Source organism: Variovorax sp. VaC1, assembly GCF_043658315.1.
Lineage (GTDB): Bacteria > Pseudomonadota > Gammaproteobacteria > Burkholderiales > Burkholderiaceae_C > Variovorax.
In genome coordinates, this window is record NZ_JBIGLT010000008.1 from 56,997 (window position 1) to 113,654 (window position 56,658).

The window sequence follows — 56,658 nt, forward strand, 5'->3', positions numbered from 1 at the left end:
ACGAAAAACGGCGAAATGCGGCGCGGGCCACGGCTCGCGTATTCACCGTGCGTTTCTTCGATCATCGGCAGGCCGCCGATGCCGGAGCCGATGTTGCAGCCGATGCGCACGGCCTCTTCATAGGACAGTGCGTCGCCGGTCGGCAGTCCGCTGTCCTGCACCGCCTGGATGGCGGCGGCGAGTCCCAGATGAATGAAGCGGTCCATGTGACGCGCTTCCTTCTCCGAGATGTATTGGGTGATGTCGAAACCCTTGACCTCACCGGCGAACTTGCAGGCGAAAGCGCTTGCATCGAACGCGGTGATGTTCGCAATGCCCGACTTCCCGGCCAACAGGTTGGCCCAGGATTCGGTTGCGGTGTTTCCGACAGGAGCGATGCAACCGAGTCCGGTCACGACGACGCGGCGTTTGGTCATGCCGGCAAACCTTTCTGGAAGCGCTGTACAACGGCCTGTCGGCGCATGCGGTTCAAAGAAAAACCGCCGGCCGCAGACGCAGTGTTGTCAGCTGGCCGATCAGGCCTTTTGATTCTTGGTGGCGTAGTCGACGGCGTTTTGCACCGTGGTGATCTTCTCGGCGTCTTCGTCGGGAATCTCGATGCCGAACTCGTCTTCGAGTGCCATCACGAGTTCGACCGTGTCGAGCGAGTCGGCGCCGAGGTCGGCCACGAAGGCCTTTTCATTCGTCACTTGGGACTCTTCCACGCCGAGTTGCTCGGCGATGATTTTCTTGACACGTGCTTCGATATCGCTCATTTGGTTCCCTCTGAGGGTTTGTAAGTAATCGGTGGATTTTAGCCGGGCGCATTGTGGCATTTGCCGTGCGTCCGGTGCGGGAAAAGATTGCGCCTTGCGGCTACATGTGCATGCCGCCGTTGACGTGCAGTTCTTGCCCTGTCACGTAGGAGGCCTGGGGCGATGCGAGGTACGCCACTGCATGCGCGATGTCGGCCGGCTTGCCCAGATGGCCGAGCGGGATCTGCTGGAGCAGCGCCTGTTGCTGGGCTTCCGGGAGGCTGGCCGTCATGTCGGTTTCGATGAAACCGGGTGCGACGCAGTTGACGGTGATGTTACGGCTGCCGAGTTCACGGGCCAGCGCGCGGGTCATCCCCGACACGCCGGCCTTGGCGGCCGCGTAGTTAGCTTGCCCGGCATTGCCGGAGGCGCCCACCACGCTGGTGATGCTGATGATCCGGCCATAGCGCTGCTTCATCATGGGTCGGATCACCGCGCGCGACAGGCGAAAGACGGCCTTGAGATTGGTATCGAGCACCGCATCCCAGTCGTCGTCCTTCATGCGCATGGCGAGCGTGTCGCGCGTGATGCCGGCGTTGTTGACCAGCACGTGGATGGCACCGTAGGCCTTCACGATCTCGTCGATCAGGGCTTCGACGGCAGCGCCGTCGTTCACGTCGAGTGCACGGCCGCGGCCGTCAAAGGCACTCAGGGCCGAAGTGATCTTTGCCGCACCTTCGTCGGTGGTGCCGGTGCCCACGACCTTCAGGCCGCGCTGGGCAAGCTCCAGCGCGATCGCCGCGCCGATGCCGCGCGATGCGCCGGTGACCAGGGCGACTTGCCCTTCGAATTTGGGAATACTCATAAGAGAAAAAGTATCGGGGCCTTGCGCCGGTCAGCCGGCGAGCGATTGTCGGGTTTCCGCGAGCGTTGCCGGGTCGTACACCGACGCGGCTTCGAGATCGGGGGCGATGCGCTTCACCATGCCAGCCAGCACCTTGCCAGGGCCGCACTCGATGATGGCGGCTACGCCGCGCAGTTTCAAGGCCTGGATACTTTCGACCCAACGGACCGGGCCCGCGGCCTGACGCACCAGCGCGTCGCGGATGCGGTCCGCATCGGTTCCGATCGCCACGTCGATGTTGTTCAGCACCGGAATCTGCGGCGCCGCCAGCGTCAGGCTGGCCAGCTTTTCGCGCAGCGCCTCGGCGGCCGGCTTCATCAGGCTCGAATGGAACGGCGCCGACACGGGCAGCAACAGCGCACGCTTGGCGCCGTTGGCCTTCAGCAGCTCACACGCCTTGTCGACTGCAGCCTTGCTGCCGGCAATCACCGTCTGCATCGGGTCATTGAAATTCACGGCCTCGACGATCTCGGCACTGCCCGGGCCGAACGTGGCAGTCGCTTCCGCGCAGCCCGCCACGACCTTGCCGGACTCCATGCCGAGAACAGCCGCCATCGCGCCCACGCCCACCGGCACTGCCTGCTGCATGGCTTGCGCGCGAAAACGCACGAGCGGCGCCGCTTGAGCCAACGTCAAAACGCCGGAGGCCACCAGCGCCGAGTACTCACCCAGCGAATGCCCCGCCACCACCGAAGGCGTTGCGCCGCCTTCGGCCAGCCAGGCACGCCATGCGGCAACGCCTGCGACCAGCATCACGGGCTGGGTGTTGGTGGTAAGCGCCAAGTCTTCCTTGGGACCACTCTTGATCAGCGCGCCGACGTCTTCGCCCAGCGCATCAGAGGCTTCGCGCAGGGTTTCGACCACGGCCGGGTGATCGCCCCAGGCGTCGAGCATGCCGACAGCCTGCGAACCCTGACCCGGGAAGACAAAAGCAAAGGATTTCATTGTTTTACACGTCATATCGCATGGCGGCCCTCATCGAGGTACCGCAGCATGCTACAGATTCAATAGCACCGCACCCCAGGTGAAGCCACCGCCCACGCCTTCGAGCATGAGGGTCTCGCCCTTTTTCACCTTGCCGGAGCGCACAGCCTCGTCGAGCGCCAGCGGAATCGAGGCAGCCGACGTGTTGCCGTGCTCGTTGACCGTGACGATCAGCTTCTCGCGCGGAAGCTTCAGCTTTTTCGCCGTGCCTTCCATGATGCGGATGTTGGCCTGGTGCGGAATCAGCCAGTCGATATCGGCCTCGGTCTTGCCCGCCTTGGTCAACGTGGCGCGCGCCGCTTCTTCGAGCACGCGAACCGCAAGCTTGAACACGGCCTGGCCGTCCATGTGCAGGAGCGGCGTGCCCAGCACGTTGCCACCCGAGACATGGCCCGGCACGCAAAGAATGCCGACGTGCTTGCCGTCGGCATGCAGATCGCTGGCCAGGATGCCTGGTTCTTCGCTGGCCTCGAGCACCACGGCGCCGGCGCCATCGCCAAACAACACGCAAGTGGTGCGGTCATTGAAGTCGAGGATGCGGGAGAACACCTCGGCACCGATCACCAGTGCGCAGCGCGCCGTGCCGGTGCGGATCATCGCGTCGGCAACGGTCAGCGCGTAGACAAACCCGCTGCAGACCGCCTGGACGTCGAACGCCGGGCAGCCGGCAATGCCGAGCTTGTGCTGGAGGATGGCGGCCGACGACGGAAACACCATGTCGGGCGTCGAAGTCGCGACGATGATCAGGTCGACATCGCTGGCTTTGCGACCGGCAGCCTCCAGGGCATGCTTGGCGGCTTCGAAACCGAGATCGCTGCTGGTGACGTCCGGCGCGGCGAAGTGGCGCGCATGGATGCCCGTGCGCTCGACGATCCATTGGTCGGAAGTCTCGATGCCGCGTGCCGCCAGATCCTTGGCGAGGTCGTCATTGGTCACGCGGCGTGGGGGCAGGTAGCTGCCGGTGCCGGTAATGCGTGAGTAAGGGGTCATCAAACGTGAAGGGCCGTCGCGTCGACCGGCGCCGCCGGTTCCTGCCGCGCGAGCAATGGCGCGGCGTGGGCGATGCGGGCCCGCACGCGATCGAGCAGGTTGTTGCGAGCGGCATCATAAGCGCGATCCAGCGCATGGCCGAAAGCCACTTCGTCAGCCGAACCATGGCTTTTGAAAACCAGGCCACGCAGCCCCAGAAGTGCCGCGCCGTTGTAGCGGCGGTGATCCACCCGGCCTTTGAAAGCTTTTAAGACCGGGTAAGCAACAATTGCCGCCAGTTTGGTAAAGATGTTTCGAGAGAACTCAGCCCGAATGAATTCCTGAATCATCGAAGCCACGCCTTCGCTGGCCTTCAGTGCCACGTTTCCAACAAAACCGTCGCAAACGATGATGTCGGTCGTGCCCTTGAAGATGTCGTTGCCTTCAACGTTGCCGTAGAAATTCAAATCTTTGGAGTTGGCGGCCGTACGCAGCAATTGACTTGCTTTTTTGATCGTTTCGCTGCCCTTGATGGCCTCTTCGCCAATATTGAGCAGGCCCACCGATGGCGCCTCGTTGCCGGTCAAGGCTGAAACGAGGGCAGAGCCGAGCACGGCAAACTGAAGCAGATCTTCGGCATCGCAATCGACGTTCGCGCCAAGGTCCAGCACGGTTGTCGCCCCGCCCTTGGCGTTAGGCAGTTGCGGCGCAATGGCCGGGCGATCGATGCCGTCGAGCGTCTTGAGCAGATAGCGCGCAATGGCCATCAGCGCGCCGGTGTTCCCGGCCGAGATGGCCGCCTGTGCGGCGCCATCCTTCACCTGCTGGATCGCGACACGCATCGAAGAATCCTTCTTCTTGCGCAATGCGATCTCGACAGGGTCGTCCATGCCCACCACCTCGCTGGCAGCGACGATGCGGGCACGTGGATGTGCGGCGAAGCCCGCCAGCGCAGCCGGCGCACCGACCAGCAACAGCGAAGCCTCGCTGTGCCGCTCGAGAAACGCGCGGCAGGCCGCAAGCGTGACGCGCGGCCCATGGTCGCCCCCCATGCAATCCACGGCGAGCGTGATTGCAGAAGGCGCAGCAGCGGATTCGAAAGAAGAAGACGTAGCCATCAAAACAAAGGCCCGACGCTACGAAGGAAGTAGCTTCGGGCCTCGGCCTTGGGATGCGAGATCAGGCTTCAGACTTGTTCTTGAGCACCTGGCGGCCACGGTAGAAACCGTTGGGGCTGATGTGGTGACGCAGGTGCGTTTCACCGGTGGTCGGCTCCACGGCGATGCCTGGCACGACCAGCGCATTGTGGGAACGGTGCATGCCGCGCTTGGAAGGCGACTTCTTGTTTTGCTGGACGGCCATGATGGCTCCTGGACTGTTAGGTGAGTGATTGGATGCGGGCTCAAGCGGTGGCAATACAAAAAAACCAAAAAGGCTGGCGGCATGTATGGAATGCCTTTTTCTGTATTGCTGCTCACGGCGGCGCGCGCGAAGCCCATGATTATAGCCCAGCCTGCGGCAAAGGGCTACTTGCCCTCTTCCGGCTTGCGCGAACGCAACGCTCCGAGCACCGCAAAGGGGTTCGGCTTGGCCTCTTCGGCCGCCTGGAAGTCGTCGTCGCTGGACGAAAGCTGGATCGGCGTCGGGCAGACGTCGTGGACGGGCGTGACCGGAATTTCCATCAGAAGCTCGTCCTCGATCAAGGCATGGAGGTCGAAATCCCGGCTGATGACCAGCAGGTCCTCTTCGGATTCCTCGTCTTCGGCTTCGGCCGTGGCCTCGTCCGCCACGAAACGGAACCAGCGGTCGACCGACAGCACAGTGTCGACGGGCGACAGGCAGCGTTGGCAAACCAGCGGCACCGCCGCTTCGGCGTCCAGATGCAGCCAGGCTGTCGGCTTGCCGTCCGCACCGGGGCGCTCTTCGGCGGTAGCCTCCCAATGGACCCCGGCATCGGGCGCCGGCGCCGCCAGCTCGGCGACCAGGCGCGGGTAATTGGAAACCGGGTCCGCAGCCTGGATGGATGCGGCGGCCGCTGCAAAAGCGGGCACGTTGAGCCGTTCGGGGGCAAATTCTCTGTTCATCCACGCCAGTCTATCGCGCCGGCCGGCTTCCCCACACCGGGCATGCGAGAGGGTTTTGGACTGCTCACGCACAATCGTCCCCATGCAACGCACTGTGATCCTCGCCTCGACCTCGCGCTACCGCCGCGAGCTGATGAACCGCCTGCGACTGCCCTTCGACGTGCAGTCGCCCGAAGTCGACGAAACACCCCTGGCCGGTGAAGCGCCGCGCGACCTGGCCATCCGCCTGGCGCTCGAAAAAGCCAATGCCGTGGCCACTCGCTTCCCCGAAGCGGTGGTCATCGGCTCCGACCAGGTGGCCGACCTGGCCGGTGAAGCCCTCGGCAAACCTGGCGACCACGTCCGCGCGACCGCCCAGTTGCGCCGCATGCGCGGCCAGACGCTGATATTCCAGACCGCCGTGGCCGTCGTCTGCCACGCGACGGGCTTCGTCCAGCGCGACATCGCGCCAGTTCGCGTGGTGTTCCGCGACCTCAGCGACGCAGTCATCGAGCAGTACCTTCTGGCCGAGCAACCCTACGACTGCGCCGGCAGCGCCAAGAGCGAAGGCCTGGGCATCGCGCTGCTGAACGCCATCGACAGCGACGACCCGACCGCATTGGTCGGCCTGCCGCTGATCCGCACCTGCCAGATGCTGCGCGCCGCGGGGGTCGAACTCCTGTGACGCACGGCAAGCTCTACCTCGTCCCCGCGCCGCTCGACTTCGGCTGCGACATTCAAGCCCCGCTGCAAGATGCCCTGCCGCTGGGCACGCTGCAGGCCGCCGCGGGCATCACGCACTGGATCTGCGAGAACGCCAAGTCCGCGCGCGCCTATCTGAAGCGCATCGATGCCGTCGCTCCGCTGGCCGCGCCACTGCAGGCGCAGAACATCCAGGAACTACCGCGCGAAGTGCACAAGAAAGGCGATCACGCAGGCCAGTTCGATGCCCGCCCCTTGCTGGCCGCCGCACTCGAAGGCCACGACATCGGCCTGCTCAGCGAAGCAGGCATGCCCGCGGTGGCCGACCCGGGCTCGTCGGTGGCTCGTGCCGCGCACGACCTCGGCATCACCGTGGTACCGCTGACTGGCCCAGTCTCGCTGCTGCTGGCGCTGGCCGCCAGCGGCCTCAACGGCCAGAACTTCGCCTTCGTCGGCTATTTGCCGCAGGATGCCGGCGAGCGTCAGACCCGCATTCGCGAACTCGAGGCGCTTGCGCTCAAGAGTGGTCAGACACAGCTGTTCATCGAAACGCCCTATCGCAACGCAGCGCTGCAGCAGGCCCTTGTGCAGACGCTGCAGCACAACACCCGCCTCGCCGTGGCACGCGGCCTCACGCTGGCCACCGCCCACGTGCGCAGTGAAACCGTGAAGAGCTGGCGCGCCAAGCCGCAAGCCGCCACGGACGAGCGCCTGCCCGCCGTGTTCGCGATCGGTCGCTGACGATGGTGGCCGTGACCGCAGGCACGCGCTGGGCCTCGCGCGCGCAGTTCTTTTCCGCCGGCTTCATCTTCGCGACCTGGGGCGTGCACGTGCCCACGGTGAAGGCGCACTACGGCATCGACGAAGCCGAGCTTGGGCTGGCCATGCTCGCAGCCGGCGCCGGCGCGATGTTCGGACTGACCAGCGCGGGACGCTGGATCGGGCACCACGGCCCACGCCGCATGGCCGGCATCTGCGGCTGCATCTATGCGCTGCTGCTGACCGGCCTGATCGCCGTGCCGAACTATGCAGCGCTGCTGGTGTTGCTCGCGGCCTTCGGCCTGGTCACCAGTGTGTTCGACGTATCGATCAACACCGAGGCGGCACAGCTCGAACAGCTCGGCGGCACGCCGTTGATGAGCGGCATGCATGGCATGTTCAGCCTTGGCGGCATGGCCGGTGCCGCCAGTGGCAGCGCGGCACTTGCCGCAGGGCTCGGCGCACAGGCGCACCTGCTGCTGGTGGCCGGCGCCATGGTGCTGGTCGTTGCCGCGGCTTCGGCATACATGCTGCCGAAACCCGCCTCCGCAGGCGACGGGGCTGCCGCCGATCACAGCTTTCGCCTGCCGCGCGGCACGCTGGCAGTGTTGGGCGTGCTTGCCGCACTGGGCCTGATCGCCGAAGGCGCGATCTACGACTGGAGCGTTCTCTATATGCAGCAGGAGATCGGTGCGCCGCAGCAGCAAGCGGCACTGGCCTATGCAAGTTTCTCGGCGGCCATGGCGGCGGCGCGTTTCGGGGGCGATGCGATGCGCGCCCGCTTCCAGCCAACGGCACTGCTGCTTGGCAGCGGCCTGCTCGCCGCGGCGGCCATGACGCTGGTGCTGCTCACCGACCTGCCCTGGCTGGCTCTGATCGGCTTTGCGGGCGTGGGGGTCGGCTTTGCCAACGTGGTGCCGATCCTGTTCTCCGCCTCGGCGAAGGTGCCGGGCATCGAGCCGGCGCGCGGCATCACGTCGGTGTCCGCGGTGGCCTACCTGGGATTCATGGCAGGCCCCGCGGTGATCGGCCTGCTGGCGCGGGCGACCTCGCTGACCGCCGCGCTCTATGTGGTCGTGGTTTTCGCCATCGCGCTGGCGGCTTCTGCGCGCTACACCGCCAGCGACGAAAACCGGCCGTAGCGAATCAGCGCAGCGCCGGCGTGTAGCTCTGCATCAGGCGCACCGTGGTCTCAGCCATGGAGGCGCCGAACTTCTTCGCCAGCTTCTCGGCCACGTTGTCGCGGCGCGTGTAGTCGATCACCTCGTCGGCCTTGATCACTTCGCGTGCCACGTAGTCAACGTTGCCCAGTTGGTCGGCCAGGCCGTACTCGACGGCTTGCTCGCCGCTCCAGAACAAGCCGCTGAAGAGGCCCGGAGTATCGAGCTTCAGGCGGTCGCCGCGGCCGGTCTTCACCACATTGATGAACTGCGCGTGGATCTGGTTCAGCATCGTCTGGGCATGGGCGCGTTGCGCATCGCTCATCGGGCTGAACGGATCGAGAAAGCCCTTGTTCTCGCCTGCGGTCAAGAGGCGGCGCTCGACGCCGACCTTTTCCATCACGCCCGTAAAGCCGAAGCCGTCCATCAGCACGCCGATGCTGCCGACGATGCTGGCCTTGTCGACATAGATCTTGTCGGTGGCGGCGGCGATGTAGTAAGCCGCCGAGGCGCAGGTCTCTTCGACCACGGCGTAGATCGGCTTCTTGTACTTGGCCTTCAGCCGCTTGATCTCGTCGTTGATGATGCCGGCCTGCACCGGGCTGCCGCCGGGCGAGTTGATCAGCAAGACCACGCCCTTGGCACCATCGTCCTCGAAGGCCGTCTTCATGGCGGCGACGACGAACTCCGCGCTCGCGTCCCCACCGGCGGCGATTTCGCCCTTGATCTCGACGACGGCCGTGTGCGCCGTGGTCTTGGCGGTGCTCGGCGTGCTGCGCGAGAGCGCGAACCACGCCAGGAAGATGAAGAAGGCAAGCCAAGACAGACGCACGAAAGTCTTCCAGCGGCGCGTGGCCTTCTGCTCGCTCAGTGCGGCGAAGGCAAGTTTCTCGAGCGTCGCGCGCTCCCAGCCGGGACGTTGGGTGGGATCTTTGGCCATGTTCTTGGGGGTGGCCGGCTCAAATGGTTCGAACCCTTCGGGTTCAGTTCGGTTCGGGTCGGTCATGTCAGAAAGTCAGGGGGTGGAGGTTCCAGTCAGTATGCCAGTGCACCACGCCGTCATGCTCGCTCAGTGCGATCTTCACGAGGCCGCCACGGCAGGGGCCGCCCGCGCATTCGCCGGTGTCGGGCTTGTAGACCGCGCCGTGCGTCGCGCACAGCAGCCACTGGCCGGAGTCGTCGAAGAAGCGGTCGGGCTGGAAATCCATCTCCATCGCGACGTGGCTGCAGCGGTTGAGATACGCATGGGGCAGCCCCTCGAAACGCACCGCGAAGGCGCGGCAGGTTTCCCCGCCGTGAACCACGTCGAAGGGCACGGCACGGCCGCCTTCGACAAGATCCGAGGCATTGCACAGCGGGATGCGTTCTTCGCTCATGAAGAAATTCTCAAGCGTTGTCGAGGAGCCACGCTTCCAGGCTGGCGATCGAATGGGCGACGAACAGGGGCTTGAATTCATCGAAGCTGGCGGGCTCGTGCGCGCCGTAGCTCACGCCCACGCTGGGGCACCCGGCGTTTTGCGCCAGCTGCAGGTCGTGCGTGGTGTCGCCGATCATCAGGGTGCGCTCCGGCGCCACTTCGAGCTCTTCCATCAGTTCCAGCAGCATGCGCGGATGCGGCTTGCCGAAGGTCTCATCGGCGGTGCGCGAGGCATCGAAGCGGTCGCGCAGGGCGACCGACTTCAGCGCCTCGTTCAGCCCGCGGCGCGACTTGCCCGTGGCCACCGCTAGCTTGTGGCCGCGCGCGCGCAGCGCATCGAGCATCGGCAACACACCGTCGAACAGCACGATGTCGTCCTGGTGCTGCAGGTAGTGGTAGCGGTAGCGGGCACCGAGCTCGGCGTATTTCTCCTTGGGCACATCGGGGGCCGCGCGGGCCAATGCCTCGGCAAGGCCCAGGCCGATCACCCAGGCGGCGTCGTTCTCGCTGGGCTTGGCGCCGCCGACATCGACCACCGCAGCCTGGATGCAGCGCACGATCAGCTTGGTGGAGTCATAGAGCGTGCCGTCCCAGTCGAAGGCGATGAGGTCGAAGCGTGGAGGTCTGGCGGAATCAGTCATGGGACGTGGGAGTGGGGTGTTGGGCCATCGCGTCGAGCGCGGCGGGGGGCATCAGCGCGAGCAGCTCGGGCGGCAGGTCGGCCTGCAGCGCCACGCGTTCGCCGCTGGCCGGGTGGTTGAACTGGAGCCGCCAGGCATGCAGGAACATGCGCTTGAGGCCGAGCTTCTGGAACGCACGCTGGCGCTCGAAGTCACCGTATTTGTCGTCGCCGGCAATCGCATGGCCGGCCGACGCCAGGTGGACGCGGATCTGGTGGGTTCGGCCTGTCTTGATGGTCACCGCCAGCAATGAGAGCGGCGTGGCGTCGCCCGCCAACGTGAGCCGCGCCAGCACGCGCACCAGCGTGACGGCGCGCATCGCGTCCGGATGGTCTTTTGCAACCACGCGCACGCGGCGCTCGCCGGTACCGGCCGCGCCATCGGGGCCCGGCAGCAGGTATTTGGCGAGCGGTGCATCGAGCACCTTCTTGTTGGAGGGCCAACTGCCCTCCACCAATGCCAGATAGGTCTTGCCGGTCTCGCGCTCGCGGAATTGGTCTTGCAGCGCGACCAGCGCGCTGCGCTTCTTGGCCACCAGCAGGATGCCCGAGGTTTCGCGGTCCAGCCGATGGACCAGCTCCAAGAACTTGGCGCCCGGCCGTGCCGTGCGCAACTGCTCGATCACCCCGAAGCTGACGCCGCTCCCGCCATGCACCGCCACGCCGGCGGGCTTGTCGATGGCCAGCACGGCATCGTCTTCCAGCAGCACGGGGAATTCGCGTGCAGGCGCCGGTGGGGTGGCGCCCTCTTCCGCGCGCGGCGAAATCCGCACCGGCGGCAGCCGCAGCACGTCGCCGACCTCGATGCGGGTTTCGGCCTGGGCTCGCCCTTTGTTGATGCGCACCTCGCCCGACCGGATGATCCGGTAGACGTGCGTCTTGGGCACACCTTTCAGATGGCGGAACAGGAAATTGTCCAGCCGCTGCCCGGCGGATTCGGCGTCGACCGTGAGGAATTTGATGGCCGAATGAGGCGCCCCGGTTTCGCCTGAGGCTTTTTGGCCTGCGGGATTTGGAGCGGTCTCGGGGCTTGGCTTCGCACCTATAATGTTTTTCACCAGCGCGGTCGTGTAAGTGCTTGATTAGACAGAAGTTTAGAGCACTGACGATCACGCTGTGAGGTCGATGCCGCTTTGGCGCCGAGCTGCAAACCCCGCGCAATTGCGCAAAGTGGCAGGCCCGGCACCCGAGTCAAGCCGACACCCACGAAACACCGATACGGAATACCCAGCCTGCAGCTTCCAAGCTGCCGGCGGATCGAAGCGAGTCCCTTGTTGTGTTGATGCTGCTGATTCAAATGTGCTTGCGCTGGCTGATGCCAGTGGCCTCAGGCATTGAATCGTCCGTAGCGCGCGCCACCCTTGCGCAACCGGCTATCAAAAAGATAGCTACTCAACACCGAATCTGGCTCGCGCCCATCCACGCGCCCCCACCCCGGCTGTCTTCTTGAGCTGACGCTCGAGAGGCCTGCTCGCGCCTGGCGCGGCAGTCACAGCATCCGGGGCCAAGCGGCAATTCCCTGGTTTCGCGGGCGTCGTCCGTGCATCGTTGGCCCTTCATGGGCCGCAGAACGATACATATAAGGACAACGCATCATGAAGCGGATGCTGATCAATGCCACGCAGGCCGAAGAACGCCGCCTGGCCATCGTCGATGGGCAAAAGCTCCTCGACTACGAAATCGAGATCGAAGGGCGCGAACAGCGCAAGGGCAACATCTACAAGGCGGTCGTGACCCGCGTCGAGCCTTCGCTCGAAGCCTGTTTCGTCGACTACGGCGAAGACCGCCACGGCTTCCTGCCGTTCAAGGAAATCTCCAAGCAGTACTTCGCCGAAGGCGTGTCGGCCAGCCAGGCCCGCATCCAGGACGCGATCCGCGAAGGCCAGGAACTCACCGTCCAGGTCGAAAAAGAAGAACGCGGCAACAAGGGCGCGGCCCTCACCACCTTCATCTCGCTGGCCGGCCGCTATGTCGTGCTGATGCCCAACAACCCCCGTGGCGGTGGCGTTTCGCGCCGCATCGAGGGCGACGACCGCGCCGAACTCAAGGAGGCGATGGACCAGCTCGAGTACCCGAAGGGCATGAGCATCATCGCGCGCACCGCCGGCATCGGCCGCTCGGCGCCCGAACTCCAGTGGGACCTGAACTACCTGCTCAAGCTCTGGAGCGCCATCGACGGCGCGGCCAAGGGCGGCAAGGGCGCCTTCCTGATCTACCAGGAATCCTCGCTCGTCATCCGCGCGATCCGTGATTACTTCAATCACGACATCGGCGACATCCTGATCGACACCGACGACATCTACGACCAGGCACAGCAGTTCATGGCGCACGTCATGCCCGAGCATGCCGCCCGCGTGAAGCGCTACCGCGACGACGCGGCCCTGTTCAGCCGCTTCCAGATCGAGCACCAGATCGAATCGGCCTACGCCCGCACCGTGCAACTGCCTTCGGGCGGCGCCATCGTGATCGACCACACCGAAGCGCTGGTTTCGGTCGACGTGAACTCGGCCCGTGCCATCAAGGGTGGCGACATCGAAGAGACCGCCACTCGCACCAACCTCGAAGCCGCCGACGAAGTGGCCCGCCAGATGCGCCTGCGCGACCTGGGCGGCCTGATCGTCATCGACTTCATCGACATGGACGAGTCGAAGAACCGCCGCGAAGTCGAAAGCCGCCTGCGCGACGCGCTCCGGCAAGACCGCGCCCGCGTGCAGTTCGGCTCGATCAGCAAGTTCGGCCTGATGGAAATGAGCCGCCAGCGCCTGAAGCCCGCGCTGTCGGAAGGCTCGTCGATCCCCTGCCCCCGTTGCGGCGGCTCGGGCCACATCCGCGACACCGAATCGAGCGCGCTGCAGATCCTGCGCATCATTCAAGAGGAGTGCCTGAAAGACAACACGGCCGCCGTGCACGTCCAGGTGCCGGTCGAAGTGGCTTCGTTCCTGCTGAACGAAAAGCGCCCCGAAATCGCCAAGATCGAGCTCAAGCAGCGCGTCACCGTGCTGATGGTGCCCAACAAGACGCTCGAAACGCCGAACTACAAGCTCGAGCGCCTGAAGCACGACGATCCGCGCCTCGACCACATCGAAGCCAGCTACAAGATGGCTGACGAGATCGAAGACCCGACGGCCGTCACGCGCCGTTCGCAAGAGCCCACCAACAAGCAGACGCCCGTCATCAAGGGCGTGCTGCCCGACGCGCCCGCACCCGTGGTGCCGCCCAAGCCCGAAGCCGTGCGCGCGCCAGTCGCCGCACCCGCACCGGTCGCACCGCCCGTGGTGAGCGCGCCCGTTCCGGCGCAAAGCGGCTTCCTCGGCTGGATCAAGAACCTGTTCGGCGGCACGCCGGCACCCGCTCCGGCGCCTGCACCCGCACCGGCCGCGAACCCGGTCGACGCACCGAAGCCCCGTCGCGATGGCCGTCCTGGCCGCGATGGCGAAGCACGCGGCGGCGCACGTGACGGCGAACAACGCCGTGGTGGCCGTGGTGGTGAAGCGCGCGGCGAAGGCCGTGGCGAAGGTGGACGCTCCGGCGGCCGCGACGGCGAACGCCGTGGTGGCCGTGGCGGCGAGCGCCGTGAAGGACGCGAAGGCCGTGAAGGTCGCAGCAGCGAACTTCGCAACGACGCCACCAATGCACCGCGTGAACAACGCGAACCGCGCGAGCAGCGTGAACCCCGCGAGCCCCGCGAAGCACGCGCACCGCGCGACGGCGAACAACGCCGCAACGGTCGCGGCGAGCGCCGCGAAGGCGAAGGCCGCAACGCACCGGCCGAAGCACTCGAAGGCAACGTCAACCTCGAAGCCCAGCAACTGGCACAAGGCGCCGTTGCAGGCGACGAAGGCAACGCAGCAGAACGCGCACCGCGCGCCCGCGGCGAACGCCGTGAACGTGGCGAGCGCGGTGAGCGCGGCGAACGTGGTGGTGACCGCAACGAGCGCGGCGAGCGCAACGGCGATGCCAACACCGCACGCGGTGACCGCAATGGCGACACCCCGTCCCGTGGCGAAGCCGCCGCCGGCGACGATGCCGCTCAAGGCGAACGCCAGCCCCGTAACGGCCGCGACGAGCAGCGCGCACCGCGCGGCGATCGCAATGACCGCAACGATGGCCGCCGCGAGCGCCGCAACGACGCCCCGCAAGCGGCCGGCGATGCCGACGTCCGCGTGGCCGAAGCAGCAACCACCGATGCCGACCAGGGCAACGACACCGCCGGCAACAACGAGCAGGCACCGCGCCGCGATGGCGAAGAACGCCGTGGTCGTTCGCGTGACCGCTACGGCCGCGACCGTCGCGAGCGCGGCCCGCGCGACGACAGCGAAGCCGGAACGGCCGGTGCGCAGGTTGCCGAAGGCACCGTGGCAACGGAAGCCATCGCAGCCGGCGACGTGCAAGAAGCCCCGGTGTCCCGCTCGCAGCAGCAACTGCCGCTGGTGTCGGAACGCGCTGAAGCCACTGTTGCCGTCGCCACGGAAGTTCGCGAGCCCGCACCCCAGCAAGCCCGCGCCGAGCAGCGCCCCGCACCGGCACCGGCCGTTGCGGAAAGCAGCAACGGCAAGGCCGCGGCACCCGCAGCCGCCAATGGCCGCGCGCTGCCCAAGGTGCAAGCCTTCGAACTGCCGCTGAACGAACTCACGCAGATCGCCGCAAGCTCGGGCCTGCAGTGGGTCAACTCGGATGCGGATCGCATCGCGCAAGCACGCGCCGCCATCGCCGCAGAGCCGAAGCCGGTCCACGTGCCGCGCGAACGCCCGCCGGTGATCGTGCTCGACGAAGGCCCGCTGGTGCTGGTCGAAACCCGCCGCGACCTCGCCTCGATGTCGCTGCCCTTCGAGCAAGCAGCTGCCGGCGACGCGCAGCAGCAGCAACAGCACCCGCTCTGAGCCCCTTCGCTCAGCGGTAAATAAAAACGGCGCCTCTGGCGCCGTTTTTTCATGGGGCCGACGTTCTTCTCACGCTGACGCAGGCATTGCGCCAGGCACGGGCGGCTCTGGCATTTCCAGGATCAGTTGGCCGAAGCGACAGGCGCAAGGCGTCTTGCCGCCTTCGCTCCAGATCAGCGAGAAGTCGACGCTCGGCAATGCCGGCAGGCCGTAGCGCCCGTCGACGATCTTCATGCCCGGCTCCACTTCTTCCCGCGTGAGCACCGTCACCGCAAGCCCCGCGAGCACCGCCGCGCGAATGCCCTGCGTGCTCGCCGACGTGAAGACCACGTGCCAGTCGACCGCCGCAAGATCGAGCGCCGACCCCGCCACCTCCCGGTTGACGCAGGGCTTCGGGAAGAAGGCCAGCGGCAGCGATGCGCCCTTGGGCGCTTCGAAAGTCTCGGCGGCGGCCCAGACCAGTTGCGTGCGGCGCAGGCGTGTGCCTTCGACGGCATGGGGCGGCGACATCACCACCGCAAGGTCGAGCTCGCCGGCCCGGATCATTGCGCGCAGGTCGAGATGCATGCTCACGCTCACCTCCAGCCGCACCGCCGGAAAGCCGCGTGCGAACTGCGAGAGCAGCGGCGGCAGCCGGTCGCCCATGAAGTTGTCCGGCACGCCGAAGCGCACCGCACCCGAAATCGGCGACGGCTGAAAGCGCCGGGTCATGGCGTCGAGCGTGTCGAGGATCTGCTGCGCGTAGCGAAGGAAGTCTTCGCCGTCTTCCGTCACCGTGAGGCGGCGCGTCGTGCGGCGCAGCAACGGCCGGCCTACCTGCTCTTCGAGCTTGCGGATCTGGTGGCTGATGGCCGATTGGGTCAGGTGCAGACGTTCTGCCGCGCGTGTGAAGCCACCGGTTTCCTTCACGGCCACGAAGGCGCGCAACAACGTGGGGTCGAAATCCATGGCGACAAATAAATGATGTTTCCTAATGAATTCTAGGAAATTAAATCATTTCCATCATGAAGAGGGTTTCAACAGAATCGCCCGAACCTCTTTCGGAAAGCTGCTCGATGCCTCTCTCTCACACTGGCAAGAACCGGATCGCCCTGTCCGCGGTCTGCCTGATCGCCTTGATGTTCGGCCTGGAAATCTCCAGCGTGCCGGTCATTCTTCCCACCCTCGAAAAAGCACTGCACGGCGACTTCAGCGACATGCAGTGGATCATGAACGCCTACACCATCGCCTGCACCACGGTATTGATGGCCGCCGGCACGTTGGCCGACCGCTACGGCCGCAAGCGCGTGCTGGTCGTCGGCGTGCTGCTGTTCGGCATCACTTCGCTGGTGTGCGGCATTGCGCAAAGCGCATCGGTGCTGATCGTCAGCCGCTTCCTTCAGGGCCTCGCCGGCGGCGCGATGCTGATCTGCCAGCTCGCGGTGCTGTCGCATCAGTTCCAGGAAGGCAAGGAGCGCAGCAAGGCCTTCGCCATCTGGGGCGTGGTCTTCGGCATGGGCCTGGGTTTCGGGCCGATCATCGGCGGCGCGATCGTGGCGCTGTCGAGCTGGCAATGGGTTTTTCTGGTCCACGTGCCGCTGGCCGTCGTGGCACTGGCGCTTGTGCTGGGAAGCGTGGAAGAGTCGAGCGACCCCGACGCGAAGAAGCTCGACCTGGCCGGCATCGTCACGCTGTCGTTCGCGGTGTTCGGCCTGACGTACTTCATCACGCAGGGGCCGGGCCTGGGTTTCGCAAGCCCGGTGGCCGTCGGCATCCTGGTCGCGACGGTGGTCAGCTTCGCTGCCTTCCTGTGGGTCGAGAAGATCAACCCGCACCCGATGTTCGACTTCTCGGTGTTCCGCATCCGCAATTTCTCGGGCTCGATCATCGGCTCCATCGGCATGAACTTCAGCTTCTGGCCGTTCATGATCTACCTGCCGATCTACTTCCAGAGCGGGCTGGGCTACGACGCCGTCACCGCCGGCTCGGCCCTGCTGGCCTACACCTTGCCCACGCTCGTCATGCCTCCGCTGGCCGAGCGGCTGTCGCTGCGCTACCGGCCTGGCGTGGTCATTCCCTCGGGCCTGTTCGTGATCGGTCTGGGCTTCCTGGCGATGCGCTATGGCAGCAGCGCCGAACACGCGAGCTGGCTCACGCTGCTGCCCGGCTGCCTGCTGGCCGGCATCGGACTGGGCCTGACCAACACACCGGTGACCAACACCACCACCGGCTCGGTGTCGAGCGCCCGCGCGGGCATGGCGTCGGGCATGGACATGAGCGCACGGCTGATCACGCTCGCCATCAACATCGCACTGATGGGGTTCATCCTGCTCGAAGGCATCCACTCGCATCTGAAGCGCACCTTGTCCGCATCGCTCGATGCGCTGCAGTTGCGCGCTGTGGCGGAGAAGATCGCGGCCGGCAGCTTCGGCTCGCTCACGCAAGACTTTCCGGCCCTGTCGCAAGCCGACCCATCGGGCACGGCCGTTCATGCGGCGCTCGTGCAGAGCTTCGGGCTGGTGATGCTCTACGGCGGCATCGGCGTGTGGGTGCTGGCAGGCATCAGCCTGCTGATCTTCGGCAACGGCAAGCCGGTTGTGCAGGCATCGGGCCTGAAGGCCGAAGAGTCCGTGTGCTCCTGAAGCCAGGGTGCACCCGGCCAGAAAACGCTCAGGTGTTCTCGATCTGCGCCGCGCGCTTCCACGCTTCGGCGGCCTGCTCCGCGTCTTCGCGGGCTTCGGCCAGTTGCGCCAGCGCCGACCACGCGCGCCGATAAAGATCGGTGTCCTGCAGCCCCAGCCCGGCCTGCGTAAGCAGCTGCTGGGCCTTGCCCCACAACTGCCGCTTCATGCAGGCCATGCCCGCGAGGTACTGCAGGTTCGGGTCGCGCGGGTTGTTGCGTTGCGCGCTTTCGATGCGGGCCAGCCAGTCGGCATCGACCGAGTCGAGCCCCGCTTCGAGCGCGCGCGTCAGCTTGACGCGCAGCGCATCGCCCAGGCCGCGCGGGTTGGCGACCATGCGTTCCCATGCCGGCAGCAGCCAGCCGCGCGCCAACGCCAGGTCGCCGCGCAGCGCGACCATGCGCTGCGCCGCGTGGATCGCCACTTCGGGCATGCCGCGTTCGTTGGCATCGAGCTCGGACCAGGCACGCAGCAACTGCGCCGGATCGTGCGCGCCCGACAGCAACTCGGTGGCCAGACCGCGCAAGATGCTCTGTGCGGCGGCTTCGGAGAATGCGCGGTGCTTGGCCAGCAGGCGCGCGGTTTCGAGGGCTTCGACGGTGCGCCGATCCAGGCGGGCTGCCTTGAGATGCAGGCGCAGGGCCAGCGTTCGCCGTTGCACGCCCTGCGGCAGTTCTTCGAGCCGTGCGAGTGCAGCGGGCGCATCGCGGTCTTCGAGCGCCCAACGTGCGGCGCGCAGCTGCACGCCTTCGCGTGTCTCGGGGCTCGACAGCACCGTGCGGTCGGCGCTTTCGTTCAGGGCCTGCTGCAGATGCGCATCACGCGCCGGTTTGTCTTGCAGGGCCTGCGCGCTTTCGGCTGCCAGCAGATGCGCCAGCACGCGCACCTGCTGTGCCTGCGGCAGGCTCGCGCCGAGCGCGGACAGCGTCTTCTCTTGCGTGAGCGCGGCCTGTGCCGCCTTGCGTGCCCGCGAGAAACGGCCCGCGATCAGCTGCACCATCGCGTCGAGCAAGGCCGCATGCAGCGTGCGCTCCTTCTGCTGAAGCCGCCATTGGCGCGCCTGCGTTGGCAGAGAGAACAGCGCAGCCAGGGCGCGCAGCGCGACGTGCAGCAACACGAAGGTCGCCAGCAGGATCACGAGCACGAGGTTCAGCGACAGGTCGACGCGCCAGGGCGGCCAGAACACGGTGATCGTGCCCTGGTTGTTGCCCGCGAACAGGGCAACGGCCGCCGCGACGGCGAAGAGCGCAAGGAGCCAGATTGCAGCGCGCATGAGCGGATCAGCGTCCTGCGGCGGCTGTCGCCAGGGCGGCCAGCGTGTCGTCGATGCGCACGGGCTCGGTGGTCTTCACCTGCTGCTGCAACTGCTGCAGCAGCGTGGCGGCGGCTTGCGTGCGGCGCGACGCGGGATCGAAATAGCGGTTGAGCGACGCGGCCACCTGGGCCAGCTCGGTGCGCGTGGCGTCCACCTGGCGCGACAGCAGCGACAGGCGCGCATTGAGCAACTTGAGCTTGAGGTTCTCGCGCAGGAAGTAAGACTGTTCGGGCACCAGCAGCACGGCTTCGGGGCTCTGGATGCGGCCGACGCGAACCAGCGAGCGGGCCTCGCCGCGCACCGTCAGCAGCACGCGGCGCCACCACGGCGCATCGGCGGGAATCGGTTCGACCTGCCAGGCATTGGCGCCGGTGCCGCGCACGGCCACGGCATTGAGCGTCGGCAGGTCGTCCACGCTGCGCATCAGTTCGTCGAGCCGTTGCAGAGCTTCGGCGTTGTCGGTGCTGGCGCTGCTGCGCAGCCGGTCGGCGTCGCGCTGCATGGCGCGCTGCAGGGGTGCGAGCCGCGGCTGTGCGGCGCGCGAGATGCGCAGGTCGCCGCCCTTCAGTGCCGCGAGCAAGGGCTCGACGCTGCCTGTCACCTGTGCCTGCTGCAGGGCCAGGCGCACGGCCGACTCGATATCGATGACGAGGTTTTCGTCGCGCGAGCGCGAAAGGCTCTGGATCAGTTCTTCGAGCTGCGAACGCTGCAGCGCGACTTCGGCCACGCGGGTTTCGATCAGGGCCACGCGGGCGGCCGAATCGCGCACGGTGTCGCTGGCCTGGCGTGCCAGCGCACGCGCTTCCATCGATTGCGCGATGGCATCGGCGCTTTGCCGGGCCAGCTGTTCCTTCATGCCGCTGACCTTCTGCCACAGCGCGATGGTCGCGATCAGCGTGAAGACGGTCATGAGGGCCAGCAGGCCGAATCCGATGCGCGACAAGATCAACGCGCCCGCGGCTTGCGCGGCAGGCGTCTGGTGCGGCGCCAACGCGGCGGGCACCGGTGCCGAGACGGCGGAGGGGGGAGAAAGGTCGTCGGACGGGGACGCGGCACTCATGCCAAGGATTCTATCGACGCGATCAGCGCTTCCCGCAAGGGTGTGCATACACGCAACGCCCCGAAACCCGCGGCCCGCGCGGCTTCGCCGATGCGTGCATGGGTGGCCACCGCGCTTGCCGCGTGCCATGTCGCATCGGGCATCGCGCGCTGGAGATTGCCGATCGCCTCCGAACTGCTGAAGAGCCAGATCGCACGGCCCTCGACGCCGTCGATGGCGAGCTGCCGCGCGCTGTTGTCTAACAACGGTGGCAGGCGGCGGTAGGCCACCACGGTGTCGCGCAGGCCACCGGCGGTGTCGATTTCATTGGCGAGCCAATCGCGGCCGGCCGGGCGCCCCGCCTCATCGCCGCCGCGCACGATCAGCACACGCGTGCCTGCCGACACCTGACTCCGCACCCGCTCCCACAGCGCCTCGGAGTCGAAGCGCGTGGCTTCGGGGGGCGGTGCGTCGATGGCTTGCGGAGGCACGCCGGCGCGCAACAAGGCGCGCGTGGTGCCAGGGCCCGTGGCCCAGAAGCGGCGGCCCGCGATGGCATCGGTCGCCGCATCCGGCCCTTGGTGCAGGAAGAAGTTCTCGACAGCCGTGGCGCTCACGAACATCAGTGCCGCATAGCTTGCGAGCCGGCGCCAGGCTGCGTGCAGGGGTTCAACGTCGGCCACCGGCGCAATCACGATCAGCGGCAACGCGACCGCATCGATGCCGGCGGCGCGCAACTCATCGACCCATTGCACCGCCTCGCGCGCCGGTCGCGTGACGATGACGGGGCGCGCGGTCATACGATGACCACGGATTTCAGTGGGCGCCCGCGTCGCGCAGCATGGCGGCGGCGCGGCCACCGAGCGCGTCGGCCTGGGCGAAGTCGTCGGCCGGCGCATGCACGTGGATCTTCACCAGCGGCGCCTGGCCTTCCGGGTCGCCCCACGCCGCGTCGATGCGCAGCGCGCCATCAGCCTGCCAGCGGGCATGCGCCGCCAGCGGCATCGAGCAACTACCGCCCATCGCACGGCTCACCGCGCGTTCGGCGGCGGTCGAGAGCCAGTCGCCGCGGTGCGTGAGCGAACCCAATAGCTCGATCAGTTCGGCGCGATCCGCACGCACCTCGATGCCGAGCGCGCCCTGCCCTGCGGCGGGCAGCATGGTGTCGGGATCGAAGGCCACGCGGATGCGGCTTTCAAGGCCCAGGCGCTTGAGCCCGGCCGCCGCCAGCACGATCGCGTCGTACTGCCCTTCGTCGAGCTTGCGCAGGCGCGTGTCGAGATTGCCGCGCAGCGGTTCGATGCGCAGGTCGGGCCGCAGCGCACCCAGCAGCACCACGCGGCGCAGACTGGACGTGCCGACCACCGCGCCCTGAGGCAGTTCGTCGAGCGAGGCATAGCGGGGCGACACCAGCGCATCGCGCGGGTCTTCGCGTTCCAGCACGCAGGCCAGCGTGAAGCCCTCGGGCAGGTCCATCGGCACATCCTTGAGCGAGTGGACCGCGATGTCGGCGCGCCCTTCTTCCAGCGCGAGTTCGAGTTCCTTGACGAAGAGGCCCTTGCCGCCGACCTTGCTGAGCGAGCGGTCGAGGATCTGGTCGCCGGTGGTCGTGAGGCCCAGCAGGCTGACCGTGTGGCCCCGTTCTTGCAGAAGTGCCTGCACGTGTTCGGCCTGCCACAAGGCCAGGCGACTTTCGCGCGTGGCGATGACGATATTGCTCAAGACCGTTCCCAAAAAGTACATGTTTTCAGACCCTTGGAATGCTAGCATGTTGCGCCGCAGCAACGCAGTCGGCGCGTCCATTCAAGTCCCCAGGAACAACATCGAATGAAAGCCAGCAAGACCCCTGCTCCCCCCAAGCGCCGCCAGGCCGAAGACCAGCCACTGATTGACGACATCCGGCTGTTGGGCCGGATCCTCGGCGATGTGATCCGGGAACAGGAGGGCGACGAGACCTATGCGTTGGTGGAAAAGATCCGGACCCTGTCCGTGGCGTTCCGGCGCGATGCCGACCACGCGGCCGACCGTGCCCTGAAGAACCTGCTCAAGGGCCTGAGCGCGGCCGAAACGGTGCGCGTGATCCGCGCCTTCACTTATTTCAGCCACCTGGCCAACCTCGCGGAAGACCGCCACCAGATCCGCCGCCGCACCGAGGCCGAGCGTGCCGGCGAAACCGCCGACGGCGACCTGCAGACCGCGCTGGCCCGCATCCGCAAGGCCGGCGTCAAGCCCGACGAGATCGTGGCCTCGCTGGCCCACAGCTATGTGTCGCCCGTGCTCACCGCGCACCCGACCGAAGTGCAGCGCAAGAGCATCCTCGATGCCGAGCGCGCCATCGCGCTGCTGCTGACCACGCGCGACGAAATCCGGCTGCGCCAGAGCGCCTACGCAGGCGGCAAGGACGCGCTCACGCCCATCGAATTCGCCGACAACGAAACGCAGATGCGCATCCGCGTCACGCAGATCTGGCAGACGCGCCTGTTGCGCTTCTCCAAGCTCACGGTGGCCGACGAGATCGAGAACGCGCTGAGCTACTACGAAGCCACCTTCCTGCGCGAGATTCCGCGCGTCTACGCCGACCTCGAAGGTGCGCTGGTACAGGGCGGCGTCGCGCCGTCGGTCGCCCCCTTCCTGCGCATGGGCCAGTGGATCGGCGGCGACCGCGATGGCAACCCCAACGTGACCGCCGAGACGCTCGAATACGCGCTCAGCCGCCAGTCCGAACTCGCGCTGCGCCACTACCTCACCGAAGTGCACTACCTGGGCGGCGAGCTGTCGCTCTCGGCCACGCTGGTCGATGTGTCGGTCGAGATGCAGGCGCTGGCCGAGCGCTCGCCCGACACCAGCGAGCACCGCAAGGACGAGCCTTACCGCCGCGCGCTCACCGGCGTGTACGCGCGCCTTGCGGCCACGCTGCGCGAACTCACCGGTGGCGAAGCCGCGCGCCACGCGGTCGCACCGCAGAACCCGTACGCCAGCGCCGAGGAATTCCTTGTCGACCTGCGCACGCTCGAAGAGTCGCTCGACGAAAAGCACGGCAGCGTGCTCGCGGCGCCGCGCCTTCGGCCGCTGATCCGCGCGGTCGAAGTGTTCGGCTTTCACCTGGCCACGGTCGACCTGCGCCAGAGTTCCGACAAGCACGAAGCCGTGATCGCCGAGCTGCTCGCCACCGCGCGCATCGAGCCTTCGTATGCCTCGCTGGCCGAAGAGGCCAAGCAGACGCTGCTGCTGAAGCTGCTCGACGACGCCCGCCCGCTGCGCGTGCCCGATGCCGACTACTCGCCGCTGGCCAGGAGCGAGCTTGCGATCTTCGCGGCCGCCCGCGCCTCGCGTGCCCGCTACGGCGCGGCCGCCATCCGCCACTACATCATCAGCCACACCGAAACGGTGAGCGACCTGCTCGAAGCCCTGCTGCTGCAAAAGGAAGTGGGCCTGCTGCGCGGTGCGATGAACAGCAACGCGACCTGCGACCTGATCGTGGTGCCGCTCTTCGAGACCATCGAAGACCTGCGCAACGCCGCGCCCATCGTGCGTGCCTTCTATGCGCTGCCGAACATCCAGGCGCTCATCGAGCGCTCGGGCGCCGAACAGGACGTGATGCTGGGCTACAGCGACAGCAACAAGGACGGCGGCATCTTCACCAGCAACTGGGAGCTGTACCGCGCCGGCATCGCGCTGGTGTCGCTGTTCGACGAACTCAACAAGAAAAAGGCCAATCCGATTCGCCTGCGCATGTTCCATGGCCGTGGCGGCACGGTGGGGCGCGGCGGCGGTCCGAGCTACCAGGCGATCCTGGCGCAGCCGCCCGGCACGGTGCGCGGACAGATCCGCCTGACCGAGCAGGGCGAGGTGATCGGCTCCAAGTACGCCAACCGCGAGATCGGCCGACGCAACCTCGAAACGCTGGTGGCCGCCACGCTCGAAGCCACGCTGCTGCCGCAAGGCAAGCCGGCGCCCGCCACCTTCCTGTCGGCCGCGAGCGAACTTTCGGCCGCCAGCATGGCCACGTACCGCAAGCTGGTCTACGAGACACCGGGCTTCGGCGAGTACTTCTTCAGCGCCACGCCGATCCGCGAGATCGCCGAACTCAACATCGGCTCGCGCCCCGCCTCGCGCAACCCGAGCCACAAGATCGACGACCTGCGCGCGGTGCCGTGGAGCTTCAGCTGGGGCCAGTGCCGCCTGACCATTCCGGGCTGGTTCGGCTTCGGCTCGGGCGTGGAGCAGTTCCTCGCCGCTGCGGGCAATGCCGCGGGCCGCAAGGAACGCCAGGCGCTGCTGCAGCGCATGTACGCGCAGTGGCCGTTCTTTCGCACGCTGCTGTCGAACATGGACATGGTGCTCGCCAAGAGCGACCTCGCGCTGGCCTCGCGTTATGCCGAGCTGGTGAGCGACCGCAAGCTGCGGCAAAAAGTTTTCTCGATGATCGAGGCCGAATGGCATCGCACGTCGGACGCGCTCACGCTCATCACCGGCGCGAAGCAGCGGCTCGAAGGCAACGCCGAGATGCAGCGCTCGGTGCGCCATCGCTTTCCGTACATCGACCCGCTGCATCACCTGCAGGTCGAGCTGATGCGACGCTATCGCGCGGGCGATGGCGGCGAGCGGCTGCAGCGCGGCATCCATATCTCGATCAACGGCGTGGCAGCGGGCTTGCGCAACACGGGCTGACGCGCGCCGCCGAGCCGGTGCGCAAGGATGCGATGCCGGCTCCATGCCAAGGTGTCTTTTCAGAACAGGCCCGAGTGCCAAGGGGTATGAAATGAGCCATCGTCTGCGCACCACGCTGGGCTCCAGCGTTCCGGCATGTCGCCCATCGAATCCGGGGAGCCGTTCATGCTGAACAGTTCCCCGAGGCTTTTCCTCCCCCACAAGACGCGGGCTCGCCTCAGGCAGGCCTGCGGATTGCTGCTCATTGCCACCGCGGCCGGTCACGCCGCGGCACAGCAGCCGAGCGTAGCCAAGGCCTACGAACCGGGCTTCAGTTTCTTGCGCAACGACATGAGCTATGACGTGCGCGCCGACGGCACCTATACCTTCGAGCGCTCGGAAAGCATTCGCCTCAACAACGATCAGGGCGTCAGGCAGAACAGCCAGATCCCCCTGAGCTACAGCACTTCACTGCAAGAGCTGGAGGTGCTGGAGGCCTACACGACCACCAAGGACGGCAGGCGGATCGATGTCTCGTCGGACAAGATCCTGCTTCAACAGAGCCCGCAGAGCGCGGGCGCACCGATGTTCGATGACGCCAAGGTCAAGACGGTCGTTTTCCCCGCGACGGAAGTTGGTGCGGTACTGACCCTGCGCTGGCGCACGACACAGAAGACGCCCCTTTTTCCAGGTGCCTTCTCGATGTCGCAGACGTTCTCGCGGACTTCGGACATCCAGTCTTCGAAGGTCACGCTGCGGGCACCTGAATCGCTCGACCTCCATACCGATACCGTTGGACTGGAAGGCGGCAAGGTCGCCTCCGATCAGCCTGGCATCCAGATGTGGCGCTGGACCCTGAACAACGCCCCGGCCCACGCGCCGGAGGCCGGGGCGGTCAGCACCTACGATTTCAGCCCACACGTTTCGGCCACGACCTTCGCCGACTATGGAGCAGCCGGGAAGGCCTACCTCGAACGCGCCAGGCCCAAGGCCGAGGTCACGCCAGCCATCCGCAAGCTGGCCGACGAACTCACCAAGGGAATCGAGGACCGGCGTGCACAGGCACAAGCCCTGTACCAATGGGTCAGCAAGGACGTGCGTTACGTCGCGATCTTTCTCGGCGCGGGTGGCGTGGTTCCACACGAGGCCGAAACAATTGCACAGGTCAAGTACGGTGACTGCAAGGATCACGTGACTCTGCTGGAAGCGTTGCTCGCGGCCAAAGGCATCAAGAGCAGCCCTGTGCTGGTCAATCTCGGCGCGGTGTACGCCTTGCCCAAGGTCGCGGTCACGCCAGGAGTCTTCAACCATGCGATCACCTATCTTCCCGAATTCGATCTCTTCGTGGATTCGACCGCACGCATCGCTCCTTTTGGTGTCTTGCCGCTTGTGGAACGCGGCAAGCCGGCACTGATCACGGACGACGGCCATGGTGTCGCAAAGGTGGTCACGCTTCCGCCGAGCAGCGTCGCGCATGACACCGTGCGCGTCGACACGGAACTCTCGATCGATGCCGAAGGAGGGATGGAAGGCAAGAGCAAGGTCGTGGCCACTGGCCTCTTCGAGTTGCTCAACCGCCAGGTCGCGGCCCTGATGCCGAAAGGGACCGAGCCCCAGGTGGCCAGTCGCATGCTGCTTCTTACGGGGCAGAGCGGGACGGGCACCTACGTTCTTGGTGACACACGCGACTTGTCGTCCGCGTTCTCGTATTCGACGCAGTTCACGCTGGCGAACCAGATTCAACAACCGGGACCTGGCGCGTTGACTATTCCCGCGGGCCTGGGAAGCTTCAGCAGCATTCGCTCGACCGTTGACGAGCTCGCTGCGCAACCCCGACGCGATTTCCCCGCCGTCGTGGCAAGCGGCCGGCACGAAGAGATCACGGTACTGACCCTTCCTGAAGCCATCAAGGTCAAGACGCTCCCCAAGCCCTTGTCCCTGGACAGCCCAGTGGGCCATTACGAATCGAGCTACGCGCAAGACGGGAACACGCTGACGGTCCGACGTGTTCTGGAAGTCAACCTGCCGGCGCCGGTTGCCGACCCGGACACCTATCAGAAGTTGCGCGCGCTGGGCACGACGGTTTCACGCGACCTGCGGACTCAGCTCTTCTACTGACGAGCACTTCGGCCCGCGTGGGCGCTGCCGGCCAATGCGGTGGTGCGGGTGGGTTAAGGTCCGGGGCCGCTTTCACCCCCGCTCACCCCGCGCCTTCATGACCACCATCCAGTTCCGCCGGCGACTCATCGTCATCATTCTTCTGTGCGTGGCCGTGGGTGGCGCCTTCCTGCGGCACTACGCGGAACGGGGATCGACCGCGCGCGACATCGGCACGCTGCTGATGGTGCTGTGGGTGCCGATCATCGGCAACGTCATTGCGTGGCTCGTCAGCAAGCGGCCGCGCCGGGCACCGCCGGCCGCGCCGCCGAGCTTCGATGCGCTGGGCGCGTTCACGCCGCACCTGCTGGTCGAGCTGAAGTTCCGCAAGCCGGCGCTGCCTTCGCAGGACGTGCCGATCGGCGCGGGCGAATACCGCTGCGCGCTGGTGATCGACAACGAAGGCTTTTCGGCGCGCTGGTTCGTGCCACGGGGCGAGGTGCTCGAGCGCGGGCTGCCCCACGCGCTGGAAATCGAGTTTCTCTCGCCGGCCATGGCACAGCCGAAGTTCCCCCATGGCGCGGAGTTCCGCGTGCTGATCGGCGATTCGTTCATCGCCGATGGCCGGGCGCTGCAGTCGCGCCCCGTCATCACCTGAGCCGCAGCCCGCACACGGCCTGATGGCGATGGCCACCCTTGCGGTGGTCCGGGGATGCGCGGCAACACCAAAGGGGTCGATTGTTAACCGTCAGGAAACTGACTACTGCTGCCCGGCCCCTTTGTCGCGCAGGCGTCAGCTCGCACACTCCAATGCCCTTCACAAAGCATTGGCGCCTGTGCCGCCGATGCCCTTCACGAAAGCATCTCCATGATGAATTCACCCAGCAGCAACCCGTGCATCGACGACGTGACGGCGGCCGCACCGGCCCCCACCTCGCGCTCCGCATGGCTTGCCGTCAGCTCCATCGCCGTCGGCACCTTCGCCATGGTCTCGACCGAGTTCATGCCCATCGGGCTTCTGACCGACATCGCTCGCGGGCTCAACGTGTCCGACGGCACAGCCGGCCTGATGGTCACCATGCCCGGCGTGCTGGCCGCCTTCGCAGGCCCAGCACTCATCGTCGCTTCGGGCAAGCTCGACCGGCGCACGGTGCTGATCACGCTCACCACCTTGCTGATCGCCTCGAACCTGCTCGCGGCCTTTGCGCCGAACTTCGGCACGATGCTGGTCGCGCGCCTGCTGCTCGGCCTGGCCGTCGGCGGTTTCTGGACCTTCGCGCCGGCCGCGGCCACCCAGCTGGTGCCGCATGCCTCGCAGGCCCGCGCCATGTCGCTGGTGCTGGCGGGCGTGTCGGCCGCCACGGTGCTCGGCGTGCCGGCCGGATCGCTCCTTGGCACGCTGTTCGGCTGGCGCGCGTCGTTCGCGGTGACGGGCGCGCTCGCGACCATCGTGCTGCTGGTGCAGCTGTGGCTGCTGCCCGCCATACCGCCGCTGCGCGCGATCGGTGCGCGCGACCTGCTGACGCCGCTCACGCGCCGCATGGCGCAGGTCGGCCTGCTCGCGGTGCTGTTCTTCATCGCCGGCCACTTCGCCGCCTACACCTACCTGAAGCCGCTGCTGCAGCAAGTGTTCGGCCTGCCGGCCAACGCGGTCTCGACGCTGCTGCTGGTGTATGGCGCAGTCGGGTTCATCGGCACCTTCCTCGGCGGCAGCCTGGTGGCGCGCAGCGTGCGCGGCACCACCCTGCTGGCGGCGCTGATGCTCGCGACGGCCCTGCTGCTGTCGACCCTGGTCGGCCCCGGCATGGTGTCCGGCGCCGTCGTGGTCGTGATCTGGGGCGTGGCCTTCGGCCTCATTCCGGTGGCGCTCACCGGCTGGATGATGGAAGCGGTGCCCGACGCGCAGGAAGCCGGCCAGGCCCTGCTGGTGACCGGCTTCCAGGTGGCGATTGCCTCGGGCGCGCTGATCGGCGGCCTGACGGTCGACAGCTACGGCATCTCCAGCACGATGGTGCTCAGCGGCGTGCTCGTGCTGATCGCGGCGCTGATCGTCGGCACGCTGGGCCGTGCGCGCGGCGGTGCGCCGCTGGCGGCCATTCCGGAATAACGACGCGACGGCGGGCCAGCCGCTGCCGATCTCGTCGATCGATCAGTCCATCAGTCAATCAATCAGTGGCGGCCGGTCTTCCCGGCCGCCACGATCGCATCGAGCACCACGCGCAAGGCCTTGCTGACGGGCTTGTCCCGCCGGATCACGATGGCCAGCGTGCGATGCATGCGAGGGTTCAGGCGGCTGGTCTTCAGCTCGGGGTGTGCACCGCGCCCCACCATCGACATCGCGGGCACGATGCCGTAGCCCAGCCCCGCAGCCACCATCTCCTTCATCGCCTCGACGCTGCCCAGCTCCATCACGGGCCGCGGCTGCAGGCCCTCGGCGGCGAACCATCGGTCGACCAGCTTGCGCGTGTTGGCCGCGGGCTCGAACAGCACCAGCGGCAAGGCACCCAGGTCCGCCGGCGCCACGCGCGCCTTCAGGGGCGCAAGGTCGTGGCGGCCGATGGCGACGAACGCATCGTCCAGCACCGGCATCACCGTCAATGAACGCCCCGCCGCCGGCAGCGTGACCAGCGCGAGGTCGAGGCTGTTTTCTTCCACCTTGCGCACGTGGTCGTCGGTGTTGCCGGTGCTGACCACGACGCTGAGCGCCGGAAACGCCTCGCGCAATGCGCGCAGCACGCCAGGCAGAAAGTACAGGCAGGCCGTCGCGCCCGTGCCCAGCCGCACGCGGCCCGTGACGCCGCTCGCGTGGTCGGCCAGCGCGTCGATGGCGTTGTCCACCGCGGTCTCGATGTGATGGGTGTGGCGCAACAGCTCCATGCCGGCGGGCGTGGCCTTCGCGCGTTTGCCGACCCGCTCGACCAGCCGCACGCCGAGGCGGCGCTCCAGCTGGCGGATCTGCAGGCTCACCGCCGGCTGGGACACGCCGAGCCGGTCGGCGGCGGCCGAGAAGCTGCCCGTTTCGATCACCAGTCCGAAGGACTTGAGCTGGTCGAGGTTCAGTGTCTTTTTCAAAGTATTCCTTATGCCTTGCATAGCTGAGCCAAGCTTCACTTATCGACAGGTCCTCGTCAAGATCGGGGCATGTCATCGCCAACTCTCGCCGTCACACCCGTCGCCACCGTTGAAATCCTCGATGCCGGGGCGCATCACATGCCTGCGGTGCAGGCCATCTACAGCCACTACGTGCTGCACGACCTGTGCTCCTTCGAGGAAGAAGTGCCCACCGTCGAGCAGATGCAGTCGCGCCGCAACGACGCGCTGCGCAACGGCATGCCCTACCTCGTCGCGCTGAAGAACGGCGAGGTGGCCGGCTACGCCTATGCGAGCGCCTACCGCGCCCGCTCCGCCTACCGCCACACGGTCGAAGACTCGATCTACGTCGCGCAGGGCATGCACGGCCACGGCATCGGCAAGGCGCTGCTCGCCGAGGTGATCCGGCGCTGCACCGACAGCGGCTTCACGCAGATGGTGGCGGTGGTCGGCAACAGCGCCAACGCCGGCTCGCAGCGCCTGCACGAAAGCCTGGGCTTCGAGCGGGTGGGCGTGCTGCGCGACGTCGGCTTCAAGTTCGGGCAGTGGGTCGACACGGTGCTGATGCAGCGCGCGCTGCGCTGAGCCCCCGGCATGTCGAGCGACAACGCCACCGCGCCCCTGCGCGGATGGCTCGCGCTGTTGTGCGCGAGCCGGCTGCTGCAGGCCATGATCGTCACGGCCTACTCGGGCGTGCTGCCTTTCATGATGGCCGACTGGCAGATGTCGGCCGCGCAGGCCGGCTCGATCCAGAGCGCATGGCATGTGGGCTACATGGCCTCGCTGTTCGCGGTGGGCCTGCTGGCCGACCGCTACGGGCCGCACCGCATCTTCTTCGGCGGCAGCTTCATCAGCGCGGTGGCGGCGCTGGCCTTCGCGCTCTTCGCGCACGACCACCGTTCCGCGATGCTGCTGTATGGGCTGGCGGGGTTGTGCGCGGGCGCGTCATACACGCCGGGCCTGCAACTGCTGGCGCGCAATGCCGAGCCCGCGGTGCGCGGCCGTGCGATGGGGCTTTTCATCGGTGCATCGTCGATGGGCTATGCGGTGTCGCTCGCGGTGGTCGCGGCCTTCAGCCACGCGCAACACTGGCGGCACGGCCTGCTGGTGGCCGCCGCCTGCTCGGTGGCGGGTGCCTTGCTGACGGTGCAGGCCATGCGGCGCATGCGCCCGCCTTCACGCCCCACGCAAGCGGCCCGCGAAGGCACATGGAACGCCTTGGCCGCCACGGTGCGCGACAAGCCCGCGATGGCCGGCAACTGGGCCTATGCCTTCCACTGCTGGGAGCTGATGGCGCTGTGGGCCTGGCTGCCGGCCTATCTGGTCGCCTCGTCGGGTGGCACCGCCGCGTGGCAGGGCGCGGGCATTGCGCTCGCGGCCTTCGCGCATCTGGTGAGCGTGCTAGGCAGCATCGCGGGCGGCGCGGCGTCGGACCGGCTGGGTCGCGCGCGGGTCATGATGATCGCGACTGTCGCCAGCCTCTGCATGTCTTTCACGTTCGGCTGGATGTGGACCTGGCCGCTGTGGCTGCTGGCCGCGGCGGCGGCCATCTACAACCTGCTGGCCATCGCCGATTCGTCGGTCTACTCGACCGCGCTGGCCGACGTGGTGGCGCCGCATCGCCTGGGCGTCGCGTATTCGGTGCGCTCGGTGATGGGCTTCGGCGCGGGCGCGCTCAGCCCCTGGGTGTTCGGCCTGGCGCTGGACTGGGGCCAGACGCGCTTCGGCCTGGGCAGCACGCACAGCTGGGTGGCGGCGTGGAGTTCGGTCGGGCTGGGTGCGCTGCTGGGGCCGTGGATGATCGCGCGCTTCTCACGGCTGCACCGCGCGCGACCGGCTCACTGAGCTTCGTCTTCCGACCACTCGGGGCTGTAGCCGCCGAGCGTCGGGTGGTACATCTCGTCGCCGGTGTGCTGGGTGAACTCGACATTGAGCCGGTCTTCGCGCAGGCCCAGGATGTCGATGCAGTCGCGGCACAGCGCCTTTGCCACTTCGAGCCGCAGTTCGGCGGAGCGGCCGCGCCGGATGTCGCACATCAGCACCGACACTTCGACCGGCTCGCCGTCCACCATGCGCCAGACGCCACCCTCGCCCACTTCGCGGATCGCGATGCTGATGCGGCGGATGTCGACGCTCATCATCTGCGCGTAGGTCTCGCTGAGTTTTTTCGCGAGGCGTTTCTTGTCGGCCACGGGGTGCGGGCCGTTCACGTCGAGCTGCAGGTAGGGCATGTCGGGGGCTTTCTTCGAGGGTCGGTGCGGGCCGGGTGAATCCATCGGGCCCGGGCTTCGGATCAGTGGATCAGGCCAGAAAGATCGTGGCCATTCTGGTTTTCTTTTGCGACCCCGTCGCCATTGCGGTCTAATCCTGCAACCAGTTGGCACGCGTGCCTTGCAAGAATGAAAGAACGAGGATGGCCCGGAGAAAAAGCCTGAAAGACGACGCCTGCCCGATGGCGCGGTCGCTGGAGATCGTGGGCGACCAGTGGTCGCTGCTCATCATCCGCGACGCCTTCGACGGCATGAAGCGCTTTGGCGAATTCCAGCAAAGCCTGGGCGTGGCCAAGAACATCCTGGCAGACCGGCTCAAGACCTTGGTGCAGGAAGGCGTGCTCGACCTCGTGCCCGCATCGGACGGCACGCTCTACCAGGAATACGTGCTCACGCCGAAGGGCAAGGGCCTCTTCCCCGTGGTGGTCGGCCTGCGCCATTGGGGCGAGGCGCATCTCTATGCCAAGGGCGAGCCGCACTCCGTGCTGCTCGAGCGGGAAAGCGGCAAGCCGGTGCAGAAGATCGACCTGCGCACACGCGACGGCCAGCCGCTGGATGCGGCCGATACCTTCGTGAAGAAGCTGCCCGCGAAAGCGGCGGCATCGCGCACCAAGGCGAAACCGCCCACCGCCAAGCCAAGCCCTCGCTGACAGGGCCTCAGGCGCGGCGCGGCCTACCCGCCCGCGGCTGCAGCGGCCTTCGCCTTGGCGGCCAACGCGGCGAACTCTTCCTTGCCGAAGGCCGTGCCGAACATGCCCCAGCCGCCTTCGACCGCCTCGGTCAGGATCACCCACGTGCGCGCGGCCTGGCTCGGGTCGCCCGACAGCTTCGTGACGATCTCGGTGGCTTCCTTCGTGATCTGCTTTTGCCCCTCGCGGTTCAGCGAGCCCGGCGGCGTGATGATCTGCACGCGCACCGTGCGTGCCTGCGCAGTGGTGGCGGTCTGCACCGCCGATGCCGGCATGCGATGGATGTACGCGGCCGTGTTGTCCAGGTGGAAGGGGCCGGGCTTGGCCACGCCTTCGGCGCGAAGCACCGCCAGCGTGAGCGCTTCGCCGAGTTGGCGGTCGGTCTCGGCACCGGCCGGAAACAGGTCTGCGGCAGCATAGACATCGATCATGGGCATGGGAAGCTCCTGCAAGAGATTGTTGATTCTGAATGACGACCATCATCCACATCGAGGATGATGATGAACATAATCCTGATCGTCAAGCACACGACCGAGGACTTTTCACGCCCATGGGCCATTCAAAAGCGAACAAGGAAGAAAGCCACGCGCGCATCGTGCAGACGGCGGCTGCGCGTTTCCGCGAGGCCGGCGTCGACGGCGTGGGCGTGGCCGAACTCATGAAGGACGCGGGCCTGACGCATGGCGGCTTCTACCGCCACTTCGCCTCGCGCGACGCGCTGGTGGCCGAAGCGGTCGAATGCGCGCTGAGCAACGGTGGCCGCGCCGTCGAGGCCGTGGCCGCATCCAAGGCGAGCCGCCCTGTCGTCGCGGCCCGGCTGGTCGATGCCTACCTGAGCACCGCGCACCGGGACGCACTGGCCTCGAGCTGTGCCGTGACCACGCTGGCAGGCGACGTGGCCCGTGGCAACGAGCGCACGCGCACGGCCTACACGCAGCAGGTGAACACGTACCTCGACCTGCTGGCCAGCCTGGCGGCGGCGGAAAAATCGAAGGAAAAGCGCGCGAAGGCCATCGCGGCGCTCTCTTCATTGGTCGGCGCGGTGTCGCTGTCGCGTGCGGTGAACGACGAGGCGCTCTCGCGGGAAATCCTCAAGGCCGCGGCCGACGAGCTGAAGGCGCTGCTCGGCTGAGCCTTATTCCCCCAGCAGCTCGCCGATGGGCTGCAGGTCTTCCACCCGGTCGCAGATCGACTTGATCACCATCGTGATCGGAATGCCCAGCAGCAGGCCCCAGATGCCCCAGAGCCAGCCCCAGAAGATCACGCCCACGAACACCGCCACCGGGTTCATGCGGCTGGTGCGGCTGGTGAGCCAGGGCATCAGCAGGTTGCCGATGAGGGTATGGATGGCCAGCGACACGCCGGCGACCACGATGCCCATCTGCAGGCTGTTGAACTGCAGGAAGGCCACGAGCCCCGCCGCCACCAGCACGATCACCGAGCCGATGTAGGGAATGAGGTTGGTCACGCCCGCGATGATTCCCCACACGGCCGCGTTCTCGACCCCGATGATCCAGAACGCCAGCCCGGTCGCCACACCCACCAATGCGCTCACCAGGATCTGCACCAGCAGGTAGCGCTCGATGTTGCGCGTGATGTCGTCCAGCACGTGCACGGTGACCTTCTTTCGTTGCAGGCTCGAGCCGGTGATCTTGATGAGCTTGCGGCGGAAGGTGTCGCCCGAGCACAGCGCGAAGTAGGTCAGGAAGGCCACCAGCGTGAGCTGCCCCAACGCGTTCAGCAGGCCGACGGTGCCGCTGAGCAGGTAGTCGCGCACGTTGAAGCCCGGCCGCTCGATGACGACGCGGGCCACGCCCTTGCGCGCCGCGACGCGCGCGGAGTTTTCCTCGGCGGCCTTCTCGAGCTGCGCGGCCGCCTGCTGCACGCTTTCGAGCGGCGTGGCGCTCGCGCTCTTGTCGCGGCGCATCGCCTGCCCCAGCTTCTGCGCGGCCACCGGCAGCGAATCGAGCAATTGCGAGGCGTTGCCCGACAGCGAATAGCCCGTCCATCCCAGGCCGCCGAAGAGGCCCAGCAGGATCACCGCCGCGGCAATCCAGCGCGGCAGCTTCCAGCGATGCAGCATGTCGACCAATGGCGACAGCGCATAGGTGAGCAGCAGGCTCAGCATCAGCGGAATGAAGACGGCCTGCCCCCACTGCAAGGCGAAGACGGTTGCCAGCACGGCGAGCACCACCAGCGAGGCGCTGCGCACGTCGACCGGCATGTGCAGCAGCAGGCGCTCGCGTGCCCGTGCGCGCGGCCTCGCTGCGGGCGTCTCCTCGGATTCGGGTTCAGGCGTGGAAGCAGGCTCGCCGCTGGTTGGCTGCGGAGGCTCGGCGGGCGGTGACTCGGGTGGCGGCTCGGGCGCGGGTTGCGGCGCTTCTGCAACCCGCGGCTTGCCGGAAGGTGCGTTGGTTTCTTCGGTCATCGCGCTTCCTTCAGCACTTCGCGCACGGCGGCCAGCTGGCGCCGCGACACCGCCACGGGTTCGGGAATCGCATCGAGCCGCAGGGCCCAGCCTTCGGCGTCCTCGCCGTCGTCGTATTTCTCCAATGCCCGAATCGCCGAACGCGCCACCAGCGCATTGCGATGCACGCGCAGGAAACGGTTCGGATAGCGCTCCTCGAACTCGTTGAGAGAGCCATCGAGGATGTGGCTGCGCGTGGCGGTGCGCACAGTGAGGTACTTGTATTCGGACTTCAGATAGAGCACTTCGGACAGCGGCACCCGCTCGGCACGGCCCCGGTCCTGGATCAGCACGCTTTCGGGCGCGGCCTCGGCCTGCATCGCGCGGCGCTCCTTGAGGAAGCGCTCGACCTTCTGCAAGGCCTGCTGCAGGCGTTCGGCCCGCACCGGCTTGGTCAGGTAGTCGACCGCATCGAGCTCGAAGGCCGTCACCGCGTGGGCGGCATGCGCGGTGACGAACACCACGGCCGGCGCATCGGCCCGACTGCGCAGCGCACGCGCCACCTCGATGCCGTCGACGCCGGGCATGTGCACGTCGAGCAGCACGAGGTCGAGCGCCATCGTGGCCAGGTGCTGCTGCGCTTCCGCGCCCTGCGAGGCCTCGGCCACCACTTCGGCAGCGGGCGATGTGCAGTCGCGCAGCAGGGTGCGCATGCGCGAGCGCGCCAGGGCTTCGTCGTCAACGATCAGGGTCTTGAGGCTCATGATGATTCGGCGGGGATGGCGATGCGCACCCGGTAGTTCTTCTGGTCCATGCCGGCGCTGAACTGCATCTGCATGTCGTGCAAGAGGCGCAGGCGGTCTCGCACATTGGCCAGCGCGATGCCGTGGCCGCGCGGCAGCGGCTCGTCGGCCCAGCGCAGCGGCGGCAGGCTGTTGACCACCTCGATCACCACCATGGAGCCGCGCCGCTCGGTGCGGATGCGCAGCTTGGCGCCCTCGGGGCTGGGTTCGACGCCGTGCTTGATGGCGTTCTCGACCAGCGGCTGCAGCAGCAGCGGCGGCAGGCGCGCGTTGCTGGCGGCGGCGTCGAGGTCCCAGCGGATGCGCAGGCGGTCGCCGAAGCGCACCTGCTCGATGGCCAGGTAGCGCTCGGCCAGTGCGATCTCGTCGGCCAGCGTGCCCGATTCGCCCGGGTCGGCCAGCGCCTGTCGAAACAGCTCGGCCAGGTCTTCGAGCATGGTCTCGGCCTTGGCCGGTTCCTCGCGCACCAGCGCAATGGCGCTGTTGAGCGTGTTGAACAGAAAGTGGGGGCGGATGCGCGATTGCAGTTCTTCGAGCCGGGCCGTGGTCGCGGCGGGCGTCTGGCCGCGCGCGCGCAGCACCATCGCCGCCATCACCAGCCCCGCAAAAAGAGCGCCGGCCAGCGCGCTGGCGAGCCACGGTGCATTGGACAGCACGCCCGTCAGCCGCAGCAGACCGCATCCATAAAGAGAGGCGATGGCCCCCAGCGTGGCACCGGCCGCGTATTGCCACTGGCGCGGCAGGCGTCGCAGCGGCTTCTTCAGGCCGCAGGTCGCCACCAGCCACAGCAGCGTCGCCGGCAAGGCGCCGCCGGTGACGGTGGCCGTCTGCACCAGCCATTCGGCGGGTGTCGACACCACGAACAGCGTGGCGATGGCCACCACCGCCTCGACGAACACCACGGTGCGCAGCACCACGCCGATCCGGCAGGCGTCGAACAGCGAGGGCTCGCCGCGCGCGGCCGAACGGGCCCTTTCCGACGATGCCGGGGACGTGGTTGTAGAGCTGGCCGATAAAATCGCCGGGTTGCGCATCACAGACATCAGTTACATCGGGTGACCAACCCATTATTGCCTCCTGGACGGCTCCCATGACCCAAAACCAACTCGACAAGAAATCCGAAGCCTGGTCGGCCCTGTTCTCCGAACCAATGAGCGACCTGGTGAAGCGCTACACCTCCAGCGTCTTCTTCGACAAGCGCCTCTGGCAGGCCGACATCCAAGGCTCGCTGGCACACGCCGGCATGCTCGCCGCGCAGGGGATCATCAGCGTGCAGGACCACGCCGCGATCGAACGCGGGATGGCGCAGATCCGTACCGAAATCGAATCCGGCGCCTTCGAGTGGAAGCTCGACCTCGAAGACGTGCACCTGAACATCGAGGCCCGCCTGACCCAGTTGGTCGGCGACGCCGGCAAGCGCCTGCACACCGGCCGCAGCCGCAACGACCAGGTGGCCACCGACGTGCGCCTGTGGCTGCGCGGCGAGATCGACCTGATCGGCGACCTGCTGGTCGAGCTGCAGAAAGAGCTGGTGAGCATCGCCGAGAAGAACGTCGACGTGATCCTGCCCGGCTTCACCCACCTGCAGGTGGCCCAGCCCGTGAGCTTCGGCCACCACATGCTGGCGTACGTGGAAATGTTCAGCCGCGACGCCGAACGCATGGGCGAGGTGCGCCGCCGCGTCAACCGCCTGCCCCTGGGCGCCGCGGCCCTCGCCGGCACCAGCTACCCGCTCGACCGCGAACTGGTCGCCAAGACCCTGGCCATGGACGGCGTGTGCCAGAACAGCCTGGATGCCGTGAGCGACCGCGACTTCGCGATCGAATTCACCGCCGCCGCCAGCCTGTGCATGGTGCACATCAGCCGCATGAGCGAAGAGCTGATCCTGTGGATGAGCCAGAACTTCGGCTTCATCCAGATCGCCGACCGCTTCACCACGGGCTCGTCGATCATGCCGCAGAAGAAAAACCCCGACGTGCCCGAACTGGCCCGCGGCAAGACCGGCCGCGTGGTCGGCCACCTGATGGCGCTCATCACGCTCATGAAGGGCCAGCCCCTGGCCTACAACAAGGACAACCAGGAAGACAAGGAGCCGCTGTTCGACACCGTCGACACGCTCAAGGACACCCTGCGCATCTTTGCCGAGATGATCGGCGGCATCACCGTCAAGCCCGAAGCGATGGAAGCCGCCGCCCTGCGCGGCTACGCCACCGCCACCGACCTGGCCGACTACCTCGTGAAGAAGGGCCTGCCCTTCCGCGACGCGCACGAAACCGTGGCGCACGCCGTGAAGGCCGCCACCTCGCACAAGGTCGACCTCGCGGAGCTGCCGCTGGCGGTGCTGCAGCAGTTCAACCCGAGCATCGAGAAGGACGTGTACGACGTGCTGAGCCTGCGCGGCTCGCTCAATGCACGCAACATCCTGGGCGGCACCGCCCCGGCGCAGGTGAAGGCGCAAGTGGCGCGCCACCGGGCACGCCTGGGCTGAGCCTCTCAGCGACAGCCGCACCGTGTTCTACGCCATCCCGCTCGAAAACAAACCGAGCTGGCGCAACCCACCGTGGATGACGGTGCTGCTGATCCTCTTGAACATGCTCGTGTTCTGGGGGCCGCAGCGCAGCGAAGAGAACGGGCGCGAACGCGCCGCCCGCTACTACACGACGAGCGCGCTGCCCCAGCTGGAGCTGCCGCCCTTCGTGGAATGGCTCGAAAAGACGGACCCCAAGCGCGGCAAGATGGCTCGCCGCATGCTGGCGGATGAGGACACCTATCCGCAACTGCTCGAAGGCCTTCAGCACGAGAAGAAATTCCTGCAGAAGCTGCAGGCCGACGAAGTCATCACACCGGCGAACCCGCAGTACACCGAGTGGAAGCGCGACCGCCAGCATTACGAGGCGATGCTGCCCGCCCCCTTCACCGAGCGCTGGGCACAGGACTACGGCAAGGACGCCGAGTTCAAGCCCTGGACCTGGATCACCGCCGCCTTCCTGCATGGCAGCACGGGGCATCTGCTGGGCAACATGCTCTTCTTGTTCCTGTTCGGTTTCTCGGTCGAGCTGGCGCTGGGCCGCGGCACCTACCTCACGTTCTATCTGCTGGGCGCCGTCGGCGCCTCCGCGCTGGCCGGCTGGGCCTATGCGGGCAAGGGCAGCTACGGTCTGGGCGCCTCGGGTGCGATCTCGGCGCTGATGGGCATGTACGCGGTGATGTACCGGCTGCGGCGCATCCGCTTTTTCTACCAGCTGTTCTTCTATTTCAACTACGTGACCGCGCCGGCCCTGCTGCTGCTGCCGGCATGGATCATCAACGAGCTCATGCAGCACTGGCTGGGCGGCCAGGGCATCGCCTACATGGCCCACCTCGGAGGCCTGCTCACCGGTGCCGCGCTGATGGCCGGCGCCACGCTGCTGCACCGCGTGAAGACACCCGAGACCGTCAAGTCGGAAATGGTGAACGACGACGACCGCTTCGACCAGCACGTGGCCGCCGCCCGCAAGCTGGCCGCCGCGATGAAGTTCGAGAACGCCTGCGCCGAATGGCGCGCCGCGGCCGCCCTGCGCCCCGGCGACATCGACACGCTGCGCGCCTGGTTCAACACCGCGCGCCTGCAACCCGCGAGCGACGACTTCCACCGCGCCGCGCGCAGCATCTTCCGCCTGCCCGCCACCGACGCCGACACGCTGGCCCTGCAGCACGCGAGCTTCACGACCTACCTCGAGCAGGCCCGCCCCGGCGTGCGCCTGAAGCCCGAAGACATCGCCCGCCTGGCGCGCCGCTTCGTGCGCATCCGCCAGTTCGAGGACGCAGACAGGCTGTGCCGCATCCTGCTGAAGACCGCGCCCGAGCATCCCGAGCTGGCCAACACCCTCTCGGTGTGCGCCAACGGCTTGCTGCATGCGGGCGAACGCGACAAGGCCATTGGCCTGCTGCCGCATCTGCTGCGGCTTGCGCCCAACGACATGGTGACGCGCGCACTGCAGCGCGCCTGACCGCGAAGGCCCGGGCCGCCGAAGCACCGGCCCCCAAAAACCCGCAAGCAGCCTTTTGACAGCGCACACAATAGGGGCGTGACCTCGAAGTCGCGAATCCTGGTGTAAACCAGTCACAAGAAACAAGCCGGCCGCTGCCGGCAGGAGGATCGCCTCATGCGGGAAGAAGAGGAAGACAACAAGCGCGCGCAGACGCCGGAGCCAGGGAGCGAAATGAGCACGAAGGACGTGGCGCTCGACCTGTTCATGCGGGTGCTGGCCGCGCTGGCGCTGTCGATCTTCGTGTACCGGGTGGTCCGGGTCGAGCTGCGGCATCCGAGCATCGTCCTGACCACGCTGCTGATCTCGGAGACCCTGATCGTCGCGCTCGTGATCTTCTCCAAGATGACGAAGACACGCGTCTTCTCTTTCTCGACGGTGATCTCGACCACCGTCGCCACCTTCTACTTCCTGTTCATCCAGCTCGATGCTGGCGACAAGCTGGTGCCGGTGTGGATCTCCGAGACGGTGATGGTCGCGGGGATGCTGCTGCAGATCAGCGCCAAGATCTACCTGGGGCGCAACTTCGGCCTGCTGCCGGCCATCCGCGGCGTGGTGACCAAGGGGCCTTACGGGCTCGTGCGGCACCCGATCTATCTGGGCTATCTCATCACGCACCTCGGATTCCTGCTCAACGTCTTTTCGCTGTGGAATCTGCTGCTGCTGACGGTGCTCTACCTCTTCCAGTTCGCGCGGATGGTGAACGAAGAAAAGGTGCTGATGCAGTCCGCCGAATACCGCGCCTACATGAGCCGGGTGCCCAAGCGGCTGATTCCCTTCGTGGTCTAGGCGGGGCCTCCGCGCTCCCGCCCGGGGCACCGCGCGTACGGTAACGCGCGTGTAAAGCCGGCCGCGTCATTCGCGCAGCGTTGAACTTGAAGGCACGCGTTCGCTCCATCTGGGGCTTTCGTTACTTCAATTTCCTGTCTGATGCCTGACCAAACCACCTCCCGCTTCGCCTTGCTCCTCACGGCCCTGGCCATCGCCGCGCTTGCAGGTTGTTCACGCACCAGCGTGGAAACGCCAGGCACCGCAAAGGCCACCGCCGCACCAGAAAAGGAAGTCGGCGCCATCACCCTGAAACACGAAGCGCTGGCTCTGAGTACCGAACTGCCCGGCCGCACCGCGGCGCCGGTCATCGCCGAGATCCGCCCTCAGGTCGGCGGCATCCTCAAGGCACGGCTCTTTACCGAAGGCTCGCAGGTCAAGGCCGGCCAAGTGCTCTACCAGCTCGATCCAGCCTCGCTGCAGGCGGCGCACGCCAGTGCGCAAGCCAGCGTGCGCAAGGCCGAGTCGGCCCTGGCGACAGCGCGCACCGTGGCAAAGCGCAACGCCGAGCTGGTGAAGATCGACGCCATCAGCCGCCAGGTGTTCGACGAAACCCAGGCCACCGAGCAGCAGGCCGAAGCCGACCTGGGCGTGGCGCGCGCGGCCGAGCAGACCGCGCGCATCCAGCTTGGCTACACGCGCATCACCTCGCCGATCACCGGCTGGGCCGAGCTGTCGAGCGTGACGCCCGGCGCGCTCGTCACCGCCAACCAGGCCGCCGCCCTCACCACCGTGCAGCAGCTCGACCCGATCCACGTGCACGTCACACAGTCGAGCAGCGAGCTGCTTCGCCTGAAGCGCGAGCTGGCCAGCGGCCGGCTGCAGCGCGCGAGCGATGCCGAAGCCCGCATCCGGCTGTTGTTGGAAGACGGCAGCGAGTATCCGCACGCGGGCCGCCTCACCTTCAGCGGCGTGACGGTCGATGCCGGCACCGGCAGCGTCACCCTGCGCGCGGTGGTGCCCAACCCCGACAAGCTGTTGATGCCCGGCATGTACGTGCGCGCCGTGCTGCAGGAAGGCACGAATGCCGCCGCCCTGCTGGTGCCGCAACAGGCCGTGACGCGAGCCCCCGACGGCAGCGCCTCGGCCCTGGTGATCGACGCCGACAACAAGGTCGCGAAGCGCCCGGTCAACATCGGCCGTGCGGTCGGGACCCGCTGGCAGGTGCTCGACGGGCTGGCCGCCGGCGACCGCGTGATGATGGAAGGCTCGCAGCGCGTGAAGGTCGGCGACAAGGTGAAGGTGGTCGACCTCGGGGCCACGGCCGCCGCCAGCCCCGTGGCCAGCGCACAGCCCGATGCGGCCGACGCCGCCAGCAACCCCGTGGCGCGCTGAGGCCCCGCCATGGCCCAGTTCTTCATCGACCGCCCCATCTTCGCGTGGGTGCTCTCCATCGTCGTCATGCTCGCCGGGCTGATGGCCATCCGCACGCTGCCGCTGGAGCAATACCCCGACATCGCGCCGCCGCGCGTGTCCATCAACGCCACCTACACCGGCGCTTCGGCCAAGACGGTCGAAGACTCGGTCACGCAGGTCATCGAGCAGCAGATGAAGGGGCTGGACAACCTGCTGTACATGCAGTCGACCAGCAACTCGTCGGGCGTGGCGCGCCTGTCGCTCACCTTCAACGCGGGCACCAACATCGACGTGGCCCAGATGCAGGTGCAGAACAAGCTGCAGCAGGCCATGTCGCGGCTGCCGCAGCAGGTGCAAAGCCGTGGCGTCACCGTCACCAAGGGCGGCAACGACTTCCTGATGATCGTCTCGATGTACTCGGGCGACGGCAGTGCGTCGGCCGTGGACGTGGGCGACTACATCAGCAGCAACCTCGTGGACGTCATCAGCCGCATCGACGGCGTGGGCGAAGTGCAGACGCTGGGCACCGGCTACGCCATGCGCCTGTGGCTCGACCCCGACAAGCTGCGCAAGTACGCGCTGATGCCCTCGGACGTTGGCAACGCCATCACCGCGCAGAACGCGCAGGTGTCGGCCGGCCAGCTCGGCGCGCTGCCGGCCAGTGCGCAACAGCAGCTCAACGCCACCATCACCGCGCGCAGCAAGCTGCAGACGGCCGAGCAGTTCGAGAACGTGGTGCTGCGCGCCACGCCCGACGGCGCCGTGGTGCGCCTGAAGGATGTGGCCCGCGTCGAACTCGGCGCCGAGAACCTCACGGTGCGCTCGCAACTCGGCGGCCGCCCCGGCGCCGGCCTGGGCGTGGTGCTGGCCGACGGCGCCAATGCGGTGCAGGTGGCCGAAGCCGTCAAGGCCAAGGTCGCAGAGCTGCAGCCGCTCTTTCCGAACCAGCTGCAGACCTTCGTGAGCTACGACACCACGCCCTTCGTCAGTGCATCCATCGACGAAGTGGTGAAGGCGCTGGCCGAGGCCATGCTGCTGGTCGTGCTGGTGATGTATGTCTTTCTGCAGAACTTCCGCGCCACGCTGATCCCGGCCATTGCCGTGCCGGTGGTGCTGCTGGGTACCTTCGGCGTGCTGTCGATCGCCGGCTACTCGATCAACACTCTCACCATGTTCGGCATGGTGCTGGCCATCGGCCTTTTGGTGGACGACGCCATCGTGGTGGTGGAGAACGTCGAGCGCGTGATGCACGAGGAAGGCCTCTCGCCCAAGGAGGCCACGCGCAAGTCGATGGCCGAGATCACGCCGGCGCTGGTCGGCATTGCGCTGGTGCTGTCGGCGGTGTTCATCCCCATGGCCTTCTTCGGCGGCTCGACCGGCGTGATCTACCGGCAGTTCTCTATCACCATCGTCTCGGCCATGGCGCTGTCGGTGTTCGTGGCGCTCACGCTCACGCCGGCGCTGTGCGCGACGCTGCTCAAGCCTGTCGCCAAAGGCCAGCATGCGGTGGCCCGCCGCGGCGTGCTGGGTGCGGTCGACCGTTTCTTCGCGGGCTTCAACCGCCACTTCGACAAGGGTGCCGACCGCTATCAGGGCGTGGTGGGCGGCATCATCCGACGCGGCAAGCGCAGCATCGTGGTGTACCTGCTGATCGCAGCGGTGATGGCGCTGCTGTTCATGCGGCTGCCGACCTCCTTCCTGCCCGATGAAGACCAGGCCTTCCTGCAGGTGCAGGTGACGCTGCCGCCGGGCGCATCGGACGCGCGGCTGCAGCCCGTGGTCACGCAGATGCAGGACTACTTCACCAAGCAACCCGAGGTGCTGAGCGTGAACGTCATCACCGGGCAGAACGGCGACCAGAGTTCGGCGCGTGCCTTCGTCAAGCTCAGGGACTGGGCCGAGCGCGAAGGCGACGGCCAATCGGCCGCCGCGTTGGCGCGGCGCGCCAACAAGGAGCTGTCGGCCATCCGCGACGCGCGCATCTTCGTGCTGCTGCCGCCAGCGGTGCGCGGGCTCGGCGCCAACGCGGGCTTCAACTTTCACCTGAAGGACATCAACGGCCTGGGCCACGATGCATTGGTGAAGGCACGCGACCAGCTCATCGACCTGCTGTCGAAGCGCCCCGAGGTGGCGAACGTGCGCAGCAACAACCTGGACGACACGCCGCAGTTCGCGGTGGACATCGACGACGCCCGCGCCGGCGCGGCAAGCCTGGCCACCGCCGACATCGACAGCACGCTCTCCAGCGCGATGGGCGGCACCTACATCAACGACTTCCTCGACAACGGCCGCGTCAAGCGCGTGTACATGCAGGGCGACACCGCCTTTCGCATGCTGCCCGCCGACATCGACCGCTGGAGCGTGCGCAACAGCCTCGGCCAGATGGTGCCTTTTCCGGCCTTCTCCAGCTCACGCTGGACTTACGGCTCGCCGCAACTGCAGCGCTACAACGGCAGCCCAAGCTACGAGTTCGTGGGCGATGCCGCGCCGGGCGTGAGCTCCGGCGACGCCATGGCCGCGGTGGACGAAGTGATGAAGCAGATGCCCGCCGGCATCGGCTACGAATGGACCGGCGCATCGTTCCAGGAGCGGCTGTCGGGCGCGCAGGCGCCGATGCTCTACGCCATCTCGGTCCTGTTCGTGTTCCTGTGCCTCGCGGCCTTGTACGAGAGCTGGTCGGTGCCGTTCTCGGTGATCCTGGTGGTGCCGCTGGGCATCGTCGGCGCGCTGATGTTCACCAGCTTCCGGGGCCTGAGCAACGACGTGTACTTCCAGGTGGGCTTGCTCACCACCGTGGGGCTGTCGTCGAAGAACGCCATCCTGATCGTCGAGTTCGCCAAGCAACTGCAGGAGCAAGGCAAGAGCGTGATCGAGGCCACGCTGATGGCGGTGCGGCTGCGCCTGCGGCCGATCTTGATGACCTCGCTGGCCTTCGGCTTCGGCGTGCTGCCGCTGGCCATCGGCACCGGTGCCGGCGCGGGTGGCCGCCAGTCGATCGGCACCGCGGTGCTGGGCGGCATGGTGGTCGGCACCGCGCTGGGCATCTTCTTCGTGCCGCTGTTCTTCGCGTTGATTCGCGGATGGCTGCAGGGGCGGCGCAAGCCTGCCGTGCCCGATGAGGCAGTGGGACCACTGCCCGCGCCAGCCGCCGAGCAGGGAGGCCACTGATGGTGCGCGCTGCCCTGCCCCACTTTCCCCTGCGCGCGTTGGCTTGCGCGGCCATGGCCTCCGTCGTGCTCGCGGGTTGCGTGAATCTCGCGCCCGCTTACGAAAAGCCGGCCGCCCCTGTCCCGCAAACTCTGCCCTCCGCTGGGGTCGAAGCAGCCACGCCGCTCGACGTCGCATGGCGCGACTTCTTCGTCGACCCGCGCCTGCGAGGCGTGGTCGAACTCGCGCTTGCCAACAACCGCGACCTGCGCGTGGCCGCGCTCAACATCGAACGCGCACGGGCCCAGTACGGCATCGCGCGCGCCGGCCTGCTCCCGACCGTCGAGGCCGGCGCGGGCGGCAGCCGCTCGCGCACGCCGGGCAGCCTGTCGACCAACGGCGAGGCGCGTTATGCCTCGCAGTACACCGCCGACCTCGGCCTGACGAGCTACGAACTCGACCTGTTCGGGCGCGTGCGCAACCTGAGCGAATCCGCGCTGCAAAGCTACTTCCAGACCGAGGAGACCCGGCACAGCACGCAGATCAGCCTGGTCGCCGCCGTGGCCACTGCGTGGCTGCAGCTGGCCGCCGACGAGCAGCGGCTGCAGCTCGCGCGCAGCACGCTCGACAGCCAGCGCAAATCCTTCGAACTGATCCAGCGCAGCCACGCACTGGGTTCGCAATCGGGCCTGGCGCTGGCGCAATCGCAGAGCACCGTCGATGCAGCACGCGCGGATGCCGCGGCATTCGACAGCCAGGTCGAACAGGCCCGCAACGCGCTGGCCTTGCTGGTCGGGACCACGCCGCCGGTCGAACTGCTTCCGGTGCCGGCCGCCTCGACAACGGCCACCGATACGGCCGCAGCCGCGCAACTGCTGGTACCACCCGCCGGCTTGTCGTCGGACGTGCTCCAGCAGCGCCCCGACGTTCGTGCCGCCGAACACGCACTGCGCGCCAGCAACGCCGACATCGGTGCAGCGCGCGCCGCGTTCTTTCCGCGCATCGCGCTCACTGCATCGGCCGGCACGGCCAGCAGCAATCTCTCGGGTTTGTTCGCGGGCGGCAGCAAGGCATGGAGCTTCGCGCCCTCGATCAGCGTGCCGATCTTTGATGGCGGCGCCAACCGCGCGAACCTGCGCGTGGCCGAGACGCAGCAGAAGATCCAACTCGCGACCTACGAGAAGACCGTGCAGACCGCGTTCCGTGAAGTGGCCGATGCGCTGGCTGAACGCCGCACGCTGGCCGAGCGGCTCGATGCGCAACGCTCGCTGCTGGGCGCCACCTCGCGAAGCTTCGAACTGTCGCAGTCGCTGTTCAAGAGCGGTGCGAGCAGTTATCTCGAGGTGCTCGATGCGCAACGCGCGTACTACGCGGCGCAGCAGACGTTGATTGGGTTGCAGCTTACGGAGCAGACCAATCGGCTGACGATCTACAAGGCGTTGGGTGGGGGGTGGAAGGACGGCTCAGGCAAAAGCTAAGCCGACACCGCCGGCCGCAGCAACCAACGCACTTCCTGCGTCTGCTCACTGTCCGGATAACGCGACTCCAGCGTCGTCAAAATCGGCTGCGCCATGTCCGTGCGCCCCAGCCCCTGCACCAGCGCGCGGGCTGCCAATTCATAGGCCTGCGGGATCGCCTCGTTGCCGCGAAAGCGGCGATCGAAACCCGACAGCAACGCCAGCGTGGCGTGCGCGTCGCCGTTGCGCCATTCGGCACGCGCCATCGCAATCACCATCGACGGATCGTCGAGCGAAAAGGTCTTGTCGCGCTCGCGGCAAAGCTTGAAGACCTTCAGCGCTTCGGACGCCATGTCGCGGCGCATCAGCAGCGGGATGAAGCGCCGCGCCTGGTCGAGCATCGTGGCCTGCTTGTCGGGCAGCATCGCCAGCACGCGGTGGTAGCGGCGCTGCGCTGCGAGGTCGTCCGACGCGGCCGTGCGCTGCGCTTCGTAGGCCGTGCCGAGCGCAGCGGCGAGGTCGCCATCGGTGATGAGTTGCGCCACCTCGGCATCGGTGCGCTGCGCGGCGATCTGCTCGGGCGTGCGGCGGTCCACCGGTGCGCCATCGCCGAGTTCGCTCCCGGGCACGGCGTCGATGCCGAACGCATCGTGGTGCTGGAACATCACGTAGCCCAGCAGGCTCGCCATGACCCAGCCGAAGTAGATGAAGGCGAAGTTGACGATCGGCAGGATGATGCGGCCGTCGAACATCGGCACCACCATCGAAATGGCCACCTGCGCGCCCGAACTCAAGAGGAACAGGAAGAAGCACAACAGCGCGTAAGGCCAGCCGATGGTGCGCATCGCGTCCATCACGTGGCCCGGGTTCATGGCCTGGAAGAAGCTGCCGGACTGCACCAGCACGATCACCGCCGCCGGAAAGGTGAAGGACATGACGAACAGCGCCACCGTACCCAGCACCGGCGCATACCAGGCCAGCCAGCCGATCAGGAAAGCCTGCACCACCGAGATGGCGAACAGCTTCCACGGCAGGTAGGTCCAGTCGTCGCTGGACTCGCGGCCGAAGTCGGCCGAATCGCGGATGCCGCGCGCGCCGAGCGCGATGATCTTGAAGCCGTACCGGCTGGCCGCCAGCATGATGCCGATCTCGATGAGCACGAAGGCCAGCGCATCGGGCAGGAAGAAGATCGCCTCGAAGAACAGGCTGCAGAACGACAGCAGCAGGCCATAGGCCAGCGGCCGCATCTGGAACGGAAAGGCGAAGAAGCTGTTGAGCCGGTGCCAGAACGGCGGCGGAGGCGGCAACGAATCCTTGACGACGATCATGGCGAAGGCCTGCTTTCTGTTCGGGTCTTGCTGCTTTTTGCGGCTTGCTTACTTGCGGAAGAACTCGCTCTGGCTCATGGCGCCCCGGCCGCCGACGCGCACCACCGTGGCCTCGTCGGCATGCACGAGGCGCATCTGGCCCAGTTCGCGCTCCAGGCGCTGCGTGAAGCTGGTCTTGAACTGCAGGATCGACTCGCCCATCTTGAGCACGCTGGTGCCTTGAACGGTCGCGCTGCGGCGGTCGGTGGCCACCTCGATGGTGTCGATGTGGTAGTCGTACTCGATGGCGAGGATGCTGCCGACCTGGTCGCTGATGGCGCGGATCTTCTCGAAGGTCTTGCGGGTGGCCTCGCAGGCCTCGTCGCGGTCGTGGGTGGTCTCGACCGTCTTGCCCATCATCGTGGTCTTGCTCTCGATCACGGCCTTGCGGCTGAGCTGCTTGCACAGCCTGTCGGCGTCGTTGGCTGAGATGGCGCGCGCTTCCTGGTGGTAGTAGTCGCGCACCATGTGCTCGTCGAGCTTGCGGCCGCCGATAAAGAAGTACCACGCCCCGATGCAGAGCGCGATCACGATCGCAATTTGCTTCATTCTTCCCCCCGCCCGCATGCACGCGGCCTTGGCGCTCCGATCGGCCTCATTCACACGGCCTCATTCGATTTTTCGGGGCAGTATACGTTAACAAATGTTTCCATTTGGCGGCCGAATCGCGGGTGTCCGGGGTCGTCGCCAATGGCCGCCGGACCCATCTCGCGGGAGGGTTTCCCGGGCTGAATCCGGGCGGCCTCGCAGGGCGTATATCAGGCATGCGCACCGATGTCCGACAATCCGCGAATGACAGCACCCAGCCCGGACGCCGAATTGATGGCCTTGATCGATCGCATCGGCCATCGCGACGAAGCCGCCCTGCGGCAGCTCTACGACCGCACCTCGCCCAAGCTGATGGGCCTGGCGATGCGCGTCGTGCGACAGCGCGAGTGGGCGGAAGACGTCCTGCAAGAGGCTTTCCTTACCGTCTGGCGGGTCGCCGGCGACTACCGGTCGTCGCTCAGTCCTCCGTTGGCGTGGCTGGGGTTGATTGTTCGCAGCCGGGCGCTCGACCTGCTGCGGCGGCGCACCGCCGACCGCGCCCAGCTCACCCAGGAATTCGACGAGCTGATGGCCGATACCCTCGAATCGGACGCGCCGAACCCGGCGGACACCGCCGACGCGAGCGAACAGGCCTGGGCGCTGCACCAGTGCCTGGACCAGCTGGAAGGCCGCCAGCGCGAGGTGGTCAGCCTGGCCTACCTGCGCGAAATGAGCCACGGCGAGCTGGCCGAGCAGCTCAAGCTGCCGCTCGGCACGGTCAAGACATGGATCCGACGCGGGCTCGAAAAGCTGCGCGTCTGCATGGGGCGTTTTGCATGAAGGCGATGACGAAGAAGGTGACCCCATGAATCTCATCGCACACCCCGAACTGCTCGAATTGCTGGCCGCGAGCCACGCCCTGGGCACCCTGCGCGGCGGCGCCCGCCGCCGCTTCGAGGCCATGGCCCGCGAGCAGGCACCAGTGCGCGCCGCGGCGCTGGTCTGGCAAGGCCGGCTCGCGAGCATGACCGAGCTGCAAAGCCCGATCGTTCCCGATGCGGCCGTGTGGACCCGCATCCGCAACATGATCGACGCCGAGAAGGCGCAGCAGGCCATGGCGCAGCAGCGCGACGCGGCCAACGCCGCCGCAAGCGCCAGGCCGCAACCCGGCGGCTGGCTGCGCAGCCTCGCACTCTGGCGCGGCGCCACGGCGGCCGGCGCGCTGGCCACCGTGCTGGCCGTGGTGGTCGGGCTCAACCTGCGCGACCAGCTGAACAACGCCCCGGCCGTGCAGTACGTGGCCGTGCTGTCCGACGACCAGTCCACCGCCTCGATGCTGGTGACCTTCGATCCGAAGAAAAAGCAGCTGGTGCTGCAACGCGTAGGCAACTACACCGAAGCTGGCGACAAGTCGCTGCAACTGTGGGCTTTGCCGCCGGGCGGCGCGCCGCGCTCGCTCGGCGTGCTCGATAACGCACCGGGTCTGCGGCTGGCGGCATCGGAATCCGATGTCCACGCCGTGCCGACCTTGGCCGTTACCTTGGAAGCCAAGGGCGGCGTCCCGCCAGGCAGCGGACCCAAGGGGCCCGTGGTCTTCAAGGGCGCGCTCATCGAAAAAACCATCTGACCTGCTTCCTGCCTGCCTTTCCAATGTCTTCGATGAAAACCGCGCTGGCCGCGGCCGCGCTGCTGACGGCTGCGCTCGCCGCGCAGGCCCAGCCTGCCTTCTTCCCCCAGGAATCCGAGACGGCCGCCGCCGAGGCCGCGTCCGCCCGCGACTACCTGGCCGCCAAGGAACGCTGGCACAACGAGCTGGCCGCCTTCGCCCGCGCCGACCAGGAGCACTTTCCCGCGCCCGGCGGGGTGGTGTTCGTCGGCAGCTCCACGGTGCGCATGTGGACCCGCATGCAGCAGGACTTTGCCCAGGTGCCCGGCGGCATCGTCAACCGCGGCTTCGGCGGCTCAACGCTGTTCGACTGCAGCCTGTTCGCGCGCGACCTCGTGGTGCGCTACAAGCCCCGGCAGGTGATGGTCTATGCCGGCGACAACGACCTGGCCGAAGGCCGCACGCCGCTGCAGGTGCTCGACAGCTTCGCGCGCTTTGCCAACGCGGTGCGCGCCGAGCTGCCCAACACCCGCATCAGCTTCATCTCGGTCAAGCCCAGCCCCTCGCGCGAGCAGCTCATGCCGCAGATCCGCGAGACCAACCACGTGATCTCGGCCTATCTCAACCTGCTGCCCAACAGCGAGTACATCGACATCTACACGCCGATGATCGGTGCCGATGGCCGGCCGCGCCCCGAGCTGTTCCGCGGCGACAAGCTGCACATGACGGACGAGGGCTACCGCCTCTGGCACTCGGTGATCGCGCCGCACCTGCCGAGCGTTCCGCCGGCGCCGGTCGCGACCTCGCGGCCCTGACCCCCGACCCGTGAATCGGGCCGCGCGGCTCAGGCCGGCGCGGGGCCCGACGGCACATCGTCCGCCGGCGGCGGCACGTCCGCGCCGCGCGTGAAGCGCGCCACGAAGTACATCCCTGCGAACACCGCCAGCAGCAGCAGGCCGTCGCCCCACCACGGCCGCGCGGTCTGGCTGTCGCCATAGAAGGCCAGCACCAGCAGCACCGCCACCAGGTGCGCGCAGAACACCGGCAGCGAGGCCGACCCCATCGCCTCCAGCCAGCGCATCCGCGGAATCCGGCGCATCAGCCAGGGCCCGAAGCGCACCGCCAGGATGCCCAGCGCCACAAGGTTGACCAGCCGCAGCGGCCCGAGCTGCCACTTGTCGAACAGCAGGTTCAGCTCCACATCGCCGCCGAACGGTGCCTGGCCGTTGATGCCAGTGTGGCGCCAATAAAGGCCGTACAGCGCGATGCCCGCCGCCAGCACCAGCAGCCATGCCGGAAAGCGCAGCGGCCGCGCGGCGGGGCCGCTGCGGGTGGCGCCGATGCACAGCCCCGCGAACCACAGGAACTGCCAGGCATAGGTGTTGAAGGCGCCCATCTCGTGGAACGGCACCGGCACGCCCAGGTAGCGCACGGCCAGCCCGTAGACCCATTCGCTCAGGCCGAACTGCGCCGCCACCCACACGCTGACGCTCACCACCATCACCAGCGTCCAGCCGTGGCGCATCGCAAAGGCCAGCACCCACGGGCTCATCAGCATGAAGAAGATGTACATGGGCAGGATGTCGAGCAGCGCGGGCTCGTAGATCAGCAGCAGCCCGTACAGGAAACCGTCGCGCGGCTCGGCAAGGTAGTAAGACACCAGGTTCTTCACCGCCGGCTGGTCGATGTGCAGCCCCAGCGCCGCGATCACCGTGAACAGGAACAAAAGAATCGCCGCCTGGCACAGGTAGACCTTGACCACGCGCCGCCAGAACGCCTGGCGCATCGAGTCCACCCCGCGCGCGTAGCCGATGCGGCTGTAAACCAGCCCGGCCACGAAGGCCGACAGCAGCACGAAGCCTTCGGCGGCCGAAACGAAACCAAAAGGCTGACCCAGCGGATCGGTCAGGCGCGTGGGAAGGTGGGTGACGGTCATCAGCACGAGCATCAGCCCGCGCAAGGCGTCTATTTCCCAGTAGCGTTTCATCGGTCGGCGGCGAGGTCTTGGTGGCGGCCTGCGCGGCGCACGCAAGACGGTACGGATTGTAAGAAGAGCGGCGTACGCGCACCGGCGACACGAAAGACATATGACCGTTGGCACTGCCGAACTGCCTCGCAAATCGGCTACGCTGCGCGCTGCCTCTAGGTGGAGATATAAGTGAACCGTTTCTTTCCAACATTGCTCCTGGCCGGCGGCGCCCTCATGGCCGGCCCGGGCTTTGCCCTCCAGATCACCAGTCTGTCGCCGCAAGGCGAGGTCGCGCGCGTGCGCCAGATCGTCGCCAAGTTCGACCAGGCCGCCGTCAACTTCGGCGACCCCAAGGCCCCCGCGCCGCTCTCGGTGAGCTGCACCGACGCGCAGGCCGGCAAGGGCACCGGCCGCTGGACCGACGCCAAGGCCTGGGTCTACGACTTCGAGAACGACCTGCCGCCCGGCGTGCGCTGCACGGTCACCCGCATCCCCACCTTCAAGCCCGCCAGCGGCGAGCTGACGGGCCCCGAGCGCTACCAGTTCAACACCGGCGGCCCGTTCGTGCGCAACTACATGCCCGGCACCTACTCGCGCATCGACGAACAGCAGATGTTCATGCTCGAGCTGAACGGCGCGGCCACGCTCGAGAGCGTTCGGCAGAACGTCTGGTGCTCGGCCGACGGCGTGGGCGAGCGCATTCCGGCCAAGCTGCTCGACGGCGACCAGCGCACCGGCCTGCTCAAGGCCTTCGGCCGCGAGAAAGAAGCCGCCAAAGACCCGCTGCGCTTCATCACGATGCAGTGCAACCGCACGCTGACGCCCGGCAGCAAGGTACAGATCGTCTACGGCAAGGGCGTGGCCACGCCCTCGGGCATTGCCAACAACGTCGAGCGCCGCTTCGACTACCAGGTGCGCGAGCCCTTCGCCGTGTCCTTCACCTGCGAGCGCGAGAACGCACAGGCCGCCTGCCTGCCGCTGCGCCCGATGCAGCTGCAGTTCAACGCACCGGTCACGCGCAAGCTTGCCTCGCAGATCCAGCTGAAGGGCGACAAGACCGTCAAGGCCAAGCTCGACAACGACGGCGGCACGCAGAGCGACGACGACGTGGTCAACGGCGTGAGCTTCGAGCCGCCGCTGACCGAGAGCGCGCAATACAGCATCGAGCTGCCCTCCAAGTTCGAGGACGCCTCGGGCCGCCCGCTGGCCACGCCCGGCAACTTCCCGATGAAGGTCGCCACGGGTGCCATGCCGCCGCTGGCCAAGTTCGCCGCCTCGCCCTTCGGCGTGGTCGAGCGCCTGGCCGAGCCCGACACCCCGGCCATGATGCCGGTCACCGTGCGCCGCGTGGAGCCGCAGCTGATGGTGAACGCCCTCACGCCCGGCAAGGTGAGCGACATGAACCCGAAGACCGACGCGGAAATCATCGCGTGGTTCCGTAAGGTGCGCCGCTACGACAGCTACAGCGTCACACGCGAACAGGCGCGCAAGGACGTCAAGGGCCCGCTGCCCCCCGTCATCGACAAGGACGACCGCACCTCCCTGCAGACCCGCATGCTGTCGCTGCTGGCGGGCCAGCCGGGCGTGAAGGCGCTCGACATGCCCAAGTCGGACGCGGGCGATCCGCGTCCTTTCGAAGTCATCGGCATCCCGCTCACGCCGGGCTTCCACGTGCTGGAGATCGCTTCGCAGAAGCTCGGTGAAGCGCTGCTCGACGAACGCTACAACGCCGGCCGCACGATGTACGTGCGCACCACCGCGCTGGCCACCAACCTGGCCGTGCACTTCAAGCTGGGCCGCGAGAACTCGATGGCCTGGGTCACCACGCTCGACAAGGGCAAGGTCGTGGCCGGCGCCGAAGTGCGCGTGTCCAGTTGCGACGGCAAGGCCGTGGCCACCGGCACCACCGACGCGAACGGCGTGGTCATGCTCAGCGGCATCTCGCCGCAGGCGCCGAGCTGCAACGGTGCCAACGAATACGACAGCAGCGCGTGGTTCGTGAGCGCCCGCGCCAAGGACGACAAGGGCATCGAAGACCTCGCCTTCACCTGGAGCGACTGGCAGCGCGGCATCGAGCCCTGGCGCTTCAACGTGCCCACCAGCCTGCAGCCCGAGGCCGACCGCGTGGCCCACACCATCTTCGACCGCACGCTGCTGCGCGCCGGCGAAACGGTGTCGATGAAGAGCCTGATCCGCACCCAGACCAGCAAGGGTTTCGGCCTGCCCGAGAGCCGGCCCGACACGCTGGTCATCACCCACGTGGGCAGCGGCCAGCGCTTCACGCAGCCGCTGAACTGGCGCAAGACCGCCACCGGCGGCCTGAGCGCCGAAAACACCTTCCCCATTCCGCCCGCCGCCAAGCTCGGCGTGTACGAGGTGGTGCTGCGCAGCGGCGGCGGCAAGGACGCCAACGGCGACGGTGAGAGCGACGACGACGAAGGCGGCGGCAGCCGCAGCTTCAGCACCGGCATGTTCCGCGTCGAAGAATTCCGCCTGCCCGTGCTCGAGGGCCGCATCGCGCCCACCGACAAGAAACCGCTGGTGGCCGCGACGAGCGTGCCGACCGACGTGCAGATCAACTACGTGGCCGGCGGCGGCGCCGCCAACCTTCCGGTGCGCGTGTCGGCCATGGTGCGCGGCAAGAGCCTGAGCTTCCCCGACTACGACGCCTTCAGCTTCAACCCGCCGCGCACCGAACAGGCCGGCGGCACGCAGTCCACCAGCAGCGCCGACACCGACTCGGGCGAAGAAGACAGCAACAGCAGCAGCGACACCCGCGTGATCGCCGACAAGCTGCCCGTCACGCTCAACAAGGACGGCGCGGGCAAGGTCACCATCGACAAGGTGCCCAAGGTCAAGTCGCCGCGCGAGCTGCTGCTCGAAGCCACCTACGCCGACCCGAACGGCGAAGTGCAGACCATCCGCAGCACGCAGACGCTGTGGCCGGCTGCCGTCATCGCCGGCATCAAGACCGAAGGCTGGGTTTCCACCGCTCAGAAGCTGAAGTTCCAGGCGCTCGCGCTCGACCTCACGGGCAAGCCCCAGGCCGGCGTGACGCTCAACGTGCGCGCCGTGGCCCGCATCACCACCACCAGCCGCAAGCGCATGGTGGGCGGCTTCTACACCTACGACAACAAGACCGAGACCAAGGACATCGGCACCGTCTGCAGCGGCAAGAGCGACGCGCGCGGCCTGCTGCTGTGCGAGTCGGAGCTGAAGGAAGCCGGCGAAGTCGAACTCGTGGCCAGCGCCACCGACAGCGACGGCCGCGACGCCAAGGCCGTGAGCTCGGTCTACGTCACCAAGCAGGGCGAGCTCTGGTTCGGCGGCGAAGACAACGACCGCATCGACGTGCTGCCCGAAAAGAAGAGCTACCAGCCGGGCGAGATCGCCAAGTTCCAGGTGCGCAGCCCCTTCCGCTTTGCCACCGCGCTGGTCGCCGTGGAACGCGAGGGCATCATCGAGACGCACGTGGTGCAGCTCGACGGCAAGGACCCGACGGTCACCCTGGAGGTCAAGCCCGAATGGGGCCCGAACGCCTACATCAGCGTGCTCGCATTGCGCGGGCGCCTGCGCGAAGTGCCGTGGTACAGCTTCTTCACCTGGGGCTTCAAGGCACCGCGTGAGTGGTGGACCGCCTTCTGGTACGAAGGCAAGGAATACGTCGCGCCCACCGCGATGGTCGACCTGAGCAAGCCCGCCTATCGCCTCGGCATGGCCGAGATCCGCGTCGGCACGCGTGCCCACCAGCTCGACGTGACCGTCACCAGCGACAAGCCCAGCTACCCGATCCGCAGCAAGGCGCAGATCACCATCTCCGCCAAGCTGCCCGACGGCAAGCCGGCAGCCGGCGCAGAAGTGGCACTGGCCGCGGTCGACCAGGCCCTGCTGGAGCTGATGCCCAACGACAGCTGGAACCTGCTCAACGCGATGCTGCAGCGGCGCAGTTGGGGCGTGAGCACCTCCACCGCGCAAATGGAAATCGTCGGCCGGCGCCACTACGGGCGCAAGGCCGTGCCCGCAGGCGGCGGCGGCGGCAAGGGCCAGACGCGCGAACTGCTCGACACCCTGCTCGTGTGGAACCCGAAGGTCGTGCTCGAC

General features: G+C 67.2%; 49 protein-coding genes (2 of these 49 running past the window's edge). 23 read left to right on the forward strand and 26 right to left on the reverse strand.

The features are described from left to right. The 8 genes from fabF to ACGLHS_RS28230 all read right to left on the reverse strand — a co-directional run. On the reverse strand, positions 1-416 hold the beginning of the coding sequence (gene fabF, locus ACGLHS_RS28195) for a beta-ketoacyl-ACP synthase II (protein ID WP_093236563.1). 829 nt of this gene lie to the left of the window's left edge; only the first 416 of its 1,245 coding nucleotides appear in the window; the start codon lies at positions 414-416; the stop codon falls past the left edge of the window. Between the two features lie 99 nt (positions 417-515). Further along, positions 516-755 carry an acyl carrier protein gene (gene acpP / locus ACGLHS_RS28200; protein ID WP_007830471.1) on the reverse strand — a complete coding sequence of 80 codons (240 nt, stop codon included), beginning with the start codon at positions 753-755 and terminating at the stop codon, positions 516-518. A 100-nt stretch (positions 756-855) separates the two neighbouring features. Next, positions 856-1,599, reverse strand: a complete 744-nt coding sequence (fabG, locus tag ACGLHS_RS28205; protein WP_093236562.1) for a 3-oxoacyl-ACP reductase FabG — start codon at positions 1,597-1,599, stop codon at positions 856-858. A 30-nt stretch (positions 1,600-1,629) separates the two neighbouring features. Next, positions 1,630-2,583 carry an ACP S-malonyltransferase gene (gene fabD, locus ACGLHS_RS28210; protein ID WP_394485155.1) on the reverse strand — a complete coding sequence of 318 codons (954 nt, stop codon included), beginning with the start codon at positions 2,581-2,583 and terminating at the stop codon, positions 1,630-1,632. A gap of 51 nt (positions 2,584-2,634) precedes the next feature. Further along, the gene (locus tag ACGLHS_RS28215; RefSeq protein WP_394485156.1) at positions 2,635-3,612 is read right to left on the reverse strand and encodes a beta-ketoacyl-ACP synthase III; all 978 of its coding nucleotides are present in this window, start codon (positions 3,610-3,612) and stop codon (positions 2,635-2,637) included. Next, positions 3,612-4,709 (reverse strand): phosphate acyltransferase PlsX, encoded by a 1,098-nt coding sequence (plsX, locus tag ACGLHS_RS28220; protein ID WP_394485157.1) that lies wholly within the window; start codon positions 4,707-4,709, stop codon positions 3,612-3,614. Before plsX ends, ACGLHS_RS28215 begins: the two co-directional genes overlap by 1 nt. Before the next feature lie 61 nt (positions 4,710-4,770). Next, positions 4,771-4,953, reverse strand: a complete 183-nt coding sequence (gene rpmF / locus ACGLHS_RS28225) for a 50S ribosomal protein L32 (RefSeq protein WP_007830466.1) — start codon at positions 4,951-4,953, stop codon at positions 4,771-4,773. Between the two features lie 164 nt (positions 4,954-5,117). Beyond that, positions 5,118-5,675, reverse strand: coding sequence for a YceD family protein (locus tag ACGLHS_RS28230; RefSeq protein ID WP_394485158.1), 558 nt, complete (start codon positions 5,673-5,675; stop codon positions 5,118-5,120). A gap of 82 nt (positions 5,676-5,757) precedes the next feature. On the opposite strand from ACGLHS_RS28230, the gene ACGLHS_RS28235 reads away from it, so the two are divergent. The 3 genes from ACGLHS_RS28235 to ACGLHS_RS28245 are packed head-to-tail and all read left to right on the forward strand — an operon-like array spanning position 5,758 to position 8,257. Further along, positions 5,758-6,339, forward strand: a complete 582-nt coding sequence (locus ACGLHS_RS28235; protein WP_394485160.1) for a Maf family nucleotide pyrophosphatase — start codon at positions 5,758-5,760, stop codon at positions 6,337-6,339. Further along, on the forward strand, positions 6,336-7,097 hold the full coding sequence (locus ACGLHS_RS28240; protein WP_394485161.1) for an SAM-dependent methyltransferase: 762 nt from the start codon (positions 6,336-6,338) through the stop codon (positions 7,095-7,097). The genes ACGLHS_RS28235 and ACGLHS_RS28240 overlap by 4 nt, the downstream gene beginning before the upstream one ends. A 2-nt stretch (positions 7,098-7,099) precedes the next feature. Then, positions 7,100-8,257: an MFS transporter gene (locus tag ACGLHS_RS28245; RefSeq protein WP_394485162.1), complete on the forward strand. Its 1,158-nt coding sequence runs from the start codon at positions 7,100-7,102 to the stop codon at positions 8,255-8,257. Between the two features lie 4 nt (positions 8,258-8,261). On the opposite strand, the gene ACGLHS_RS28250 is transcribed toward ACGLHS_RS28245, so the two are convergent. From ACGLHS_RS28250 to ACGLHS_RS28265, 4 genes are read right to left on the reverse strand one after another with little or no spacing between them, the layout of a single operon-like run. Then, a complete protein-coding gene (locus ACGLHS_RS28250) occupies positions 8,262-9,281 on the reverse strand; it encodes a S49 family peptidase (protein WP_093236554.1) in 1,020 nt (339 codons plus the stop codon). Between the two features lies 1 nt (position 9,282). Further along, complete coding sequence (locus tag ACGLHS_RS28255) at positions 9,283-9,651, reverse strand: Rieske (2Fe-2S) protein (RefSeq protein ID WP_394485163.1); 369 nt, start codon at positions 9,649-9,651, stop codon at positions 9,283-9,285. A 10-nt stretch (positions 9,652-9,661) separates the two neighbouring features. Next, on the reverse strand, positions 9,662-10,333 hold the full coding sequence (locus ACGLHS_RS28260; RefSeq protein ID WP_394485164.1) for an HAD family hydrolase: 672 nt from the start codon (positions 10,331-10,333) through the stop codon (positions 9,662-9,664). After that, the gene (locus ACGLHS_RS28265; protein WP_394485165.1) at positions 10,326-11,429 is read right to left on the reverse strand and encodes an RluA family pseudouridine synthase; all 1,104 of its coding nucleotides are present in this window, start codon (positions 11,427-11,429) and stop codon (positions 10,326-10,328) included. Before ACGLHS_RS28265 ends, ACGLHS_RS28260 begins: the two co-directional genes overlap by 8 nt. A 537-nt stretch (positions 11,430-11,966) precedes the next feature. Here ACGLHS_RS28265 and ACGLHS_RS28270 point away from each other — a divergent pair. Beyond that, a complete protein-coding gene (locus ACGLHS_RS28270; protein ID WP_394485166.1) occupies positions 11,967-15,251 on the forward strand; it encodes an Rne/Rng family ribonuclease in 3,285 nt (1,094 codons plus the stop codon). Positions 15,252-15,320: 69 nt separating this feature from the next. On the opposite strand, the gene ACGLHS_RS28275 is transcribed toward ACGLHS_RS28270, so the two are convergent. Then, positions 15,321-16,199, reverse strand: a complete 879-nt coding sequence (locus ACGLHS_RS28275) for a LysR substrate-binding domain-containing protein (RefSeq protein WP_093236549.1) — start codon at positions 16,197-16,199, stop codon at positions 15,321-15,323. Positions 16,200-16,306: 107 nt separating this feature from the next. Here ACGLHS_RS28275 and ACGLHS_RS28280 point away from each other — a divergent pair, with 107 nt between their 5' ends. Beyond that, positions 16,307-17,872, forward strand: coding sequence for an MFS transporter (locus ACGLHS_RS28280; protein WP_394485167.1), 1,566 nt, complete (start codon positions 16,307-16,309; stop codon positions 17,870-17,872). A gap of 28 nt (positions 17,873-17,900) precedes the next feature. Here ACGLHS_RS28280 and ACGLHS_RS28285 read toward each other — a convergent pair whose 3' ends face one another. Genes ACGLHS_RS28285 through hemC form a run of 4 tightly spaced genes read right to left on the reverse strand, consistent with a single transcriptional unit; the run spans position 17,901 to position 22,008 of the window. Then, entirely contained in the window at positions 17,901-19,184 is a 1,284-nt protein-coding gene (locus ACGLHS_RS28285) for a heme biosynthesis protein HemY (protein ID WP_093236547.1), read from the reverse strand. A 7-nt stretch (positions 19,185-19,191) separates the two neighbouring features. Further along, a complete protein-coding gene (locus ACGLHS_RS28290; protein WP_394485168.1) occupies positions 19,192-20,286 on the reverse strand; it encodes a uroporphyrinogen-III C-methyltransferase in 1,095 nt (364 codons plus the stop codon). Continuing rightward, entirely contained in the window at positions 20,283-21,065 is a 783-nt protein-coding gene (locus tag ACGLHS_RS28295; protein WP_394485169.1) for a uroporphyrinogen-III synthase, read from the reverse strand. The genes ACGLHS_RS28290 and ACGLHS_RS28295 overlap by 4 nt, the downstream gene beginning before the upstream one ends. 16 nt (positions 21,066-21,081) lie before the next feature. Continuing rightward, positions 21,082-22,008 carry a hydroxymethylbilane synthase gene (hemC, locus tag ACGLHS_RS28300; protein WP_394485170.1) on the reverse strand — a complete coding sequence of 309 codons (927 nt, stop codon included), beginning with the start codon at positions 22,006-22,008 and terminating at the stop codon, positions 21,082-21,084. A gap of 84 nt (positions 22,009-22,092) precedes the next feature. Here hemC and ppc point away from each other — a divergent pair, with 84 nt between their 5' ends. The 4 genes from ppc (at position 22,093) to ACGLHS_RS28320 (ending at position 29,119) form a co-directional block, all read left to right on the forward strand. Next, complete coding sequence (gene ppc / locus ACGLHS_RS28305; RefSeq protein ID WP_394485171.1) at positions 22,093-24,936, forward strand: phosphoenolpyruvate carboxylase; 2,844 nt, start codon at positions 22,093-22,095, stop codon at positions 24,934-24,936. 135 nt (positions 24,937-25,071) lie between these two features. After that, on the forward strand, positions 25,072-27,033 hold the full coding sequence (locus tag ACGLHS_RS28310; RefSeq protein WP_394485172.1) for a DUF3857 domain-containing protein: 1,962 nt from the start codon (positions 25,072-25,074) through the stop codon (positions 27,031-27,033). A 97-nt stretch (positions 27,034-27,130) separates the two neighbouring features. Beyond that, a complete protein-coding gene (locus ACGLHS_RS28315; protein WP_394485173.1) occupies positions 27,131-27,670 on the forward strand; it encodes a hypothetical protein in 540 nt (179 codons plus the stop codon). A gap of 210 nt (positions 27,671-27,880) precedes the next feature. After that, entirely contained in the window at positions 27,881-29,119 is a 1,239-nt protein-coding gene (locus ACGLHS_RS28320; protein WP_394485174.1) for an MFS transporter, read from the forward strand. Positions 29,120-29,181: 62 nt separating this feature from the next. On the opposite strand, the gene ACGLHS_RS28325 is transcribed toward ACGLHS_RS28320, so the two are convergent. Continuing rightward, complete coding sequence (locus tag ACGLHS_RS28325) at positions 29,182-30,105, reverse strand: LysR family transcriptional regulator (protein ID WP_394485175.1); 924 nt, start codon at positions 30,103-30,105, stop codon at positions 29,182-29,184. Between the two features lie 48 nt (positions 30,106-30,153). Here ACGLHS_RS28325 and ACGLHS_RS28330 point away from each other — a divergent pair, with 48 nt between their 5' ends. Further along, positions 30,154-30,687 (forward strand): GNAT family N-acetyltransferase, encoded by a 534-nt coding sequence (locus ACGLHS_RS28330; protein ID WP_394485176.1) that lies wholly within the window; start codon positions 30,154-30,156, stop codon positions 30,685-30,687. A gap of 9 nt (positions 30,688-30,696) precedes the next feature. After that, positions 30,697-31,947 carry a nitrate/nitrite transporter gene (locus tag ACGLHS_RS28335; RefSeq protein WP_394485177.1) on the forward strand — a complete coding sequence of 417 codons (1,251 nt, stop codon included), beginning with the start codon at positions 30,697-30,699 and terminating at the stop codon, positions 31,945-31,947. Here ACGLHS_RS28335 and ACGLHS_RS28340 read toward each other — a convergent pair. Then, positions 31,941-32,333 carry a 4-oxalocrotonate tautomerase family protein gene (locus ACGLHS_RS28340; protein WP_394485178.1) on the reverse strand — a complete coding sequence of 131 codons (393 nt, stop codon included), beginning with the start codon at positions 32,331-32,333 and terminating at the stop codon, positions 31,941-31,943. The genes ACGLHS_RS28335 and ACGLHS_RS28340 overlap by 7 nt on opposite strands. Positions 32,334-32,515: 182 nt before the next feature. Between ACGLHS_RS28340 and ACGLHS_RS28345 the strand changes: the two genes are divergently transcribed. Continuing rightward, on the forward strand, positions 32,516-33,022 hold the full coding sequence (locus tag ACGLHS_RS28345) for a winged helix-turn-helix transcriptional regulator (RefSeq protein WP_394485179.1): 507 nt from the start codon (positions 32,516-32,518) through the stop codon (positions 33,020-33,022). 23 nt (positions 33,023-33,045) lie between these two features. Here ACGLHS_RS28345 and ACGLHS_RS28350 read toward each other — a convergent pair whose 3' ends face one another. Continuing rightward, a complete protein-coding gene (locus ACGLHS_RS28350; protein WP_394485180.1) occupies positions 33,046-33,498 on the reverse strand; it encodes a hypothetical protein in 453 nt (150 codons plus the stop codon). A 113-nt stretch (positions 33,499-33,611) separates the two neighbouring features. Here ACGLHS_RS28350 and ACGLHS_RS28355 point away from each other — a divergent pair, with 113 nt between their 5' ends. Beyond that, positions 33,612-34,193 carry a TetR/AcrR family transcriptional regulator gene (locus ACGLHS_RS28355; protein ID WP_394485181.1) on the forward strand — a complete coding sequence of 194 codons (582 nt, stop codon included), beginning with the start codon at positions 33,612-33,614 and terminating at the stop codon, positions 34,191-34,193. A gap of 3 nt (positions 34,194-34,196) precedes the next feature. On the opposite strand, the gene ACGLHS_RS28360 is transcribed toward ACGLHS_RS28355, so the two are convergent. From ACGLHS_RS28360 to ACGLHS_RS28370, 3 genes are read right to left on the reverse strand one after another with little or no spacing between them, the layout of a single operon-like run. After that, on the reverse strand, positions 34,197-35,489 hold the full coding sequence (locus ACGLHS_RS28360; protein ID WP_394485182.1) for an AI-2E family transporter: 1,293 nt from the start codon (positions 35,487-35,489) through the stop codon (positions 34,197-34,199). Then, the gene (locus ACGLHS_RS28365; protein WP_394485183.1) at positions 35,486-36,232 is read right to left on the reverse strand and encodes a LytR/AlgR family response regulator transcription factor; all 747 of its coding nucleotides are present in this window, start codon (positions 36,230-36,232) and stop codon (positions 35,486-35,488) included. The genes ACGLHS_RS28360 and ACGLHS_RS28365 overlap by 4 nt, the downstream gene beginning before the upstream one ends. Beyond that, positions 36,229-37,305 carry a sensor histidine kinase gene (locus ACGLHS_RS28370; protein ID WP_394485404.1) on the reverse strand — a complete coding sequence of 359 codons (1,077 nt, stop codon included), beginning with the start codon at positions 37,303-37,305 and terminating at the stop codon, positions 36,229-36,231. Before ACGLHS_RS28370 ends, ACGLHS_RS28365 begins: the two co-directional genes overlap by 4 nt. Positions 37,306-37,361: 56 nt before the next feature. Here ACGLHS_RS28370 and argH point away from each other — a divergent pair, with 56 nt between their 5' ends. The 6 genes from argH to ACGLHS_RS28400 all read left to right on the forward strand — a co-directional run bounded on the left by argH (position 37,362) and on the right by ACGLHS_RS28400 (position 47,108). After that, positions 37,362-38,759 (forward strand): argininosuccinate lyase, encoded by a 1,398-nt coding sequence (gene argH, locus ACGLHS_RS28375; RefSeq protein WP_394485184.1) that lies wholly within the window; start codon positions 37,362-37,364, stop codon positions 38,757-38,759. A gap of 22 nt (positions 38,760-38,781) precedes the next feature. Continuing rightward, positions 38,782-40,260 (forward strand): rhomboid family intramembrane serine protease, encoded by a 1,479-nt coding sequence (locus ACGLHS_RS28380; protein WP_394485185.1) that lies wholly within the window; start codon positions 38,782-38,784, stop codon positions 40,258-40,260. A gap of 156 nt (positions 40,261-40,416) precedes the next feature. After that, positions 40,417-41,088, forward strand: coding sequence for an isoprenylcysteine carboxylmethyltransferase family protein (locus ACGLHS_RS28385; RefSeq protein WP_093236528.1), 672 nt, complete (start codon positions 40,417-40,419; stop codon positions 41,086-41,088). Between the two features lie 171 nt (positions 41,089-41,259). After that, the gene (locus tag ACGLHS_RS28390; RefSeq protein WP_394485186.1) at positions 41,260-42,462 is read left to right on the forward strand and encodes an efflux RND transporter periplasmic adaptor subunit; all 1,203 of its coding nucleotides are present in this window, start codon (positions 41,260-41,262) and stop codon (positions 42,460-42,462) included. A gap of 9 nt (positions 42,463-42,471) precedes the next feature. Then, entirely contained in the window at positions 42,472-45,651 is a 3,180-nt protein-coding gene (locus ACGLHS_RS28395) for an efflux RND transporter permease subunit (RefSeq protein ID WP_394485187.1), read from the forward strand. Further along, positions 45,651-47,108, forward strand: coding sequence for an efflux transporter outer membrane subunit (locus ACGLHS_RS28400; protein ID WP_394485188.1), 1,458 nt, complete (start codon positions 45,651-45,653; stop codon positions 47,106-47,108). The genes ACGLHS_RS28395 and ACGLHS_RS28400 overlap by 1 nt, the downstream gene beginning before the upstream one ends. On the opposite strand, the gene ACGLHS_RS28405 is transcribed toward ACGLHS_RS28400, so the two are convergent. Then, positions 47,105-48,415, reverse strand: a complete 1,311-nt coding sequence (locus ACGLHS_RS28405; RefSeq protein ID WP_394485189.1) for a tol-pal system YbgF family protein — start codon at positions 48,413-48,415, stop codon at positions 47,105-47,107. The two genes, ACGLHS_RS28400 and ACGLHS_RS28405, sit on opposite strands and share 4 nt — an antisense overlap. A gap of 48 nt (positions 48,416-48,463) precedes the next feature. Further along, positions 48,464-49,003 (reverse strand): hypothetical protein, encoded by a 540-nt coding sequence (locus tag ACGLHS_RS28410; RefSeq protein WP_394485190.1) that lies wholly within the window; start codon positions 49,001-49,003, stop codon positions 48,464-48,466. A 243-nt stretch (positions 49,004-49,246) separates the two neighbouring features. On the opposite strand from ACGLHS_RS28410, the gene ACGLHS_RS28415 reads away from it, so the two are divergent. The 3 genes from ACGLHS_RS28415 to ACGLHS_RS28425 are packed head-to-tail and all read left to right on the forward strand — an operon-like array spanning position 49,247 to position 51,403. Then, positions 49,247-49,822: an RNA polymerase sigma factor gene (locus ACGLHS_RS28415; protein WP_256327439.1), complete on the forward strand. Its 576-nt coding sequence runs from the start codon at positions 49,247-49,249 to the stop codon at positions 49,820-49,822. A 25-nt stretch (positions 49,823-49,847) separates the two neighbouring features. Next, positions 49,848-50,609, forward strand: coding sequence for an anti-sigma factor domain-containing protein (locus ACGLHS_RS28420; protein WP_093245588.1), 762 nt, complete (start codon positions 49,848-49,850; stop codon positions 50,607-50,609). A 32-nt stretch (positions 50,610-50,641) separates the two neighbouring features. Further along, on the forward strand, positions 50,642-51,403 hold the full coding sequence (locus tag ACGLHS_RS28425) for an SGNH/GDSL hydrolase family protein (RefSeq protein ID WP_394485405.1): 762 nt from the start codon (positions 50,642-50,644) through the stop codon (positions 51,401-51,403). Between the two features lie 29 nt (positions 51,404-51,432). Here the strand turns inward: ACGLHS_RS28425 and opgC are convergent, their stop codons facing one another. Next, a complete protein-coding gene (gene opgC, locus ACGLHS_RS28430; RefSeq protein ID WP_093245591.1) occupies positions 51,433-52,575 on the reverse strand; it encodes an OpgC domain-containing protein in 1,143 nt (380 codons plus the stop codon). A 216-nt stretch (positions 52,576-52,791) separates the two neighbouring features. On the opposite strand from opgC, the gene ACGLHS_RS28435 reads away from it, so the two are divergent. Next, on the forward strand, positions 52,792-56,658 hold the 5' portion of the coding sequence (locus ACGLHS_RS28435; protein WP_394485406.1) for an alpha-2-macroglobulin. 2,106 nt of this gene lie beyond the right edge of the window; only the first 3,867 of its 5,973 coding nucleotides appear in the window; its start codon is at positions 52,792-52,794; its stop codon lies beyond the right edge, outside the window.

Coding starts and splice junctions, on each gene's coding strand:
- hemC (WP_394485170.1), bottom strand. CDS start 22,008: ATGTACTTTTTGGGAACGGTCTTGAGCAATATCGTCATCGCCACGCGC.
- ACGLHS_RS28385 (WP_093236528.1), top strand. CDS start 40,417: ATGCGGGAAGAAGAGGAAGACAACAAGCGCGCGCAGACGCCGGAGCCA.
- ACGLHS_RS28415 (WP_256327439.1), top strand. CDS start 49,247: ATGACAGCACCCAGCCCGGACGCCGAATTGATGGCCTTGATCGATCGC.
- ACGLHS_RS28285 (WP_093236547.1), bottom strand. CDS start 19,184: ATGCGCGCTGCAATCTGGCTCCTTGCGCTCTTCGCCGTCGCGGCGGCC.
- fabD (WP_394485155.1), bottom strand. CDS start 2,583: ATGAAATCCTTTGCTTTTGTCTTCCCGGGTCAGGGTTCGCAGGCTGTC.
- ACGLHS_RS28280 (WP_394485167.1), top strand. CDS start 16,307: ATGCCTCTCTCTCACACTGGCAAGAACCGGATCGCCCTGTCCGCGGTC.
- ACGLHS_RS28250 (WP_093236554.1), bottom strand. CDS start 9,281: ATGACCGACCCGAACCGAACTGAACCCGAAGGGTTCGAACCATTTGAG.
- acpP (WP_007830471.1), bottom strand. CDS start 755: ATGAGCGATATCGAAGCACGTGTCAAGAAAATCATCGCCGAGCAACTC.
- ACGLHS_RS28260 (WP_394485164.1), bottom strand. CDS start 10,333: ATGACTGATTCCGCCAGACCTCCACGCTTCGACCTCATCGCCTTCGAC.
- ACGLHS_RS28320 (WP_394485174.1), top strand. CDS start 27,881: ATGATGAATTCACCCAGCAGCAACCCGTGCATCGACGACGTGACGGCG.
- ACGLHS_RS28400 (WP_394485188.1), top strand. CDS start 45,651: ATGGTGCGCGCTGCCCTGCCCCACTTTCCCCTGCGCGCGTTGGCTTGC.
- ACGLHS_RS28295 (WP_394485169.1), bottom strand. CDS start 21,065: ATGACCGCGCGCCCCGTCATCGTCACGCGACCGGCGCGCGAGGCGGTG.
- ACGLHS_RS28350 (WP_394485180.1), bottom strand. CDS start 33,498: ATGCCCATGATCGATGTCTATGCTGCCGCAGACCTGTTTCCGGCCGGT.
- ACGLHS_RS28355 (WP_394485181.1), top strand. CDS start 33,612: ATGGGCCATTCAAAAGCGAACAAGGAAGAAAGCCACGCGCGCATCGTG.
- ACGLHS_RS28310 (WP_394485172.1), top strand. CDS start 25,072: ATGTCGCCCATCGAATCCGGGGAGCCGTTCATGCTGAACAGTTCCCCG.
- opgC (WP_093245591.1), bottom strand. CDS start 52,575: ATGAAACGCTACTGGGAAATAGACGCCTTGCGCGGGCTGATGCTCGTG.
- ACGLHS_RS28330 (WP_394485176.1), top strand. CDS start 30,154: ATGTCATCGCCAACTCTCGCCGTCACACCCGTCGCCACCGTTGAAATC.
- ACGLHS_RS28420 (WP_093245588.1), top strand. CDS start 49,848: ATGAATCTCATCGCACACCCCGAACTGCTCGAATTGCTGGCCGCGAGC.
- ACGLHS_RS28275 (WP_093236549.1), bottom strand. CDS start 16,199: ATGGATTTCGACCCCACGTTGTTGCGCGCCTTCGTGGCCGTGAAGGAA.
- plsX (WP_394485157.1), bottom strand. CDS start 4,709: ATGGCTACGTCTTCTTCTTTCGAATCCGCTGCTGCGCCTTCTGCAATC.
- ACGLHS_RS28325 (WP_394485175.1), bottom strand. CDS start 30,105: ATGCAAGGCATAAGGAATACTTTGAAAAAGACACTGAACCTCGACCAG.
- ACGLHS_RS28215 (WP_394485156.1), bottom strand. CDS start 3,612: ATGACCCCTTACTCACGCATTACCGGCACCGGCAGCTACCTGCCCCCA.
- fabG (WP_093236562.1), bottom strand. CDS start 1,599: ATGAGTATTCCCAAATTCGAAGGGCAAGTCGCCCTGGTCACCGGCGCA.
- ACGLHS_RS28410 (WP_394485190.1), bottom strand. CDS start 49,003: ATGAAGCAAATTGCGATCGTGATCGCGCTCTGCATCGGGGCGTGGTAC.
- ACGLHS_RS28425 (WP_394485405.1), top strand. CDS start 50,642: ATGAAAACCGCGCTGGCCGCGGCCGCGCTGCTGACGGCTGCGCTCGCC.
- ACGLHS_RS28235 (WP_394485160.1), top strand. CDS start 5,758: ATGCAACGCACTGTGATCCTCGCCTCGACCTCGCGCTACCGCCGCGAG.
- ACGLHS_RS28365 (WP_394485183.1), bottom strand. CDS start 36,232: ATGAGCCTCAAGACCCTGATCGTTGACGACGAAGCCCTGGCGCGCTCG.
- ACGLHS_RS28340 (WP_394485178.1), bottom strand. CDS start 32,333: ATGCCCTACCTGCAGCTCGACGTGAACGGCCCGCACCCCGTGGCCGAC.
- ACGLHS_RS28335 (WP_394485177.1), top strand. CDS start 30,697: ATGTCGAGCGACAACGCCACCGCGCCCCTGCGCGGATGGCTCGCGCTG.
- ACGLHS_RS28290 (WP_394485168.1), bottom strand. CDS start 20,286: ATGAGTGCCGCGTCCCCGTCCGACGACCTTTCTCCCCCCTCCGCCGTC.
- ACGLHS_RS28345 (WP_394485179.1), top strand. CDS start 32,516: ATGGCCCGGAGAAAAAGCCTGAAAGACGACGCCTGCCCGATGGCGCGG.
- ACGLHS_RS28315 (WP_394485173.1), top strand. CDS start 27,131: ATGACCACCATCCAGTTCCGCCGGCGACTCATCGTCATCATTCTTCTG.
- ACGLHS_RS28245 (WP_394485162.1), top strand. CDS start 7,100: ATGGTGGCCGTGACCGCAGGCACGCGCTGGGCCTCGCGCGCGCAGTTC.
- ACGLHS_RS28255 (WP_394485163.1), bottom strand. CDS start 9,651: ATGAGCGAAGAACGCATCCCGCTGTGCAATGCCTCGGATCTTGTCGAA.
- ACGLHS_RS28360 (WP_394485182.1), bottom strand. CDS start 35,489: ATGACCGAAGAAACCAACGCACCTTCCGGCAAGCCGCGGGTTGCAGAA.
- ppc (WP_394485171.1), top strand. CDS start 22,093: ATGAAAGCCAGCAAGACCCCTGCTCCCCCCAAGCGCCGCCAGGCCGAA.
- argH (WP_394485184.1), top strand. CDS start 37,362: ATGACCCAAAACCAACTCGACAAGAAATCCGAAGCCTGGTCGGCCCTG.
- ACGLHS_RS28370 (WP_394485404.1), bottom strand. CDS start 37,305: ATGCGCAACCCGGCGATTTTATCGGCCAGCTCTACAACCACGTCCCCG.
- ACGLHS_RS28270 (WP_394485166.1), top strand. CDS start 11,967: ATGAAGCGGATGCTGATCAATGCCACGCAGGCCGAAGAACGCCGCCTG.
- ACGLHS_RS28230 (WP_394485158.1), bottom strand. CDS start 5,675: ATGAACAGAGAATTTGCCCCCGAACGGCTCAACGTGCCCGCTTTTGCA.
- ACGLHS_RS28395 (WP_394485187.1), top strand. CDS start 42,472: ATGGCCCAGTTCTTCATCGACCGCCCCATCTTCGCGTGGGTGCTCTCC.
- ACGLHS_RS28405 (WP_394485189.1), bottom strand. CDS start 48,415: ATGATCGTCGTCAAGGATTCGTTGCCGCCTCCGCCGCCGTTCTGGCAC.
- rpmF (WP_007830466.1), bottom strand. CDS start 4,953: ATGGCCGTCCAGCAAAACAAGAAGTCGCCTTCCAAGCGCGGCATGCAC.